This is a genomic window from Micromonospora sp. CPCC 205558 (assembly GCF_036902955.1).
Taxonomy (GTDB): Bacteria; Actinomycetota; Actinomycetes; order Mycobacteriales; family Micromonosporaceae; genus Micromonospora.
Genome location: NZ_JBAKHR010000023.1, coordinates 1 through 57,671 on the forward strand (window position 1 = coordinate 1; position 57,671 = coordinate 57,671).

Annotated in this window: 49 protein-coding genes and 2 pseudogenes (1 of these 51 running past the window's edge); 34 read left to right on the plus strand and 17 right to left on the minus strand. The window is 70.3% G+C overall.

Annotation, left to right across the window (positions count from 1 at the left end; genetic code table 11):
• Positions 1-106: 106 nt before the first annotated feature.
• Positions 107-1,054, minus strand: a complete 948-nt coding sequence (locus V6U86_RS23345; RefSeq protein ID WP_334506461.1) for a permease prefix domain 1-containing protein — start codon at positions 1,052-1,054, stop codon at positions 107-109.
• Positions 1,051-1,392: a PadR family transcriptional regulator gene (locus V6U86_RS23350; protein ID WP_334506463.1), complete on the minus strand. Its 342-nt coding sequence runs from the start codon at positions 1,390-1,392 to the stop codon at positions 1,051-1,053. Before V6U86_RS23350 ends, V6U86_RS23345 begins: the two co-directional genes overlap by 4 nt.
• Positions 1,393-1,828: 436 nt before the next feature.
• Between V6U86_RS23350 and V6U86_RS23355 the strand changes: the two are divergent.
• Positions 1,829-2,839: pseudogene (locus V6U86_RS23355) on the plus strand (RNA-guided endonuclease InsQ/TnpB family protein); the annotation flags it as partial.
• Positions 2,840-3,050: 211 nt separating this feature from the next.
• On the opposite strand, the gene V6U86_RS23360 reads toward V6U86_RS23355, so the two are convergent.
• The gene (locus V6U86_RS23360; protein ID WP_334506465.1) at positions 3,051-3,671 is read right to left on the minus strand and encodes an L-threonylcarbamoyladenylate synthase; all 621 of its coding nucleotides are present in this window, start codon (positions 3,669-3,671) and stop codon (positions 3,051-3,053) included.
• Positions 3,672-3,803: 132 nt separating this feature from the next.
• On the opposite strand from V6U86_RS23360, the gene dnaE reads away from it, so the two are divergent.
• On the plus strand, positions 3,804-7,334 hold the full coding sequence (gene dnaE, locus V6U86_RS23365) for a DNA polymerase III subunit alpha (protein ID WP_334506467.1): 3,531 nt from the start codon (positions 3,804-3,806) through the stop codon (positions 7,332-7,334).
• 55 nt (positions 7,335-7,389) lie between these two features.
• Here dnaE and abc-f read toward each other — a convergent pair whose 3' ends face one another.
• Positions 7,390-9,027, minus strand: coding sequence for a ribosomal protection-like ABC-F family protein (abc-f, locus tag V6U86_RS23370; protein WP_334506468.1), 1,638 nt, complete (start codon positions 9,025-9,027; stop codon positions 7,390-7,392).
• A gap of 337 nt (positions 9,028-9,364) precedes the next feature.
• Between abc-f and V6U86_RS23375 the strand changes: the two genes are divergently transcribed.
• Positions 9,365-9,673, plus strand: a complete 309-nt coding sequence (locus tag V6U86_RS23375; protein ID WP_442934999.1) for a helix-turn-helix domain-containing protein — start codon at positions 9,365-9,367, stop codon at positions 9,671-9,673.
• A gap of 109 nt (positions 9,674-9,782) precedes the next feature.
• On the opposite strand, the gene V6U86_RS23380 is transcribed toward V6U86_RS23375, so the two are convergent.
• The gene (locus V6U86_RS23380) at positions 9,783-10,472 is read right to left on the minus strand and encodes a response regulator (protein WP_334506470.1); all 690 of its coding nucleotides are present in this window, start codon (positions 10,470-10,472) and stop codon (positions 9,783-9,785) included.
• Positions 10,469-12,055 (minus strand): sensor histidine kinase, encoded by a 1,587-nt coding sequence (locus V6U86_RS23385; protein ID WP_334506472.1) that lies wholly within the window; start codon positions 12,053-12,055, stop codon positions 10,469-10,471. The genes V6U86_RS23380 and V6U86_RS23385 overlap by 4 nt, the downstream gene beginning before the upstream one ends.
• Positions 12,056-12,152: 97 nt before the next feature.
• On the opposite strand from V6U86_RS23385, the gene V6U86_RS23390 reads away from it, so the two are divergent.
• Positions 12,153-13,535, plus strand: a complete 1,383-nt coding sequence (locus tag V6U86_RS23390) for a cation:dicarboxylate symporter family transporter (protein WP_334506474.1) — start codon at positions 12,153-12,155, stop codon at positions 13,533-13,535.
• 114 nt (positions 13,536-13,649) lie between these two features.
• Here the strand turns inward: V6U86_RS23390 and V6U86_RS33445 are convergent.
• Together V6U86_RS33445 and V6U86_RS23395 are read right to left on the minus strand one after the other, a co-directional pair.
• Positions 13,650-13,925: pseudogene (locus V6U86_RS33445) on the minus strand (hypothetical protein); the annotation flags it as partial.
• A 127-nt stretch (positions 13,926-14,052) separates the two neighbouring features.
• Positions 14,053-14,676, minus strand: coding sequence for a hypothetical protein (locus V6U86_RS23395; protein WP_334506476.1), 624 nt, complete (start codon positions 14,674-14,676; stop codon positions 14,053-14,055).
• A gap of 195 nt (positions 14,677-14,871) precedes the next feature.
• On the opposite strand from V6U86_RS23395, the gene V6U86_RS23400 reads away from it, so the two are divergent.
• The 9 genes from V6U86_RS23400 (at position 14,872) to V6U86_RS23440 (ending at position 25,807) form a co-directional block, all read left to right on the plus strand.
• The gene (locus tag V6U86_RS23400; protein WP_334506478.1) at positions 14,872-17,139 is read left to right on the plus strand and encodes a serine/threonine protein kinase; all 2,268 of its coding nucleotides are present in this window, start codon (positions 14,872-14,874) and stop codon (positions 17,137-17,139) included.
• A 73-nt stretch (positions 17,140-17,212) separates the two neighbouring features.
• The gene (locus tag V6U86_RS23405) at positions 17,213-18,625 is read left to right on the plus strand and encodes an FAD-dependent oxidoreductase (RefSeq protein WP_334506480.1); all 1,413 of its coding nucleotides are present in this window, start codon (positions 17,213-17,215) and stop codon (positions 18,623-18,625) included.
• An 87-nt stretch (positions 18,626-18,712) separates the two neighbouring features.
• Positions 18,713-20,917 carry an FUSC family protein gene (locus V6U86_RS23410; RefSeq protein WP_334506482.1) on the plus strand — a complete coding sequence of 735 codons (2,205 nt, stop codon included), beginning with the start codon at positions 18,713-18,715 and terminating at the stop codon, positions 20,915-20,917.
• Positions 20,918-21,142: 225 nt separating this feature from the next.
• The gene (locus tag V6U86_RS23415; RefSeq protein ID WP_334506484.1) at positions 21,143-21,952 is read left to right on the plus strand and encodes a TrmH family RNA methyltransferase; all 810 of its coding nucleotides are present in this window, start codon (positions 21,143-21,145) and stop codon (positions 21,950-21,952) included.
• A 29-nt stretch (positions 21,953-21,981) separates the two neighbouring features.
• Complete coding sequence (locus V6U86_RS23420) at positions 21,982-23,202, plus strand: hypothetical protein (protein ID WP_334506486.1); 1,221 nt, start codon at positions 21,982-21,984, stop codon at positions 23,200-23,202.
• Positions 23,203-23,264: 62 nt separating this feature from the next.
• Complete coding sequence (locus V6U86_RS23425; RefSeq protein WP_334506690.1) at positions 23,265-23,732, plus strand: DUF523 domain-containing protein; 468 nt, start codon at positions 23,265-23,267, stop codon at positions 23,730-23,732.
• Positions 23,733-23,928: 196 nt separating this feature from the next.
• Positions 23,929-24,126: a hypothetical protein gene (locus V6U86_RS23430; RefSeq protein WP_334506488.1), complete on the plus strand. Its 198-nt coding sequence runs from the start codon at positions 23,929-23,931 to the stop codon at positions 24,124-24,126.
• 70 nt (positions 24,127-24,196) lie between these two features.
• Positions 24,197-24,607, plus strand: a complete 411-nt coding sequence (locus tag V6U86_RS23435; RefSeq protein WP_334506490.1) for a hypothetical protein — start codon at positions 24,197-24,199, stop codon at positions 24,605-24,607.
• A 162-nt stretch (positions 24,608-24,769) separates the two neighbouring features.
• On the plus strand, positions 24,770-25,807 hold the full coding sequence (locus V6U86_RS23440; protein ID WP_334506492.1) for an aminotransferase class V-fold PLP-dependent enzyme: 1,038 nt from the start codon (positions 24,770-24,772) through the stop codon (positions 25,805-25,807).
• A gap of 62 nt (positions 25,808-25,869) precedes the next feature.
• On the opposite strand, the gene V6U86_RS23445 is transcribed toward V6U86_RS23440, so the two are convergent.
• Positions 25,870-27,042, minus strand: coding sequence for an acyl-CoA dehydrogenase family protein (locus V6U86_RS23445; RefSeq protein WP_334506494.1), 1,173 nt, complete (start codon positions 27,040-27,042; stop codon positions 25,870-25,872).
• A 118-nt stretch (positions 27,043-27,160) separates the two neighbouring features.
• Here V6U86_RS23445 and V6U86_RS23450 point away from each other — a divergent pair, with 118 nt between their 5' ends.
• The 3 genes from V6U86_RS23450 to V6U86_RS23460 all read left to right on the plus strand — a co-directional run bounded on the left by V6U86_RS23450 (position 27,161) and on the right by V6U86_RS23460 (position 30,517).
• Positions 27,161-27,817 carry a TetR/AcrR family transcriptional regulator C-terminal domain-containing protein gene (locus tag V6U86_RS23450; protein ID WP_334506496.1) on the plus strand — a complete coding sequence of 219 codons (657 nt, stop codon included), beginning with the start codon at positions 27,161-27,163 and terminating at the stop codon, positions 27,815-27,817.
• Positions 27,818-27,890: 73 nt separating this feature from the next.
• Positions 27,891-29,345 (plus strand): aldehyde dehydrogenase family protein, encoded by a 1,455-nt coding sequence (locus V6U86_RS23455; RefSeq protein ID WP_334506498.1) that lies wholly within the window; start codon positions 27,891-27,893, stop codon positions 29,343-29,345.
• Entirely contained in the window at positions 29,342-30,517 is a 1,176-nt protein-coding gene (locus V6U86_RS23460) for an alcohol dehydrogenase catalytic domain-containing protein (protein ID WP_334506500.1), read from the plus strand. The genes V6U86_RS23455 and V6U86_RS23460 overlap by 4 nt, the downstream gene beginning before the upstream one ends.
• A 93-nt stretch (positions 30,518-30,610) precedes the next feature.
• Here V6U86_RS23460 and V6U86_RS23465 read toward each other — a convergent pair whose 3' ends face one another.
• Positions 30,611-30,898 carry a hypothetical protein gene (locus V6U86_RS23465; protein ID WP_327025697.1) on the minus strand — a complete coding sequence of 96 codons (288 nt, stop codon included), beginning with the start codon at positions 30,896-30,898 and terminating at the stop codon, positions 30,611-30,613.
• A gap of 144 nt (positions 30,899-31,042) precedes the next feature.
• Between V6U86_RS23465 and V6U86_RS23470 the strand changes: the two genes are divergently transcribed.
• Together V6U86_RS23470 and V6U86_RS23475 are read left to right on the plus strand one after the other, a co-directional pair.
• Entirely contained in the window at positions 31,043-31,408 is a 366-nt protein-coding gene (locus V6U86_RS23470) for a PadR family transcriptional regulator (protein ID WP_334506505.1), read from the plus strand.
• Positions 31,405-32,781, plus strand: a complete 1,377-nt coding sequence (locus V6U86_RS23475; RefSeq protein ID WP_334506507.1) for a permease prefix domain 1-containing protein — start codon at positions 31,405-31,407, stop codon at positions 32,779-32,781. Before V6U86_RS23470 ends, V6U86_RS23475 begins: the two co-directional genes overlap by 4 nt.
• 84 nt (positions 32,782-32,865) lie before the next feature.
• Here the strand turns inward: V6U86_RS23475 and V6U86_RS23480 are convergent, their stop codons facing one another.
• Complete coding sequence (locus V6U86_RS23480; RefSeq protein ID WP_334506509.1) at positions 32,866-33,723, minus strand: SPFH domain-containing protein; 858 nt, start codon at positions 33,721-33,723, stop codon at positions 32,866-32,868.
• 220 nt (positions 33,724-33,943) lie between these two features.
• On the opposite strand from V6U86_RS23480, the gene V6U86_RS23485 reads away from it, so the two are divergent.
• From V6U86_RS23485 to V6U86_RS23495, 3 genes are all read left to right on the plus strand, one after another.
• A complete protein-coding gene (locus V6U86_RS23485; RefSeq protein WP_334506511.1) occupies positions 33,944-34,615 on the plus strand; it encodes a transcriptional regulator in 672 nt (223 codons plus the stop codon).
• A gap of 83 nt (positions 34,616-34,698) precedes the next feature.
• Positions 34,699-36,267, plus strand: a complete 1,569-nt coding sequence (locus V6U86_RS23490) for an MFS transporter (RefSeq protein ID WP_334506513.1) — start codon at positions 34,699-34,701, stop codon at positions 36,265-36,267.
• An 11-nt stretch (positions 36,268-36,278) separates the two neighbouring features.
• A complete protein-coding gene (locus V6U86_RS23495; protein ID WP_334506515.1) occupies positions 36,279-36,887 on the plus strand; it encodes a TetR/AcrR family transcriptional regulator in 609 nt (202 codons plus the stop codon).
• Positions 36,888-36,889: 2 nt separating this feature from the next.
• On the opposite strand, the gene V6U86_RS23500 is transcribed toward V6U86_RS23495, so the two are convergent.
• Positions 36,890-38,809 (minus strand): helix-turn-helix domain-containing protein, encoded by a 1,920-nt coding sequence (locus tag V6U86_RS23500; protein WP_334506517.1) that lies wholly within the window; start codon positions 38,807-38,809, stop codon positions 36,890-36,892.
• Between the two features lie 14 nt (positions 38,810-38,823).
• Positions 38,824-39,606, minus strand: a complete 783-nt coding sequence (locus V6U86_RS23505) for a 3-hydroxybutyrate dehydrogenase (RefSeq protein ID WP_334506519.1) — start codon at positions 39,604-39,606, stop codon at positions 38,824-38,826.
• Positions 39,607-39,897: 291 nt separating this feature from the next.
• On the opposite strand from V6U86_RS23505, the gene ruvC reads away from it, so the two are divergent.
• The 8 genes from ruvC to V6U86_RS23545 all read left to right on the plus strand — a co-directional run bounded on the left by ruvC (position 39,898) and on the right by V6U86_RS23545 (position 49,381).
• Entirely contained in the window at positions 39,898-40,425 is a 528-nt protein-coding gene (gene ruvC, locus V6U86_RS23510) for a crossover junction endodeoxyribonuclease RuvC (protein ID WP_334506521.1), read from the plus strand.
• A complete protein-coding gene (gene ruvA, locus V6U86_RS23515; RefSeq protein WP_210784947.1) occupies positions 40,422-41,024 on the plus strand; it encodes a Holliday junction branch migration protein RuvA in 603 nt (200 codons plus the stop codon). The genes ruvC and ruvA overlap by 4 nt, the downstream gene beginning before the upstream one ends.
• Before the next feature lie 58 nt (positions 41,025-41,082).
• Entirely contained in the window at positions 41,083-42,150 is a 1,068-nt protein-coding gene (gene ruvB, locus V6U86_RS23520; protein ID WP_334506526.1) for a Holliday junction branch migration DNA helicase RuvB, read from the plus strand.
• A 122-nt stretch (positions 42,151-42,272) separates the two neighbouring features.
• Positions 42,273-42,629, plus strand: coding sequence for a preprotein translocase subunit YajC (yajC, locus tag V6U86_RS23525; RefSeq protein ID WP_334506528.1), 357 nt, complete (start codon positions 42,273-42,275; stop codon positions 42,627-42,629).
• Positions 42,630-42,907: 278 nt separating this feature from the next.
• On the plus strand, positions 42,908-44,818 hold the full coding sequence (gene secD, locus V6U86_RS23530; RefSeq protein WP_334506530.1) for a protein translocase subunit SecD: 1,911 nt from the start codon (positions 42,908-42,910) through the stop codon (positions 44,816-44,818).
• A gap of 1 nt (position 44,819) precedes the next feature.
• On the plus strand, positions 44,820-46,016 hold the full coding sequence (secF, locus tag V6U86_RS23535) for a protein translocase subunit SecF (RefSeq protein WP_334506532.1): 1,197 nt from the start codon (positions 44,820-44,822) through the stop codon (positions 46,014-46,016).
• A 78-nt stretch (positions 46,017-46,094) separates the two neighbouring features.
• Positions 46,095-46,661, plus strand: a complete 567-nt coding sequence (locus V6U86_RS23540) for an adenine phosphoribosyltransferase (protein ID WP_334506534.1) — start codon at positions 46,095-46,097, stop codon at positions 46,659-46,661.
• A gap of 197 nt (positions 46,662-46,858) precedes the next feature.
• Positions 46,859-49,381: a RelA/SpoT family protein gene (locus V6U86_RS23545; RefSeq protein ID WP_334506536.1), complete on the plus strand. Its 2,523-nt coding sequence runs from the start codon at positions 46,859-46,861 to the stop codon at positions 49,379-49,381.
• A 96-nt stretch (positions 49,382-49,477) separates the two neighbouring features.
• On the opposite strand, the gene V6U86_RS23550 is transcribed toward V6U86_RS23545, so the two are convergent.
• Both V6U86_RS23550 and V6U86_RS23555 read right to left on the minus strand, forming a co-directional pair.
• A complete protein-coding gene (locus V6U86_RS23550; protein WP_334506538.1) occupies positions 49,478-50,317 on the minus strand; it encodes a peptidylprolyl isomerase in 840 nt (279 codons plus the stop codon).
• A 60-nt stretch (positions 50,318-50,377) separates the two neighbouring features.
• On the minus strand, positions 50,378-51,262 hold the full coding sequence (locus V6U86_RS23555; protein ID WP_334506540.1) for a peptidylprolyl isomerase: 885 nt from the start codon (positions 51,260-51,262) through the stop codon (positions 50,378-50,380).
• 270 nt (positions 51,263-51,532) lie between these two features.
• Between V6U86_RS23555 and V6U86_RS23560 the strand changes: the two genes are divergently transcribed.
• The 3 genes from V6U86_RS23560 (at position 51,533) to V6U86_RS23570 (ending at position 54,656) form a co-directional block, all read left to right on the plus strand.
• Positions 51,533-52,243, plus strand: coding sequence for an MBL fold metallo-hydrolase (locus V6U86_RS23560; RefSeq protein ID WP_334506542.1), 711 nt, complete (start codon positions 51,533-51,535; stop codon positions 52,241-52,243).
• A gap of 72 nt (positions 52,244-52,315) precedes the next feature.
• Positions 52,316-53,644, plus strand: a complete 1,329-nt coding sequence (gene hisS / locus V6U86_RS23565) for a histidine--tRNA ligase (protein WP_334506544.1) — start codon at positions 52,316-52,318, stop codon at positions 53,642-53,644.
• Positions 53,645-53,714: 70 nt separating this feature from the next.
• Positions 53,715-54,656, plus strand: coding sequence for an acyl-ACP desaturase (locus V6U86_RS23570; RefSeq protein WP_334506546.1), 942 nt, complete (start codon positions 53,715-53,717; stop codon positions 54,654-54,656).
• A gap of 178 nt (positions 54,657-54,834) precedes the next feature.
• On the opposite strand, the gene V6U86_RS23575 is transcribed toward V6U86_RS23570, so the two are convergent.
• On the minus strand, positions 54,835-55,341 hold the full coding sequence (locus tag V6U86_RS23575; RefSeq protein WP_334506548.1) for a PaaI family thioesterase: 507 nt from the start codon (positions 55,339-55,341) through the stop codon (positions 54,835-54,837).
• A 55-nt stretch (positions 55,342-55,396) separates the two neighbouring features.
• Here V6U86_RS23575 and V6U86_RS23580 point away from each other — a divergent pair, with 55 nt between their 5' ends.
• Both V6U86_RS23580 and V6U86_RS23585 read left to right on the plus strand, forming a co-directional pair.
• Positions 55,397-55,894, plus strand: coding sequence for a winged helix-turn-helix transcriptional regulator (locus V6U86_RS23580; protein WP_334506550.1), 498 nt, complete (start codon positions 55,397-55,399; stop codon positions 55,892-55,894).
• A 326-nt stretch (positions 55,895-56,220) separates the two neighbouring features.
• Positions 56,221-57,267: a S1 family peptidase gene (locus V6U86_RS23585; protein ID WP_334506552.1), complete on the plus strand. Its 1,047-nt coding sequence runs from the start codon at positions 56,221-56,223 to the stop codon at positions 57,265-57,267.
• Positions 57,268-57,355: 88 nt separating this feature from the next.
• Here the strand turns inward: V6U86_RS23585 and V6U86_RS23590 are convergent, their stop codons facing one another.
• Positions 57,356-57,671 carry the final stretch of a DUF998 domain-containing protein gene (locus V6U86_RS23590; RefSeq protein ID WP_334506554.1) on the minus strand. Its footprint extends 419 nt past the window's final position, so only the last 316 of its 735 coding nucleotides appear in the window; the start codon falls outside the window, past its right edge; it ends in the stop codon at positions 57,356-57,358.

The window sequence follows — 57,671 nt, forward strand, 5'->3', positions numbered from 1 at the left end:
TGCCGGGCCGCCCCCCGGGCCGGCGGCGCGGGCGGCCGGGTGGGGGGCCGGCGGCCGGGCGCCGGCCGGGGGGGGGGTGCGCGCCGGCCCGCCGGTGGGATGTCGCTCACGCCGTCTGACGGCGCGTCTTGATCGAGGTGTCGACCAGGTCCCAGACCGCGACCACGGCCGCGCTCAGCGCGATGACCAGGCCGAGGACGTCCCGGTTGTCTGCCTCAGCCAACCAGCTCAGGCGCTCGGCCAGGGCCGGGTTGAGCAGTCGGTCGGAGAGCGCCAACCACGCCAGCGGCACCGCGAACGCCAGGCTGAGCAGCGCCCTGATGCCGAACAGCGGCCAGGTCCAGCGCCCGATCCGGTACTTGACGATCTCGAACACCATGGTGGCGGCGAGCACGACGATCAGCGCCGGCAGCCAGAACGACCACAGCGCCGGGTCGAGGATCGGGATGTTCTCGCCGTCGGTGCCGCGTACCCAGGACTGGTAGTGCTGGAACGGCAGGTACGCGATGGTCAGCGCCAACATGACCACGGATGCGATGGTGTCGGCGAGGGGGATGCCCCGTCGCACCGGTGCGTCAGGCAGTTGGTCGACGGTCCACTCCGGCAGGTCCACGGTGGCCTGCGAGCGTTCGATGATGGCGAAGGTCAGGGTGAGCCAGAAGGTGATCTGCACGGCCACCTGCATGGCCACGACGATGCCGGGCCCGATGGCACCGAAGCCCTTTCCTTCGGCGGCCTCGACGATGGTGAAGATCGTGCCGACGAGCGCCGGGATGAAGCTGAGCAACAGCTTCAGCAGCCGCAGCCAGATCAGGTAGTAGGTCGGGCCGATGAGTTGCAGCCGGCGGTCGGCGTACCGGGCGGCCAGCACGTCGGGGTTGCCCAACTCGGTGAGCACCTCGCGCTCGGCGGTGGCGGTGTCCTGGCCGCCGTCGGTCCGAGCCTCGATCATGTCGTCGATGGAGGCGCGCAGCTCGCTGGCGATCTCGTCGCGGCGCTGGGTGGGCACCGAGCGCAGGGTGGCGGCGAGGTAGCGATCGGTCAGGGTGTTCATCGGTCCACTCCTTGGATCAGCCCGGTCATGGAGGTCTGCACGGCGGCGAGGTCGTCGAGAAGCCGGCTCAGCATCGACTCGCCCTCGTCGCTGGTCCGGTAGAACTTGCGCGGTCGGCTCTCCTCGGTGTTCCACTCGCTGGTCAGCAGGCCCTGGTCCTCCAGGCGACGCAGCAGTGGGTAGAGCGTGTTGGCGTCGACCGGGAAGCCGTGGCCGGTGAGCCGTTGCAGCAGTGCGTAGCCGTAGTCCGGTCGGCGGAGCGCGACCAGGCTGGCCACCACGACGGTGCCTCGACGCAACTCCTGTAGGTGCGTCCGTAGAACGTCCTCGCTAACCATACGTCACACCATACTGTGTGACACACACTGTTGTCTACAGCGATAACAGTGGTGCCGCATACGACAATGTTCCTGATTTGGGCGACGGCAGTAACCGGAGGGTCGTTGCGAGCTGTTCAACGTCCGATATTGGAGTGCAGCCCGGGTGCGCCGCTCTTCAGCGGGGGCGAAGGTCGGTGTTAGGAGGGCCGCCAAGATCGGAGCATCGCCAAAGCCGGACGGCTCTTTGCTCGATGTCCTGCCGCAGGACGCTCAGCGGCGCCCTGCTGGCGGGAGTCGGCGAAGTGCGAGCCTTGACCACCCTCTGCCGGAACTTCGTCACGGAACCCAACTGGACACGCGTCGCGATACGCAGCACCTGCCAGCGCGTATGTCTTCGATTTCAGCCAGAAACCATTGATACGTTGGTGTGGTGCAGCTCCGGTACAACTACCGTGTGTACCCGACGCCGGGCCAGCAGATCGAGTTGGCGAAAGCGTTCGGGTGCGCGCGTGTGGTGTTCAACGACGGGCTGCGTCTGCGTGAGCGGGCACGCGAGGCGGGCGAAGAGTGGATCTCCGATGGGGACCTGTCCAAGCGGGTCATCACCCTGGCCAAGGGCACGCCGGAGCGGGCGTGGTTGGGCGAGGTGTCCTCGGTCGTGCTGCAACAGGCCCTGGCGGACCTGAATGTGGCGTACCGCAACTTCTTCGCCTCGGTTACCGGCAAACGCAAGGGCCGCAAGGTGGCCCCGCCCCGGTATCGGTCCCGCAAGGACAACCGGCAAGCGATCCGGTTCACGAAGAACTCCCGGTTCACGGTCCTAGACAGCGGCCGTCTGCGGCTGCCGAAGATCGGCGAGGTGGAGGTGCGTTGGTCGCGCAGCTTGCCAACCGAGGCCAGTTCGGTCACGGTGATCCGGGACGCGGCCGGCCGGTACTTCGCCTCGTTCGTCGTGCGGACCATGGACGCATCGCTGTCCGAGGTCGAGTCGGAAGTCGGTATCGACCTGGGGCTGACCCACTTCGCGGTTCTCTCGGACGGCACGAAGGTCGCCGCGCCGAAGTTCCTGCGCCGCGCTGCCCGCAAGCTCAAGCGGTTGCAGCAGGCCCTCTCGCGCAAGCGAAAGGGCAGCAACCGCCGAAAGAGGGCCGTCGCGAAGGTGGCTCGAGCGCACGTGCGGGTGGCTGACAGCCGCCGCGACTGGCAGCACAAGTTGTCCACGAAGGTAGTTCGCGAGAACCAAGCGATCTATGTCGAGGACCTGTGCGTCGCCGGTCTCGGCCGGACCCGTCTTGCGAAGTCCGTGCACGATGCCGGTTGGGCGTCGTTTGTGGGCATGTTGGAGTACAAGGCCGCGAGGTACGGGCGCACATTCGGCCGGGTGGATCGGTTCTTCCCGTCCACTCGCACGTGCTCTGTCTGTGGCCAGATCAACGAGAAGATGCCGCTCAACGTCCGAGCGTGGGACTGCCCCTGCGGAGCAGCCCACGACCGGGACGTGAATGCGGCGCTGAACGTGTTGGCCGCCGGACAGGCGGACAACGGAAACGACCGTGGAGCGCAGGTAAGACCGGGACTCGTCCCGGCACCGCGCGGCGAAGCGGTAACCCACCCGGACGCCGCGTGTTCCACGCGCGGCGTGGAGGGAATCCCCGTCCTTCAGGGCGGAGAGGATGTCAATCGAAGCGGGACACGTCCCCGGCGCCCCGGCGCAGGATCTCCGGTTCGGGCCCGGACAGGTCGATCACGCTCGTCGGCTCCATCCCGCAGTCACCGGCGTCGAGCACGGCGTCGAGCTGGTGGTCGAGCCGTTCCTTGATCTCCCAGCCCTGGGTCATCGGCTCCTCGTCGCCGGGCAGGACCAGCGTGCTGGACACCAGCGGCTCGGCCAGCTCGGCCAGCAGTGCCTGGGTGACGGTGTGCCGGGGCACCCGTACGCCGACCGTGCGCTTCTTCGGGTGCAGCATCCGGCGGGGCACCTCCCGGGTGGCCGGCAGGATGAAGGTGTAGCTGCCCGGGATGGACGCCTTCACCAGGCGGAAGACCGAGTTGCTGATCTGGACGAACTGACCGAGCTGGGCGAAGTCGTGGCAGACCAGCGTGAAGTGGTGCCGGTCGTCGAGGTGCCGGATCTGTCGGATGCGGTCCAGCCCGTCCTGGTTGCCCAACTGGATGCCGAGCGCGTAGCAGGAGTCGGTCGGGTACGCCACCAGCCCACCGCCGCGGATCAGGTCGGCGACCTGGCCGATGACCCGGGGCTGGGGGTTCTCCGGGTGCACGTCGTAGTACCTCGCCATGCTCCGAGACTAGTCGTGGGGGAGATGAGGGCCACCCTCGGCGCGGACGGTGGAGCCGCCGAGATCACCTCGGTAGGGTAGGTGCCGGTCGGCTCCGACCAACAAGATCCACACCGCCGGGGGGCGCCACGCATGGCCGATTCGTTCGCGCATCTGCACGTGCACACCGAGTACTCGATGCTCGACGGAGCGGCCCGACTGAAGGACCTGTTCGCCGAGGCCAAGCGGCTGGGCATGCCGGCGGTGGCGATCACCGACCACGGCAACATGCACGGCGCGAACGACTTCTACAACCAGGCGATGGCCGCCGGGATCACCCCGATCCTGGGCGTCGAGGCGTACGTGGCGCCGGAGTCGCGCTATCACAAGGCACGGGTCAAGTGGGGTCGCCCGGAGCAGAAGAGCGACGACATCTCCGGTAACGGCGCGATCACCCACAAGACCATGTGGGCGAAGAACGCGCAGGGCCTGAAGAACCTCTTCACCCTCAACTCCCGCGCCTCCATGGAGGGGCACTACGTCAAGTGGCCCCGGATGGACATGGAGTTGATCGCCGAGCACGCCGAGGGCATCATGGCCACCACCGGCTGCCCGTCGGGCGCGGTGCAGACCCGACTGCGGCTGGGCCAGTTCGACGAGGCGCTCAAGGTCGCCGCCAGCTACCAGGACATCTTCGGCAAGGACAACTACTTCCTGGAGATCATGGATCACGGCCTCTCCATCGAGAGCCGGGTCCGCGAGGGGCTCACCGAGATCGCCCGCAAGCTGGACATCCCGCCGGTGGTCACGAACGACTCGCACTACACCCACGAGGCGCAGGCCACCGCCCACGACGTGCTGCTCTGCGTGCAGACCGGCAGCAACATCGACGACCCGAACCGGTTCCGGTTCGAGGGCGGCGGCTACTTCGTCAAGAGCGCCGACCAGATGCGCGCGGTGGACTCGTCCGAGCTGTGGCAGCAGGGCTGCCGCAACACCCTGCTGGTTGCCGAGAAGGTCGACCCGAAGGGCATGTTCGAGTTCCACAACCTGATGCCGCGCTTCCCGGTGCCCGAGGGCGAGACCGAGGAGTCCTGGTTCCGCAAGGAGACGTTCGCCGGGCTGGCCCGCCGCTACCCGAACGGCATCCCGGAGGGGCACGTCGTCCAGGCGGAGTACGAGCTGGGCGTCATCAACCAGATGGGCTTCCCGTCCTACTTCCTGGTGGTCGCCGACTTCATCCAGTGGGCCAAGAACCAGGGCATCGCGGTGGGACCGGGCCGTGGTTCGGCCGCCGGCTCGCTCGTCGCGTACGCGCTGGGCATCACCGACCTGGACCCGATCCAGCACGGCCTGATCTTCGAGCGGTTCCTCAACCCCGAGCGGGTCTCGATGCCGGATGTCGACATCGACTTCGACGAGCGTCGGCGCGGCGAGGTGATCAAGTACGTCACCGACAAGTGGGGTGAGGACAAGGTCGCCCAGATCGCGACCTTCGGCACGATCAAGGCGAAGGCCGCGATCAAGGACTCGGCCCGGGTCCTCGGCTTCCCGTACGCGGTCGGCGACCGGATCACCAAGGCGATGCCACCCGCGGTGATGGGCAAGGACATCCCGCTCACCGCCATCTTCGACACCAAACACCCCCGCTACGCGGAGGCCGGCGAGATCCGCGGCCTGTACGACTCCGACCCGGACGTCCGCAAGGTGATCGACACGGCCAAGGGCATCGAGGGGCTGATCCGGCAGACCGGTGTGCACGCCGCCGGCGTCATCATGTCCGCCGAGCCGATCATCGAGCACATCCCGTTGATGCGCCGCGACGCCGACGGGGCGATCATCACGCAGTTCGACTACCCGACGTGCGAGTCGCTCGGGCTGCTGAAGATGGACTTCCTCGGCCTGCGCAACCTGACGATCATCGACGACGCGGTCAAGAACATCGAGCTGAACCACGGCCGGAAGCTCGACCTGCTGGGCCTGCCGCTGGACGACAAGGCCGCGTACGAGCTGCTGGCCCGCGGTGACACCCTGGGCGTGTTCCAGCTCGACGGTGGGCCGATGCGGTCGCTGCTGCGGTTGATGAAGCCGGACAACTTCGAGGACATCTCCGCCGTCCTTGCCCTGTACCGGCCCGGCCCGATGGGCGTCGACTCGCACACCAACTACGCGCTGCGCAAGAACGGCCTGCAGGAGATCACGCCGATCCACCCGGAGCTGGAGGAGCCGCTGCGGGAGATCCTGGCGCCCACCCACGGCCTGATCGTCTATCAGGAGCAGGTGCAGCGAGCCGCGCAGATCCTCGCCGGCTACACCCTCGGTCAGGCGGACCTGCTGCGCCGGGCCATGGGTAAGAAGAAGAAGGAGATCCTCGACAAGGAGTTCATCCCGTTCCGGGACGGCTGCCGCGAGCGCGGCTACTCCGACGAGGCGATCCAGGCCGTGTGGGACGTCCTGGTGCCGTTCGCCGGGTACGCCTTCAACAAGGCGCACTCCGCCGCGTACGGCCTGGTCTCCTACTGGACGGCGTACCTCAAGGCGCACTACCCGGCCGAGTACATGGCCGGGCTGCTGACCAGCGTCGGTGACGACAAGGACAAGATGGCCCTCTATCTGTCCGAGTGTCGCCGGATGCGCATCCAGGTGCTGCCACCGGACGTGAACACCTCGGCCGGGCCGTTCACCCCGGTCGGCAAGGACATCCGCTTCGGCCTGGCCGCTGTGCGCAACGTCGGGGCGAACGTGGTCGCCTCGATCATGCGGTGCCGGGAGGAGAAGGGCGAGTACACCGACTTCTACGACTTCCTGTCCAAGGTGGACGCGGTGGTCTGCAACAAGAAGACGATCGAATCGCTGATCAAGGCGGGCGCGTTCGACTCGATGGACCACCCCCGCAAGGGCCTGCTCGCGGTGCACGCCGACGCGATCGACGCGTACGCCGACGTCAAGCGCAAGGAGGCCGTCGGCCAGTACGACCTGTTCGGCGCCGGCTTTGGTGACGCCGACACCGGCAGCACCACGGTGATGCCGACCATCGGCGACAGCGAGTGGGACAAGCGCGACAAGCTGGCCTTCGAGCGGGAGATGCTCGGCCTGTACGTCTCCGACCACCCGCTGTTCGGCCTGGAGCACATTCTCAACGCGGCGGCCGACACCACAATCGCCTCGTTGGCCGAGGAGGGCGCGGTGCCCGACGGGGCGGTCGTCACCCTCGCCGGCATCCTCTCCGGGGTGCAGCGCCGGGTCACCAAGCAGGGCCGCGCCTGGGCCTCGGCCACCCTGGAGGACCTGGCCGGTGGGGTGGAGACGCTGTTCTTCCCCAACACCTACGAGGTGATCGGGCAGTACATCGCCGAAGACGCCATCGTGGTGGTCAAGGGTCGGGTGGACCGCCGCGACGACACCCCACGGATCATGGCGATGGACATGTCCATGCCGGACGTCAGCACCAGCGCCACCAACAAGCCGGTCACCCTCACCATCCCGGTGCACCGCTGCACACCACCGCTGGTGGAGAAGCTCAAGGAGACCCTGGTGCTGCACCCTGGCGACACCGAGGTGCACGTCAAACTGCTCAACGGCGGGCGCACCACCACCCTGCGGCTGGGGCCGTTCCGGGTGGCGGCGACGACCGCGCTGATGGGTGACCTGAAGAGCGTCCTCGGCCCGGCCAACGTGAGCTGACCGCACCTCGGCCCGGTCGGTGTACGTCCGACCGGACCGAGGACGGTTGCTGGGCTCAGACCCGCTCTGGGGCGCTGATCTCCCGCAGGTGACCGTCGGCCAGCCGCAACCAGCGCTGCACGCCGATCTCGGCGAGAAACCGCTCGTCGTGGCTGACCACCACGAACGCCCCCTGGTACGCGGCGAGCGCGCTCTCCAACTGCCCGACGCTGACCAGGTCCAGGTTGTTGGTCGGCTCGTCGAGCAGCAGCAGTTGCGGCGCCGGTTCGGCGCACAGCACACAGGCGAGGGTGGCGCGCAGCCGTTCACCGCCGGAGAGCACCCCAACCGGTAGGTTCACCCGGGCGCCCCGGAACAGGAACCGGGCCAGCAGGTTCATCCGCTTGGCGTCCGGCAGGTTCGGCGCGTACGCGGCGAAGTTCTCCGCCACCGTGCGGTCGAGGTCCAGCAGGTCCAGCCGCTGCGACAGGTACGCGATCCGCCCGTCGGCCCGCCGGATCTCGCCGCCGGCCGGCTCCAGGTCACCGTCGACCAGGCGCAGCAGGGTGGACTTGCCGACACCGTTCGCCCCGGTGAGCGCGATCCGCTCCGGCCCCCGGATCACCAGATCCGCGCCGTCGCCCCCGAACAGCTCCCGGTCGTCGAAGCGGGCCCGCATCCCCTGGCCGGAGAAGACCGTGCGCCCGCCCGGGACGCTGGTGTCCGGCAGGTCGACGGTGATCCGGTCCTCGTCGCGTACCGCCCGCCCGGCCTCGTCGAGTCGGGCCTTGGCCTGCCCGAGCCGGCCGGCGTGCGTCTCCTGCGCCTTGCCCGCCGACTCCTGCGCGCTGCGCTTGAGCCCACCAGCGACGATCCGAGCCAGGCCGGCGTTCTTCAGGTTCTTCGAGGCGTTGCTGGCTCGCCGGTCGGCCCGCTCCCGGGCCTGCTGCATCTCCCGCTTCTCCCGCTTGACCTCCTGCTCGGCGTTGCGCAGGTTGCTCTCGGCCACCTCCCGCGCCGCCTGCACCGCCTCGGTGTACGCGGTGAAGTTGCCCCCGTACCAGCGGATCTCGCCGCGGTCCAGCTCGGCGATGCGGTCCATCCGGTCCAGCAGCTCCCGGTCGTGACTGACCAGCAGCAGGCAACCGGACCAGTCGGTCAGCACCTCGTAGAGCTGGTGCCGGGCCGCCAGATCCAGGTTGTTGGTCGGCTCGTCGAGCAGCAACACGTCCGGGCGGCGCAGCAGTTGGGCCGCCAGACCGAGGGAGACCACCTGACCGCCGCTGAGGGTGTGCAGCCGCCGGTCGAGTTCCAGGTCACCGAGGCCGAGCCGGTCCAGCTCCGCGCGCGTGCGCTCCTCAATGTCCCAGTCGTCGCCGATGGTGGCGAAGTGCGCCTCGCTGGCATCGCCGGCCTCGATGGCGTGCAACGCCGCGATCCGCTCGGCGACGCCGAGCACCTGCGTCACGGTCAGGTCGCCGACCAGCGGCAGGGTCTGCGGGAGGTAGCCGAGCACACCGTCGACGGTGACGCTGCCGCCGCTGGGCCGCAGCTCCCCGGCGATCAGCCGCAGCAGGGTGCTCTTGCCGGCGCCGTTGGGCGCGACCAGGCCGGTACGGCCGCCCGGGACGGTGAAGGACAGCTCCGAGAAGACCGGGGTGTCGTCCGGCCAGGAGAAGGACAGGTTCGAGCAGACGATGAACGCATCAGACATGCGAGTGACCTCAAAGGGTGGGTTGGGCGCGTTCGAGCGCGCCCGACGACAAACGGGACCGGTGGAACGACGTCATGGCCCCGGCGGCTGCGCCTACGCGCGCCGGACCGGTGGCCGAACACATCCGGTCTCACCCGGAGATGTCGTCGTCACCCGCCATGTCTGGTCTCCCTGGTCGTACCGCTAACCCAACTCCGCCGAGTCTAACAACGGATCTTCGCTCCGCCACCGCAATAGGGCGCCGCGCTCGATGTATAGGCCAGCCTATAGCTGGTCCATGTCTCATGAGCCGCCACGTCGCTGGGCGATCAAGACGACAACGGGCTGTTCGTCTTCGATCCATGGTCCCAGGCCGTGCTGCTGGGCCGGCAATAAGGCAGGGGATTGGAGTCGGTGGTACGACGAGGCGATTCCAGCGGTTGAGATTGCGTATGAGGGCTGCCTTGCCGAGGAGCGCAAGCGGTTGGGCCTGACCCAGCGGCAGGTGGCCGAGCTGATGGGTGTCACGCCCGGCCGGGTCAGCCAGATCGAGAACGGTGACCTGGAGGCCAACGAGGTCGCGACGCTGAGCCGATACGCCCGAGCGCTCGGCGCCCGGATGCGGATCATCTTCGACTACGGCGACGACCTCCGTCAGATCGCCTGACCTGCGCGGCACTGTTGCCTGCTGCGACCGTCGATCTTGCACTTACTGTTGTCGAAATACCGCTATTGCGGTCAATGGTCCCGACAGAAAGTGCAAGATCGGCGAGGCGTCAGCGGGGGCGGTACTCGACCTCCGGGCGGCCGGGAGTGCCGTAGCGGGGGGTGCGGGCGGCTCGGTCGACCGTCACCAGGTATTCCAGGTAGCGGCGGGCGGTCACCCGGGAGATGCCGGTCAGCGCGCTCACCTCGGTCGCGGACAGCCCGGCAGCCGTGCGGGTGCCGTCGGTGAGGGCGGCGCGTACCCGATCGAGGGTCTGCGCGTCGAGCCCCTTGGGCAGGCTGTGCCCGGCCGTGCCGCGCAGGGTGGCGAACATCTGGTCCACCTCGTGCTGGGCGGCGACCTCGCCGTCGGCGAGCGCCTGGGCGCGGTAGTCGGCGTAGCGCTCCAGCTTGTCGCGGAACGCGGCGAACGTGAACGGCTTGAGCAGGTAGTGGGTGACCCCGAGGGAGACGGCGGTACGCACCACCGCCAGGTCCCGCGCGGAGGTCACCGCGAGCACGTCGACGCTGCTGCCGGCCGCGCGCAACGCCCGGCAGACGTCCAGGCCGTGCAGGTCGGGCAGCCGAAAATCAAGCAGTACGAGGTCCACGCCGCCGCCCGCGCGCAGGGCCGCCATCGCCGCCCGCGCGGTGTGTGCCACCCCGACCACGATGAAACCCGGAACCCGTTCGGTGTACGCGCTGTGCGCCTCGGCCAGCAGTGGTTCGTCCTCGACGACCAGCACGCGGATGGCGGTCATGACCGCTCGATTCTGCCGGGCAGCCGGACGGTGAACAGGCTGCCGCCATCGTCCGAGCGGCCCACCTCGGCGCTACCGCCGTGCCGGCGCACCACCTGACCGACCAGCGCCAGGCCGAGACCTCGGCCGGTGTTCTTGGTGGACCAGCCGCGTCGGAACGCGTCGGCGACCCGCTCCGGGGCCAGCCCGGGGCCGCTGTCGGCGACCCGGACGACCAGCTCGTCGTCGGATGCGCCGACGAAGACCCGCACCCGGCGTGGCGCCGCCGTGCCGGCCACCGCCTCCAGGGCGTTGTCGACGAGGTTGCCGACCACGGTGAGCAGGTCACCGGTCGGCAGCGGGCTGTCATCGAGGCGGCAGTCTGGCTCGATGACCAGGTCCACCCCGCGCTCGCCGGCCTGCGCGGACTTGCCGAGCAGCAGCGCGGCCAACGCGGGCTCGGTCACCGCGCCGACCACCCGGTCGGTCAGCTGCTGGGCGAGGGCCAGGTCCCGGGTGCCGAGCCGGACCGCCTCGTCGGCGCGGCCCAGCTCGACCAGGGTCAGCACGGTGTGCAGCCGGTTGGCCGACTCGTGGGTCTGCGCCTGCAACGCCTCGGTCAGCGCCCGCACCGAATCCAGCTCGCTGGCCAGGGTGCGCAGCTCGGTCTGGTTACGCAGGGTCAGCACGGTGCCGAGCACCGCGCCCTCGAAGCGGGTGGTCCGCTGGTTGGCGACGAGCACCCGGTCACCGGCGACGATCGACTCGTCGTGGGCGTCGCGCCCGGAAGCGAGCAACTCCGCCGCCGCGGGCGGCAGGTCGATCCCGGCCACCGGCCGGTCGATCACCGGCGCGTCCGCGTCGAGCCCCAACAACCGGCGGCCCTCGTCGTTGACCAGCGCCACCCGACGATCGGTGGTCAGCACGACGAGACCTTCGCGCACCGAGTGCAGAACAGCGTCGTAGTACTCGTACATCCGGGTCATCTGCGCGGGGCCCAGCCCGTGCGTCTGGCGACGAAGCCGGCGACTGAGCAGCCAGGAGCCGGTCGCGGCGAGCGCCAGAGCCGGCGCGGCCACCCCGAACAGCACCGGCAGTTGGCCGAGCAGTTTGCGATTGATCGCCCGGGTGGTGATGCCCACCGAAACCAGACCGACGAGGCGTCGCTGCTCGTCGTACACCGGAACGACCGCGCGCACCGACTCGCCGAGCGTGCCGACGTTGGTGGTGGTGAACGCGCGACCCGCCAGGGCGGGCCCGATCTCGCCGACGAACGGCTCGCCGATCCGGTCCCGGGTCGGGTGCGAGAAACGGGTGCGGTCGGGGGCCATCACCACCACGAAGTCGGTGCCCGTGGCCAGCCGGGTCGATTCGGCGTACGGCTGCAGGACCCTCGCGGGGTCGGCGGTGGTGAGGGCCGCGCGGACGTCGGGGGAGCGCGCCACGGTCTGCGCCACGGCGAGCACCTCCTCCTGCGCGGCCTGGCGGGAGTCGCTGCGGGCCAGCCAGACGGCGCCCGCCGCGCCGGCCAGCACGAGCAACGTCACCACAGTTGCCTGGAGGGCGAAGAGTTGTCCCGCGATGCTCCACTGGCGTCGGGCCACCTCCACCACCTCCTCTTCGCGCCACCGTTGCTGCCGCCGCGGTGAACAGAATGACCGCAAGGCTGTCAACGGGTGAGATGCGCTTCACATTGTCGACATGGACACCACCTCATCCGTCACCACCCCGGCGTCGGCGGTCCGCCGGGACCGTACCCGTTACCTGTATCTGGCCGTCATCGTGGCCGTGTTCGCCGGCATCGTAGTTGGCCTGGTCGCCCCCGATTTCGGCAAGGAACTGAAGCCGATCGGCACCGGCTTCGTCAACCTGATCAAGATGATGATCAGCCCGGTCATCTTCTGCACCATCGTGCTCGGCGTCGGCTCCGTCCGGCAGGCCGCGAAGGTCGGCAAGGTCGGCGGCCTGGCCCTCGGCTACTTCCTGACCATGTCGACAGTGGCGCTGGCCATCGGCCTGGTCGTCGGCAACCTCATCCACCCCGGCTCCGGTCTGAACCTCGGCCCGGACCTCGCCGGCTCCGGCAAGGCCGCCGCCGGTGACGAGGCCGCCGGTACGGCGGACTTCCTGCTCGGGATCATCCCGACCACGCTGCTGTCCTCGCTCACCGAGGGCAAGGTGCTCCAGACGCTGCTGGTCGCACTGCTGGTCGGCTTCGCCGTGCAGGCCATGGGCCGGCGGGGTGAGCCGGTACTCAGCGCCATCACCGTTATCCAGCGGGTCGTCTTCAAGGTGCTCGCCATGATCATGTGGCTGGCGCCGATCGGCGCGTTCGGCGCGATGGCCGCCGTGGTCGGCGCGACCGGCGTGGACGCCCTCAAGAGTCTCGCCCAGATCATGGTGGGCTTCTACGCCACCTGTCTGATCTTCGTGCTGGTCTTCCTGGGCGCGCTGCTGTGGTTCGTGGCCCGGATCTCGATCTTTTCGCTGCTGCGTTACCTGGGCCGGGAGTTCCTGCTGATCCTGTCCACCTCGTCGTCGGAGTCGGCGCTGCCGCGTTTGATCGCCAAGATGGAGCACTTCGGCGTGAGCAAGCCGGTCGTCGGCATTACGGTGCCGACCGGCTACTCGTTCAACCTGGACGGTACGGCGATCTACCTGACCATGGCGTCGCTGTTCATCGCCGACGCGTTGGGCAAGCCGTTGGCCATCGGCGAGCAGATCTCGTTGCTGCTGTTCATGATCATCGCCTCGAAGGGCGCCGCCGGAGTCACCGGCGCCGGGCTGGCCACGCTGGCCGGCGGCCTCCAGTCGCACCGGCCGGACCTCGTCGACGGGGTGGGGCTGATCGTCGGCATCGACCGGTTCATGTCGGAGGCTCGGGCGCTGACCAACTTCGCGGGCAACGCGGTGGCGACCGTGCTGGTGGGCACCTGGACCGGCGAGTTCGATCGGGATCGGGCGGTCGGCGTGCTGAGCGGCAACGACCCGTTCGACGAGGCCACGATGATCGACGAACACGACGACGAGGCGGCGCCCCGCCTCGACGAGAAGGAGGCCATGCCCGTCGGAGCGGCGGTCTGAGTCACGGCGTGGACCGGGTCCCGGTGGCCGAGTGCCGCCGCGACCCCGGTTCACGCCGTGATCCACTCCGCTGGGCCTCGAGGCTCCGGTCAGGTACGCGGCGCGACGCTCGGCGAGGGAGGTGGCGCGCAGTGCCGGCATTCCGTCCGTGATCTGTTGCCCGGCCACCGCCGGGGCCGCCGGCCCGGCGGCCGACATGTCTCGGGTCAAGCCCAACAATCGGTTGGTGAATTCCTCGACGCTGTTCGGTTCGTTCTGCGATTGGGGAAAAGGGTCGGCCGCGACGTGAATCGCCACGTGAGCGATTCGATGGATTCGGAGGAGTCCTCTGCCGACGTACCACCATTCATCGGGACGATTGGTGAGGAGAAAGACCTCCCACGACCGCAGCCACCAGCAGCAGAGCGACCAGAGGTCGCGTACCCCGCCCGCCCTGCGGCGCCTCCGCCCCCGCCGCCCTCGTTGATCAAGAGGTTTGCGTCATTCATCGCGGGGTGTCGTGACGCAAACCTCTTGATCAACCGGGGTGGCGGAGGGTGGGCGGCGCATGGATGGGGGTGTTCTTGCAGGGGGTGCCGATGCCGAGGTTGACGTGGTCGGTCTGGCCGTTCGACGTCACGATGAGCGGCACGCAGGCGGCCTGCGCGACCCAGGTGCCGCCGACGAAGGCCACCCACTGGGCCGGCTCGCCCTCCGGCGGGCAGGCGTGCACCGTGACGCTCGCCGCGGGCGTGCCGGTGCCGCCCCATCCGAGCCGGGCCCTGTCCGGCCAGCCCGGTGCCACCCGCAGGTCGACGACTCTGCCGGCACGGACGACGAGGCCCCATTTGGCGAACAGCCGCGCCGCCGGATCGGCCTCGCCGGAATCCTGCATCGACATCACGGTGGCGTCGGGCACCGCCACGTCCGTCCCCACCAACCGATAGCCGGCCGGCGGTGCCGGCAGCGCATCGACCGACGGTGTGCATGGTGGCCCACCAAGGCTGGCGTCGGTGGACGGCGTTGCCCGGTTGGCCGGTGCCGTGGCGGGCCGGCGCGGGTCACCCGCAGGCGTGCAGGCGGACAGCAGCACGGCGAGGCACAGGAGGCCCGACCAGACCGTGACGCGTCCGGTCCGGCGCTGCGCAGAATTCGAATTCATTCGATATTCATAGCAGGTTACCGATATACGCGTTGGTAACATTGCGGTGGGCGACAGTGCTCGTTCCCAATCATGGATTTATGTCGAAATGAACGATCGATCAGCAGTCGATCTTGCGTGTGACATATCCAACTGTCGCTTTTCCATCTGCCGCAAAAATTGGGTACGTAAACTTGGCCAGGTACCTTGCCTGGCGTGCCAGACGCCTCTCCACAGTTGATTGCCGATCGCTATCGGCTGGTCCGTCCGCTCGGTCAGGGCGGGATGGGCCGCGTGTGGCAGGCCCGTGACGAGATGCTCCAGCGCGACGTCGCCATCAAGGAGTTGGTGGCACCGCCCGGCCTGCGCGACGACGAGCGCCGGGAGATGCGCGAACGGTCCATGCGCGAGGCGCGGGCCGTCGCCCGCCTGGGCCACCCCAATGTGGTACGCGTCTTCGACGTGCTGCACTCGGGCGGCGACCCCTGGATCGTGATGGAGCTCGTGCCGTCCCGGTCCCTGCAGCAGGTGCTCGAAGCCGAGGGGACGATGCCGGCCGACCGCGCCGCCCAGATCGGGCTGGGCATCCTCGGCGCGCTGCGGGCCGCACACCGCGCCGGTGTGCTGCACCGGGACGTCAAGCCGGCGAACGTGCTGCTCGCCGACGACGGCAGGGTGGTGCTGACCGACTTCGGTCTGGCCACCCTCCCCGGCGACCCACGGATGACCCAGACCGGGATGGTGCTCGGCTCGCCGGCGTTCCTCGCACCCGAGCGGGCCACCGACGGCGACGTGGGGCCGGCGGCCGACCTGTGGTCGCTCGGCGCCACCCTCTACGCGGCGGTCGAGGGACGCACCCCGTACCACCGCTCGTCTCCCCTCGCCACGCTGGCAGCCCTCGCCACCGAACCGCCACCGCCGGCGCGACGAGCCGGTCGGCTGACCCCGCTCCTGGAAGGACTGCTGCGCCGGGAGCCGGATCAGCGGATCACCGCCGAGGAGGCCGATCGGCTCCTGCGCCAGGCCGCCATTCCGGATGTGCCAGCCGTCCAGCTGAGCAGCACCGGCGGCGGACCGGCGAATCAGCTCACCACCACCGCCGACCTGCCCCGTCCGCCGATTGTGCCCGAGTTCGTCGCCGCCGAACCCGCTCCGCCCGCGCCGACTGTCCCTGCCGCGTCGGCTGGTCCTGCCGCGTCGGCTGGTCCTGCCGCGTCGGCTGTCCCTGCCGCGTCGGCTGGTCCCGTCGCGTCGACTGTCCCTGCCGCGGCGGCTGTCGCCGCGCCGCCGGCTGCTCCAGCCGCGCCGGGGTCCGAGGCGTTCCGCAAGCGTCGGGTGCGACTGATCGGGTCGATCGCGGCAGCCGCGCTGCTGGTCGTTCTGCTGGTGGCCGCGTCCCTGCTCAAGGGCGGGCTGTTCGGTGCCGCGGGTGACGGCGAAGTGGCGGCGCCGGCCGTGAACCCGTCGCCCATCGCCGAGACGCCGGTGTCCAGGGTGCTGCCACCGGCGCCGGCGGGTTGGCGCTACCACCGCGACGATCCGCGTTTCCTCGTACCCGTGCCGGACGGCTGGCAGGCCCGACGCGACGGTGAGCGTGCCGTGTTCCGCGAGCCGGACGGCAGCCGGGTGCTCGTCGTCGACGAACTCCGGTCCGTCCCCGCGGACCTGGTCGCGGAGCTGCGGGCGCGCGAGGCGGCGCAACGCGGGCGGTACGCCAAGTATCGGCAGGTCCGGCTCGACGCGTTGCGCTACCAGCTGCGGGCCGCCGAGTGGGCGTGGACGTACACCGACGAGGACGGCACGCCGATGCACAGGTCGAGCCGGGTGTTCGTCGGCCACAACGGGCACGCGTACTCGATCGACTGGACCACCTCGGCCGCCGAATGGTCCGCGAGTGCTCCCGTCCTCGCGCTGATCACTGATGGTTTCCAGGGCCTACCGGTCGCGGGTGCCCCGCCGTCCCGGTCTCCCAGCGCGCCGCCGTCGGCCAGCGTGGGGCCGCCGTCGCCGGGTACGGGCAGCGGCACGACCACCGCTCCCGGGAACCAGGCGCAGCCGCCGTCTGCTCCGCCGCCGTCTCCGACGAAGACCAGCACGCCCGCCGGCAAGCAGATCTCCAGCTTCGCCAGTGACCGCTGCATCGACATCCCCGAGGGCAACGCCTACGCCGGCGCGCGACTGCAGATCTGGGACTGCCGACGGACCGCGAAGCAGCTGTGGACCTTCCCGTCGGACGGCACCGTCCGGTCGATGGGGATGTGCCTGGATGTCGCCGGCCACTCCACCCAGGACGGGGCGCACGTCATCCTGGCCGAATGCTCCGGTGCGTCGTCGCAGAGGTTCACCCTCAACAAGGCGTACGACCTGGTGAACACCAAGGCGGACAGGTGCGTCGACGTGGTCGACTCGAACCCGGACAACGGCGCCCGGTTGCAGATCTGGCAGTGCACCGGCAACGCCAACCAGAAGTGGCGGTCCAGCTGATCGCTGACGACGTGGGCTGCGGTGGTTACGGTCGTGGATGCCGAGCTTTCCCGACCGTCCGAGGAGTGATCGCATGCCCCCCTCTCCGTCCCGACTCTTCGCGGAGATAGCGACGGCCGAACGACCGGCCGAGACCAGAGTGGTCATGCGACGTGCGGTGGTGCTCGGTGGCAGCATGGCCGGGTTGCTGGCGGCTCGGGTGTTGAGCGACCACGCCGAGGAAGTGCTGGTCATCGAACGGGATCCGTCCGATGTCGACGCCGGACCACGGCCGGGGGTGCCGCAGGGCAGTCAGGTGCACGCGCTGCTGCCCGCCGGTCAGGTCCAGTTGGAGCGCTGGTTTCCCGGCATCGCCGACGAGGCGCTCGCGCTCGGCGCCCCGCCGCCGCCGCGCGACCCGGGCACGGCGAAGGTCTTCGTGAACGGCATGTTGGGTCTGCCGCCCGCGGCGACCGGCACCGGGCCGGCGCTGATCACCACGCGTCCGTTCCTGGAGGCGCTGGTCCGGCGGCGCACCCTCGCCGTCGACAACATCAAGATGGTGTACGGCCGGGCGGAGGGCCTGCTCTTCGACGAGCGGCGGGTCACCGGCGCCCGGTACGTGCCCGACGGCGGCACCGAGCCCATCGTCGAGGCGGCGGACCTGGTCGTCGACGCCATGGGGCGGTCCAGCAGATTGAGCGACTGGCTGGCCGAGCACGGGTGGCCGCGCCCGCCGATGCAGCGCATGCCGATCAGGTTGAACTACGCCACGGCGCTCTTCAGGCGCGACGAAAAGGTCAGCGACGCGTGGGTGGCGGTCTTCCACACCATGGCGGGCAGGGGGCGTACCGCCCGCATCGGTGGGATCAACTCGGTCGAGGGGGACCGCTGGATCATGCTGGTGGCCGGGTACGACGGGGACCGGCCCAGCCGCGACGTCGCCGACTTCACCACCCGCTGCCGGGAGCACTACCCGCAGATGTTCGGTGACATCGCCGAACACGGGGAGATGCTCGGTGGGGTGGTCACCTACCACCAGGCGGACAGCCGGCGCCGCGACTTCCACAAGCTCGACCGCCTGCCCGCCGGGTTGGTCGCCGCCGGCGACGCGGTCGCGTCCTTCAACCCGGTGTACGGCCAGGGCATGACCTCCGCGACGTTGCACGCCTCCTGCCTGTCGAAGTATCTGCGGTCCGGTCCGACGCCGCACGACGAGCCCGCGCGGGCGTACTTCGACCAGGTCCGGGTGGTGGTCGACGCCGCCTGGCAGATCTCCACCACCGCCGACATCGAGCTGCCGCACGTCGACGGGCCCTACCCACCCGGTTACAAGGTCACCAAGTGGTTCGGGGATCTGCTCTTCCGGGCGTCGCTGACCGATCCGGTGCTCAATGCCCGGCTGGGTCGGGTCACCACGATGCTCGACCATCCGGCCGCGCTGAGCCGCCCCGGCACCCTGTTCCGGGCCCTCCGGCTCGGCCTGCTCGGCAGCTCCCGGCGGTGATTCGTCGCCAAACCCGCCGCCCACCCTGTGCCGCCGTGGAGAATGGTGGGCCGGGGAGGGGCGCTGCGACGAACCGGGGGAACGGCCGTGCTCGGAACCAGCCTCCTTGGCCGGCTTCGCCGACGTGACCCAGGTGACGCCATCCTGCGGCGCGCGGCACGACTGACGCTCGTCGCGTCAGTCGTCTTCTACGGCTGTCGGTACGGCGCGGGCAGTCCGACCCTCGCCACCTACGGGTTGTTCGGCACGATCGCCGCCGGGTCGTTCGCGCAACTGCCCGGTCCGGCGCCGCAGCGGGCGCGGATCCTCGTGCTGTCGCTGCCGGCGGTGTGGGCGCTGATCACGCTGGGCTCGCTCCTGGCGTGGAGCACGTGGGCGGCCGCCGGCGGCATGCTGGTCGTCGGGTTCGTGGTGGCGTTCGCCGGGGTCGGCAACTCGCGCCTGGTGGGCTTGGCGAGCGCGTTCCAGCTCTTCTACATCCTGGCGTCGTTCCCGCCGTACCAGCCGGGCACCCTGCCGGAGCGACTCGGTGGGGTGACCCTCGCCATCGCGCTGCTCGCCACGGCCGAGGTGTTCCTCTGGCCCGACCCGGTGCCCATCTCCTACCGGCAGCGCCTCGCCGAGGCGGCGGACGGCGTCGCCGTCTTCCTCCACGCCGCCGCGGAGAGGTTGACCGACCCGCACGCCGCCGCGGGTGCTCAGGACAGCCGGCGCGAGCGAGCGTACGACCTGGTGGCGGCGACCGAGTTGGACCGCGACCCGCGCGGGTGGGCTCCCACCGCGGCAAGCGCTCAGGACCGGGCGTTGCGAATCTGCGCGGTCGCGTTACAGGAGGTGCTCGCCGAGGCGGACCGGCTGGCGGCGGACGCCCCGCCGGAGCCGATCCCGGACCTGGCGGCGGCGCGTCTGCTGCGCGCGTGCGCGGACACGACCCGCGCCGCGGGCCGGAGCCTGTCACCGGGTGCCCCGGCGGTGGACCCCGCCGGCCTGGACGTCGCGGTCGAACGCGCCGGGGCGGCGTACCCGGTGGGAACGGGCAACGCCCGCGAGGCGCCGGACGTACCCCGGTTGTGCCGGGACGCGACAGCGTTGGCCCTCGCGGGTCAGGTGCGGGTCTTCGCCGTCGGTTGCCGGGTGGCCACCGGGGCGCGGCTCGACGGCGACGACGCCTCAGTGGGCTTGTTCGATTACGCCCGGCGCAGCCCGTGGACGCTGTACTGGTGGCAGTTCCGCTCCCACCTGGCGCCGCGCTCGGCCCATCTGCAGAACTCACTGCGGCTGGCCGTGGCGCTCGCCATCGCCCGGGTGGCCGCCGGGGTGTTGCAGCTGACCCACGGCTTCTGGGTGCTGCTGGCCACCCTCACCGTCCTGCGTACCTCGGCCGCCGACACCCGCACCGCACTGCGGCCGGCCGTGCTGGGCACGATCGCCGGTGCGGCCGTCAGCGGCGGGGTGATGCTCATCGTCGATGAGCCGGTCGTGTATGCCATCGTCCTGCCGATCACCCTGATGCTGGCCTTCGGCGTCGGCCGACTGCTCGGGCCGGTGTGGCAACAGGCGCTGTTCACCGTGCTGCTGACGGTGGTCTTCGCCCAGCTCAGCCCGGATGGGTGGCGGCTCGCCGAGATCCGTCTCGTCGACGTACTGCTCGGCGCGGTGATCGGCGTGCTGGCCGGTGTGGCGATGTGGCCGCGCGGCGCGGGCTTCGACCTGCGAGAGAACGCCACCCGCTACCTGGTGGCCAACGCGGACGCGGTCGAACAGACGGTCCAGGCGGTGCTCGGTGCCGCGCCGTCACCCGAGGATGCCCTCGACCGGGTACGTCGCCGGATGATCCTGATCGACTCGTCGTACTGCCAGTACCACATGGAGCGCCACGATCCACACAGTCAACAGGTCAACTGGAATGCTGTCCTGAGCGCAGGGCACCACGTCGTGCCCGGCGCGGAGTCGCTGCTGCGGCGCAACCCGCCCGGCTGCCTCGCCGACTGGCCCGAAGCGGAGGCGTTGCTGCGGGACTCCGTCGGGCGCCTGCGGTCGACGTACGACGCCCTCGCCGCCGACATCGCCCACGGCCGGACGTCGGGCGGGGCGCCTGTCTCGACTACCTGCGTCGACGAACTGGACCGGATCCGTCAGCTGCTGAACTCGGCCGACTCTCAGCCGGTCCGGCACCTGGTGGAGGTCGACCGGTGGCTCGCCGGCCTCACCGACACGCTCGCTCGGATCCGCCCACCAGGGGCCGACGAACCGGGCGGTCATGGCCGGAAGCACGGGCACGGTGGAATCTGAGTCAGAAATTCGACTCAGATTCCAAACACCGAAGAGGTGCGAGAAAGATGCGCCGCTGGACCTCGTCGCACGAACCAGGTTAGGAAATCCAAGATTCATTAATAGCGGGGCTTGGAGCTCTCGGAGTAGTGTCACCGTCTAAAGCCAGCATCGATCAAGAGCTTGCGGACTGGGTGCGGATCAGTGGGTGGCTGGTGTTTTGCCGCATCACGGGAGGACGATGGGATGCAGACCGGGTCTGTGCAGCACGCTCTGACTGAGGCGCAGTGGGGCGATCCCGGGCGCCTACCGGCGCTCTTCTCCGAAGCTCGCCGCGCCCCAAGTCTGGTGGTGATCGAGGGGTTTCACGCCCTCAAGCACGCAATCCGCTTTGGCGCGGAACTCATGTGTGTAGTGGCGGTAGAGCCCGCCGCACTGGAGGCGCTGGCGTCGAAGTTGGCTCCAGACCTGCTCGGCAGGTTCACCCAGGTCGCTGAGCCAATTCCTGTCGAAGTGTTTCGGCAACTCTCCAAGAACCTGCCACAAACTCAAGTGATGGCAATCGCTCGGCGGCGGACCTGTTCTGCCGAGGATCTGGTCGGTGACCCATCACTCGGGCCGGTCATCTATCTCGAGGACCCTCGCAATCTCGGTAACGTGGGCGCAGTGGTCCGCGTAGCGGCGGCGGCAGGTGCGGTGGGCGTCATCACCAGCGGCATGAGCGATCCCTGGGATTCTGCGGCGATTCGAGGGTCGGCTGGCCTGCACTTCGCGGTTCCGGTGTGCCGGCGGAATCAGGAGGTGGACGTAATACCCGAGGGTCGTCCCATCGTCGCCGTCGACCCACAGGGCGCTCCACTGAACGCGCAGGCCATACCGGATCGACCGCTATTAGCCTTCGGGACTGAGAGATACGGGCTCAGTGATCAGATGTTGAGAAGAGCGGACTTCAAGGTCCGTATCCCGATGCGGGCAGGTGTGTCGAGTCTGAATCTTGCCACGTCCGTGGCAGTGCTCCTCTACAGCCGCAGCTGGGGACAGCAGATGCCACTCTGATCCAAGATTGAGATTGGTGGTTAGATGTGATGGGTGGTCTGGAAGCAGTCGACAATCTGTTGGACGGGGCTCCGGTTGAAGGCCTCGTATTTCTCAACTACGGCGACCCTGCCTACAGGCATCCGACCGACGCTACGACCGGTCTCACCGGCTCTGAATCGATTTTCCTTCGCCTCGTCGCCTATCTGACTTTCGCCGAGGCTGCCTGTGTGCCCGCACGACACATCTTAGAAGGCGATGCGATGGCAGAGGCGGTCTCTTGGGCGGTGCCACTCTTGGACGATGGTCTCCTCCTCCCGGAGCGTCGAGTCGAAGCCATGTCGTTCGAAGAACTAGCTCGATCCCGCGAACTTCCGGAAATCGGTTTCAAGCGAGCTGAATTCCTTGATGCCCACGCCTCCAGGGTGCGGAGACTTGTCTGGCGTGAGCTTGCGGTCACCTACAAGGAGATTCTCGACAGTGACCTGGCACCGGGGGGTGCGTTCCGGCGGACTGTGGTGGGTGGCATGACGGGCAAGCATGCGGTTTCCTTGGACCGGGCCTACGACTTTCACCGCCAATTCGGCGACGGCACGCCAGAGGTCTTCGTCAAGGGCGTGGCAAAATTTGCGCCCGTCTTGGCGAGACAAGCTCGCCGTTGGGCGATGGCCAGGTATTACACCACGCCACTGAAGTATGACTCGGCCAACACTCGCGAGATTCCGAAGTCTGCAGCCGACCTGCTTGTCCGGGGCAGGGTGCTCGACTCGAGCATGCGACCGTTCGAAAAGGCCGCGCCAGCCGAAGCCGCGTTTCACCGGCTGCAGGCTTCGGTCCCCGCCAACTCGATCTCGACGACCTATCGTCACTACTGCGAGGCGTTGCTCGAGGTTCGAAGGGAGTTGCCTGAGGCTCGGCGCATCTTCTCCGACGTGCGGGAGAAGGCGCAGCTGAAGGATGCGGGTGAGACGCTCAGTGAGCTGTTCAAGAAAGAGCTCGCTCGACAGCAGGGGGTGCGGCCCAGCAATGGGCGAACGTTTACGCTCGTCTCTTCTCTCCTGAGTAGCGCGGCGGGTGGCGCCCTGAGCTTTGCCTCGGGCAGCGACGTCGCTCTGGGTGCTGGAGTCGGATTCGCCTTCGGGGTCGCCAGTAACGCCGCGTCCGCGGAGGTCCAAGCCAAGATCCTGACGCAACGGGACCGGAAGAGAAGGCCCTGGGTCCTCGCGATGGACCAGCTGGACAAAAGAGTGGCAGACGGAGGTAGCAAGTGAATGAAACAAGCGGTCGGAGTCAACAGGTGGGTGCTCCTTCTGCCCAGCCGGGGCGTTATCTGATGAGTGCCTGTTTGGCGGGCCGGCGGTGCACGTACGAGGGAAATGCGGCTAAAGAGCAGGTCGAATTAGACAGATCGATGCGGGCGGCTCTGGTGTGCCCGGAGCTAATGGGTGGTCTCGATACCCCGAGGGCTCGGGCCGAGATTGTCGGTGGCGACGGGTTCGACGTGCTCGAAGGCCGCGCGAGGGTGGTGACCGTCCAGGGCGTGGACGTCACCGACGAGTATGTTGCTGGTGCCTACAAGGCCCTGGAAGTGGCCCGCGCTACGAATGCTGCTGGGGCTGTGCTCCAGGATTACAGCCCCTCGTGCGGGTGCACCCTCGTGAGCGATGGCTCGTTTCAGCGGAAGAGGGTGAGCGGAGTGGGCGTCACCGCCGCGGTTCTTATTCGGCACGGATACCAGGTCCTACCCCACCACGACCTATCGGCCATTCAGGGCGCTGCTGATGAGGGCCGTCACGGATGACGTCCGGAGTTGATTGCTGCCGTGCCGGCGCAAGGCGGTCACCCTGCTCGGCCTGGGAGTGCATCGAACGACGTTATTGATCGACGTTAGGCGACGTGGATGGCCCAAACGGGTGGTCCGGGCTCGGAATTGCCATTGATAGCGTCCCAGTGCATTCGGTTACCGCAGGTTACCTTGAGCTGATGAGGAGCGTCAGATGAGCGACGAATCCGACAAGGTGGACGGCCAGCGTAGAGCGATCCGTGAGCACATCGAGAAGTACAAGCGCTTCACGGTTCCCTACGAGAAGCAGACGGCACTTCGCACGATTGACCTGGCTCAGCGGGAGATCAGCAATCTCAAGCGACGTAAGCCAAGTATCAGGCACTCCTGGGAGGACAGTTGGCGCCCGTGATGGCCGGCGCGCGACCGACACCGCGACGTTGCACTCACCCGCTGGGTCAAACGACGAGGGGATGAGCACGATGGGGATCTTCGGTAGGAGAAAGGGTGCGGCGGTCAGCGCGGCCGAGGTCGGCACCTTCGCGTCGCCCCACTCCCTCAGCGACACTCTGGCGGTGGTCTACGAAGGTGTCGCCTCCCAGCTGAGCGTCGCCGAGCGCGAGGTTCAGTCGCCGGGTATCGCCGCATCCATCTTTCTCAGCCGTCTAGACGCGACAGGTCTCACCGTGACGGCGGGAAACAAGATCGAGACCTACTTCCAGTTCCGCGTTGACCTGCAAGGTCAGGGCAGCGGCTGCACGGGCCATGCCTTCTTCGACCGGCCGATGCCGGATATCAGCAGGTGGATGGGGAACGCGATCAAGCTGTCGTTCGGCCTGCGGAGCGCACTGACCGAATGCAGCGTGCAGATCGAGAACTGGCGTACCGGCTGACGGCAGGGCCTCCGCCCGGTCTCCGCTTGATGCCGGTGTGTCGGCGCGGCCGTCGCTGGTCCGGTAGGCCTGCGGAGAGCGCGGAAGCTTCAGCGTCTCGGCAGGCCGCCGGTCGCCGATTGGCCGTGCCCGCCCGGCGTCGCCCGGCCTACCGTCGACGGCATGGAGATCGAGCAGGCGCAGAAGCTGTGGCAGCCGGAGCCGGGCTGGTTGAACACCGCCAGCTATGGGCTGCCGCCCGAGCCGGCGTGGACGGCGTTGCAGGAGGCCCTCGCCCAGTGGCGGGTCGGTCGTACGTCGTGGGAGGGCTGGGGCGACTCGACGCATCGGGCCCGCGTCGCGTTCGCCGCTCTGATCGGGGTGCCGGTCGGTGACGTGGCCGTCGGTGCTGCCGTGTCCCAGCTCCTCGCGCCGGTCGCGGCGGCGCTGCCGGCCGGTGCCACGGTGGTGGTCCCCGAGGTCGAGTTCACCTCGAACCTCTTCCCCTGGCTGGTGCAGGAGGAGCGCGGCGTCAAGGTCCGCACGGTGCCGTTGGGGTCGCTCGTCGACGCCATCGACGCCGACACCGACCTGGTCGCGTTCAGCCTGGTCCAGTCGGCCGACGGGGCGGTCGCGGCGTACGACGAGATCGTGGCCGCGGCCCGCGCGCACGACGCGTTGGTGGCGGTGGACGCGACCCAGGGGTGCGGCTGGCTGCCGTTCGACGGCAGCCGGGCCGACGTGGTGGCGGTGGGCGGTTACAAGTGGCTGATGAATCCGCGCGGGACCGCGTACGCCTATCTGGCCCCGGCGTTGCGCGAGCGACTGCGCCCGGACGCCGCCGGCTGGTACGCGGGCCGCGACCCGCACGCCTCCTACTACGGTCCGCCGCTGCGGCTGGCCGACGACGCCCGCCGGTTCGACATCTCACCAGCCTGGTTCAGCTGGGTGGGCGCGGCGCCCGCCCTGGAGGTGGTCGCCGAGATCGGCGTCGCGGCGATCGGTGCGCACAACGTGGCGCTGGCCAACCGGTTCCTGACCGGGCTGGGCCGCCCACCGGGGGTGAGCGCCATCGTCAGCGTGGACGTGCCCGACGCGCAGCAGCGGCTGGCGGCGGCGGGCATCCGGGCGGCGGTGCGCGCCGGCCGGGTCCGGGCGTCCTTCCACGTCTACTCCACCGAGGCCGATGTGGACGCCGCGCTGACGGCGTTGACCGGCTGAACCCGACGTCGGGGGCGGCCGGGCGTACACCCGACCGCCCCGACGGCATCGGAGCTCCCGACTCAGGCCAGGTGGCCGCCGATCTTCGTGTAGCCGCGCAGCAGGTCCCGCGAGATGATCAGCCGCTGCATCTCGTCGGTGCCCTCGAAGATCCGGTAGAGCCGGACCTGCCGGTACCAGCGTTCGATCGGCAACTCGCGGGTGTAACCCATGCCGCCGTGGATCTGGAGCACCCGGTCGACCACCCGGTTGACCATGCCGGCGCCGTAGAGCTTGCCCATCGACGAGGCGTGCCGCGGGTCCAGGCCCTGATCGACCGTCCACGCCGAGCGCAGCACCAGCCAGCGGGCCGCCTCCAGTTCGGTCTCCGAGTCGGCGATCATCCATTGGATGGCCTGGTTGGTGCCGATCTTCGTGCCGAAGGTCTCCCGGGTGTTGGCGTGGTCGATGGCCATCTGCAGCACCCGTTCGGCGATGCCGATGGCGTGCGACGGGATGGTGTACCGTCCCTTGCCGATCCATTCCATGCCGAGCGTGAAGCCCTGCCCGATCTCGCCGAGGATGTTGCGGTGCGGCACGCGTACGCCGTCGAAGATGAGCGACGCGGGCCCGCCCTCGCCCATCGTCTGGATGAACTCCGATCGCCAGCCCATCGACCGGTCCACCAGGAACGCGGTGGCGCCGCCGTTGCGGGCGCCCTTCTCCCGGTCGGTCACCGCGACCACGATGGCGAAGTCGGCGTCGTGGCCGCCGGTGATGAAGGTCTTCTCGCCGTCGAGGATCCAGTCGTCGCCGTCGCGGCGGGCGGACAGCCGGATGTTGGCCGCGTCCGATCCGGCGCCCGGTTCGGTGATCGCGAAGCAGGAGCGCCGCTCGCCCTCGATTGTCGGGATGAGGAATTCCCGCTTCTGCTCCTCGCTGGCGTGGAACAGGATGTTGTCCGCCTCGCCGCCGAAGCGGAACGGCACGAACGTGCGGCCCAGTTCGGTCCAGATCAACGACTGGAGTACGGCCGGCAGGTTCATCCCGCCGTACTCTTCCGGGGTGGCCAGGCCCCAGAAGCCGAACTTGCGCGCCTTGAGTTGCAGTTCCCGCACCTCGGAGTGGTCCAGGCCCGGCTGGTGCGCCCGTTCCCGGCGGAGCACCTCCGCTTCGAGGGGCATCACCTCGCGGGTTATGAACGCGCGCACGGTGTCCCGGACGGCGCGTTCCTCGTCGGACAGTGCGAAGTCCACGGTTCCCCCTCGGTCGACGTGGTGGTGCGCCGCTGCGTGCCGCAGCGGTCATTCCTAAACTAGCGGTGTAAGTTTTCATTCGTCCAGACCCCACGGCCCGAGACCCGCGAGGAGCGCAGTGCCCCGACCCCGCCAGCCCCGGCTCACCCGGCAGCTGATCGTCGAGAGCGCCACCGCGCTCATCGACGCCGAGGGCCTGCCCGCCTTCTCCACCCGTCGGCTCGCCGCCGAACTGGGCGTACGCGGGCCGTCGCTCTACAACCACTTCGCCACCAAGGACGAGATCCTCGACGCGGTCGCCGACACGGTCACCGGTGCCGTCGACACCAGCGGCTTCGCCAGCCGGGACTGGGTCGCCGCGCTGCGGGAGTGGGCCTGGTCGTACCGGCGGGCGCTCACCGCGCACCCGAACATCGTGCCGTACCTGGCGCAGGGCCCGGGGCGTCGACCGGCCGCCCTCGCGATGGCCGACGCGGTCTACGGCGGCCTGGTCCGCGCCGGCTGGCCGCCGGCGCGCGCCACCCACATCGGCGCGGCGCTGCGCTACTTCGTGGCCGGCTCGGCGCTCGGCTCGTTCGCCCGCGGTTTCGTCGAGGACCCGGAGCTGTACGCGGCGCACTACCCGCACCTGCGCCAGGCGCACCGGCTCGCCGAGCACCAGCAGAGCGTGGACGAGGGCGCGTTCGCCCTCGGTCTGGACGCGTTGCTGCACGGTCTGGCCGCCGAGTACGCCCGCACCGTCGACGCGGTGGAGTCCGGCCGGCCCAACGGGTAGCGTCCAAACTCCCAGCGCTAGTTTCATCGTCCGCCGCGACCCCGTCGCCATCGCCCACCCCCGAAGGGACGACATGGATCTCGCCGCCCCGCCGTCGCAGCTGCCCGACTCCCTGCGCCTGCGGCGCCACCTGCACGTCGGCGGGGAGTGGACGCCTCCCGCCGACGCCGATCTGATCGACGTGGAGAACCCGAGCACCGGGGAGTTGGTCGGGCAGGTGCCGGCTGGCACCCCGGCCGACGTCGACCGCGCCGTGGCCGCAGCCCGGGCCGCGTTCCCCGGCTGGTCGTCCGCCACCCCCGCCGAGCGCTCCGCGCACCTCGACCGGCTGCACACGGCGCTCAGCGCCCGCGCCGACGACCTCGCCCGCACCGTCGCCGTGGAACTGGGCTCGCCGCTCAAGCTCGCCACCCGGGTGCAGGTCGGGCTCCCGTTGACCGTGCTGCGTGACCATGTCGCGCTCGCCGCCTGCGAGCCGGTCGAGGAGCACATCGGCAACTCCCTCGTCGTCCGCGAGCCGATCGGCGTGGTCGGCGCGATCACCCCGTGGAACTACCCGTTGCACCAGGTGATGGCGAAGCTCGCCCCCGCCCTGGCCGCCGGCTGCACGGTGGTGCTCAAGCCCAGCGAGCTGACCCCGTTGACCGCGTACCTGCTCTTCGACGCGGTCACCGAAGCCGGTCTGCCGCCGGGCGTGCTCAACCTGGTCCCCGGCACCGGGCCGGTGGTCGGCGAAGCTCTCGCCGGGCACCCCGACGTCGACCTGGTCTCGTTCACCGGCTCCACGGCCACCGGCGCACGGATCATGCGGCTCGCCGCCGACCGGATCGCCCGGGTCGCGCTGGAGCTGGGCGGCAAGTCGGCCAACGTGATCCTCCCCGATGCCGACCTGGCCGCCGCCGTCAAGGTGGGCGTCGGCAACGCCCTGCTCAACTCCGGTCAGACCTGCACCGCGTGGACCCGGATGCTGGTGCACCGCGACCGGTACGACGAAGCCCTCCAGCTGATCGCCACGGCGGTGGCCGGCTACCGACTCGGCGACCCGTTCGACCCGGCGACCCGGCTCGGTCCGCTGGTCTCCGCCGCCCAGGCCGAGCGGGTGCGCGGCCACATCGACCGGGCCCTCGCCGATGGCGCCCGGCTGGTCGCCGGCGGACCCGACGCCCCGGTCCCGGCCCGGGGGCACTTCGTCGCCCCGACCGTCTTCGCCGACGTGCATCCCGACAGCGCGCTCGCCCAGCAGGAGGTCTTCGGCCCGGTGCTCGCCGTCATCCCGTTCACCGACACCGACGAGGCGGTCGCCATCGCCAACAACTCCAGGTACGGGCTGGCCGGCGCGGTCTGGTCCGCCGACACCGACGCGGCGCTCGCGGTGGCCCGGATGCTGCGCACCGGCGCGGTCGACATCAACGGTGCCCCGTTCAACCCGCTCGCCCCGTTCGGTGGCTACAAGCAGTCCGGCCTGGGCCGGGAGTTGGGCGTGCACGGGCTGGCCGAGTTCTGCGAGCTGAAGGCGATCCAGCGATGACCGACCCCGAGCTGTCCCCGGCCGCGCCCGCGAGCCGTACCGAGCTGTCCCCGGCCGCGCCGGGCGGCGACACCGGGCCGGCGTCCGCGCCGGTCACCGTTCGCGCCCTGGTCGCACGCGGGTCGGGCGCCGAGCTGCGGGTCGAGCGGGTACGCCTGCCCGCCCCCGGCCCCGGCGAGGTGCGGGTGACGATCAGGGCGGCCGGTGTCTGCCACTCCGACCTGTCCATGGTCAACGGCACCCTGGCCGCGCGGTTTCCGCTGGTGCTCGGGCACGAGGCGACCGGCGTGGTGGCCGAGGCCGGGCCGGGCAGCCAGCTGACGGTCGGCACCCCGGTGGTGCTCAACTGGGCACCGGCGTGCCAGGCCTGCTGGTGGTGCCGGCGCGGCGAGCCGTGGCTCTGCGCCGACACCACGGCCCCGACGCTGGCTCGCGGCGAGACCGACGACGGCGTACCGCTGCACCTGACCCTCGGCCTCGGCGCGCTCGCCGAGGCGGTGGTGGTGCCCGAGCGTGCCGTCATTCCGATCCCCGCCGGGCTACCGCCCGAGCAGGCCGCACTGCTCGGCTGCGCGGTGCTCACCGGCGTCGGCGCGGTCCGGAACACCGCCCGGGTGGCGCCCGGCGAGTCGGTGGCGGTCGTGGGCCTCGGTGGAGTCGGGCTCGCCGTGCTCAGCGCGGCCCGCCGGGCCGGTGCCACGAAAATCCTGGCCATCGACGTCGCGGAGGCGAAGCGGGACCTGGCGTTCGCCGCCGGCGCGACCGACTTCCTGCTCTCCGACGACCGGCTCTCCAAGGAGGTACGGGCACGTACCGAGAGCCGCGGCGTCGACCACGCCTTCGAGTGCGTCGGTCGGGCCGCCACCATCCGTGCCGCCTGGCGACTCACCCGGCGTGGGGGAGCGGTGACGGTGGTCGGCATGGGCGCGAAGGACGACATGGTCAGCCTCGGCGCGCTGGACATCTTCCACTCCGCGCGCACGCTGCGCTCCTCGGTGTACGGATCGTCCGAGCCGGACCGGGAGGTGCCGGCGCTGGCTGCCGAGCTCGCCGACGGCACACTGGATCTGGGGGTGCTGGTCAGCGGCACGATCGCCTTGGACGAGGCGCCCGCGGCGTTCGACCGGCTGGCGCGGGGCGAGGGCGCTCGCTGGGTGGTCACCCTGGGCTGATGTGTCGAGCGACTGGCGTTGGCCAGGTGCCCGAGGGCTGACCCGGAAAGGGCGAACCCCGGGGCACCCGGGCGACGGAAGTCGTGCGACTGGTCAGAAGGGCGGGGCGTCCTCGCCCATCAGCGCCAGCACGACGCCTCCCTTGCCCCTCTTGAGGCCCTGGACCACGACCTTGCCGGTGCTGCCGTCGGGCAGCTCCAACGTAAAGGTCTTTCCGACCGCGTTCTTGGGGCCGTTGCCGGCGCTGTTGGCAGGTCGGAAGTCGCCTGCCCACGGCGGAATCCCGCCCCTGCGGGCTGGCTCGGCGAAGAGCGCGGCGGTGCCGGGGGTCCTGGTGCCGTCCGAGGAAAGGAGCACTGAGGCGCTGCGATAGGTAGCCATATGCGGCAAGGCTATCCCGGACCGTGCCCCGTCGGGGCACCACAACTGTCGGTAACGGCGATTTGGTCGACGTCTCGTCCTGGCGTGCAGCTATACCTAGCGCTACTATGCATCGTACTTCTAGGGTTTAGGGCGGGAGGTTCCATGAAGGTCGCCAAGGACCTGGTCGCCGCCTCGGCGACCCCGATGGTGCTCGGCATCCTGGCCGAGGGCGAGAGCTACGGCTACGCCATCCTCCGGCGGATCAACGAGCTGTCCGGGGGTGAGCTGGACTGGACCGAAGGGCTGCTGTACCCGTTGCTGCACCGACTTGAGCGCCTCTCCTATCTGGAGTCGAGCTGGCAGTCGGTTGCCGGCGAGCGCAAGCGCAAGTACTACCGCATCACCGACCGGGGCCTGGCTGAGCTGGCCGAGCAGCGCCGGCAGTGGGACACCGTGGTGGGCGCGCTCAAGGAGATCTGGCACGACCGCGCGCCGCTGACGACGCACCCGTTGGAGGGCCTCGCATGACGGCCCACGACGGCCCGCAGGAGTTGGAAGCGCAGTTCGAGCAGTGGCGCCGGTACGTGCTGCGCCGCCGGGAGTTGCAGGCGGTGGACGCCGACGAGTTGGAAGACCACCTTCGCGGCTCCGTCGCCGCGCTCGTCGCCGCTGGCCTGAGCCCGGACGAGGCGTTCCTGGTCGCGGTGAAACGGATGGGCAGCCTCGACGAACTCTCCCGGGAGTTCGCCCGGGAACATTCGGAACGGTTATGGAAGCAGTTGGTGCTGACCGGCGACTCCGGCAGCCCGGTCGGCGGCACCCGTTCCCGGCGTGACCTGTGGGTGATGCTCGGCTGCGCGGCGGGCGCGCTGGTGTCCGTCAAGGTGCCAGCGCTGTTCGGGCTGAGCTTCGCCGACGACGGCGCGTTCTACGCGCGGAACTTCACAGTGTTCGCGCTGCCGTGGCTGGCGGCGTACCTGGCCTGGCGTCGGGGGGCCCGACGGTCGGTGATCGGGGCGCTGGCCGTCCTCTTCGTCCTCGGCGCGGTGGCGGCCAACGCCTACCCGCTGGCGGACGACTCGCAGTCCGTGGTCGTCACCGGCGTCCACCTTCCCATCGCCCTGTGGCTGGTGGTCGGTCTGGCCTACGTCGCCGACGACTGGCGCTCGTCCCGTCGACGCATGGACTTCATCCGGTTCACCGGCGAGTGGTTCATCTACCTGGTGCTGATGGCCCTCGGCGGCGGCGTGCTCTCGGCGTTCCTGTTCAACACCTTCGCGGCCATCGGCATCGTCCCGGAGGAGTTCATCTCGCAATGGCTCCTGCCCGGTGGTGCCGCCGCCGCGGTCGTCGTGGCCGGGTGGCTCGTCGAGGCCAAGCAGAGCGTCGTCGAGAACATCGCGCCGGTGCTCACCCGACTGTTCACCCCGCTCTTCACGGCCGCCCTGCTCGCCTTCCTCGTCGCCGTCGTCTGGACCAGCCACGGCATCGACGTCGAGCGTGAAGCGCTGCTCCTCTTCGACCTCCTGCTGGTCGTGGTGCTGGGGCTGCTGCTCTACTCACTGTCGGCCCGCGACCCGCTGGCCCCGCCCGGCCCGTTCGACAAACTCCAGCTCGCGCTCGTGGTCAGCGCGTTGGCCATCGACGTGCTGGTGTTGATCGAGATCACCGGGCGCATCACCGACGACTACGGCGGCACGCCCAACCGGGCGGCCGCGCTCGGCGAGAACGTGATCCTGCTGGTCAACCTCGCGTGGTCGGCGTGGCTCCTGCTGACCTTCATCCGCCGGCGCACGCCGTTCGCGGCGCTCGAACGGTGGCAGACCAGCTATCTGCCGGTGTACGCCGCGTGGGCCTGGATCGTGGTCCTCGTCTTCCCGCCGCTGTTCAGCTACGCCTGATCGGCGGGATCGACCGTCGGCGCGTGTCGGCCCGGGCGGTGACGCGGAAGCCGGCCCACCCGCCACGGGTGGGCCGGCTCGCGGTCACTTGCCGGTGACGATGCCCGGGTTGATGCAGAGCCCCGGGTTGGCGCCGTTCTTCTCCGCGATCTCCAGGCAGCGGGTCACCTTGTCGACCTTCGCGTTGGTCTCGGTGATCTGCTTGGAGATGTCGGCGTTCTTGCGGTCCTGCTCCAGGTTGCGGGTCTGCGCCAGCTTGTCCTGGAACGCCTTGATGTTGCCCTCGGTCTTGTCGTCGTGGTTCACCCGGGTGATCGTCACCGAGAGGATGTCGACGTCCGTGGCGAGTCGGCTCTCCGCGCTGGACTTGATGTTCGCGGCGAACGGCTTCAGGTCGACGTTGAGGCTGCCGGTCTGCGAGTCGATCTTTTCGAGGGGGTTGTACGTGGCGAACGCGTCGTTGACCGCGCTGTCGAGCTGCACTCCGACCCGCTGGCCCCGGAAGCTGTCGAAGTCGCCCTTGTAGTCCATGAACTGCTTCGGCGCGTTCTCCGGCTTGACCTGCCACTCGACGAGCACCTCGACGCAGGCGTCGGCGAGGGTTCCGGTGCGCACGCGTACGCAGTTGTTGCCGCCGATGTGGTCGTACTTCTGCCGGCCGGCGTCCCACTCGCCGACCTTCTGCCAGGGCGCCACCCACTTCAGGCCCGACCCGGTCACCTCGCCGGTGGGCTTGCCGAAGCTGGTGACGATGCCGACCGATCGGATGGGCACCGAGTGGGCGCTGGAAGAGATGCCGACCACCAGGGTGAGGGCGAGAAAGCCGAGCGCCGCGAGGGCTGCCGTCCGCTTCAGCGGCCGGGCGGGAGCGACGAGGGCGACGACGGCGCTGACCGCCAGGGCGACGGCGAAGATGATCGCCGCGGTGAAGCCGACGGGCATGAGGTGAGAACCTTTCGCTGGTTGTGTGGATCATCAACCTAGGGGGTCCGGTCAAGTCGACGGCGCGGGGGAGTGGAGTTCGCGCACGTCAACCGCCTGTCGACTGGGGCGGTGCCGCCGCGCTGACGGCCCGCCGCCGCCAAATCCCGCGACGCCGCATCCGCCACGCGCCCGCCGGGCGTACCCCCGGGTAGAGACCGTCTACCCGGGGGTGCGTCTGGTGCTGACCGATCCGATGCCGGCGGAGGCCGTGGAGATCGCGCACAAGCAGGTTCTGCTGGCGGCCGAGGACCTGGACGCCAACGCTGTCGCCGCGTTGCTGCTGGAGTTGGTAGCGGCGTGGGGTGTGCCGGCGCCCTGGGAGCAGGTGTGCCGCCCGCTGCTGGCCCGGCTGCCGGGGCGTACCGCCGCTGAGGTCGTCATCGGGCACGCCCTCTTCGAGGGTGTCCGGATCGGGTTGGACGCGTACCGCCGGGAGCCGGGCCGGGCACTGCCCACCGGCGGGGTGCTGCTGGCCGGTGCCGAGAAGGAGGCGCACAGCCTGGGTCTGCTCGCGCTCGCCGCCGCGTTGCGCGAACAGGGCCGTGGCTGTCTGAACCTCGGCCCCGCGCTGCCCTGGTCCGCGCTCACCAGCGCGGTGTACCGGGCGCGCCCGCACACCGCCGTGCTGTGGTCGCAGACGCCGCTCACCGGCCGCGCGTACCGCCTGGTGCGCTTCGCCCGGGACTTCCCGTTCCTTCGGGTGTACGGCGCGGGGCCGGGCTGGGGCGAGCCGCTCGGCGAGCCGGCGATCCGTCTCGGCACGCTGGCGGACGCCGTGGCCGCCTGCCTGGCGGTGGCACCGGGGCGTGACGCCCGCCACATACGATACGGATCGGTTCCGTATCGTTAATACGCGTCGTAGGCTGACTCGCGTTACGAGTCTGACCCGTATCGTATTTGTCTCGGGTGATCAGCGTGGGGGGAAAGCCAGGAATGGAACTGCAGAACAACACGGGACACCCGAGGCGGTGGGCGATCCTGGGGGTGCTGGTGATCAGCCTCCTCGTGGTCGTCCTCGACAACACGATCCTCAACGTCGCCCTGCGCACCCTGGCCGACCCGGTGCACGGCCTCGGCGCCAGCCAGGGCGAGCTGGAGTGGTCCATCAACTCCTACACCCTCGTCTTCGCCGGGCTGCTGTTCACCTTCGGGGTGCTCGGCGACCGCGCCGGCCGCAAGCGCTTCCTGATGATCGGCCTGGTGCTGTTCGGCCTGGCGTCGCTGCTCTCTGCGTACGCCCAGAGCCCCGGACAGCTCATCGCGGCCCGCGCCCTGATGGGGGTCGGCGGCGCGGCCATCATGCCGGTGACGCTGTCGATCATCTCCAACGTGTTCGACCCGCGCGAGCGTGGTCGGGCCATCGGCGTCTGGGCTGGCGCGGTCGGCCTCGCCGTGGCGATCGGCCCGATCCTCGGCGGCGCGCTGCTGGAGCACTTCTGGTGGGGCTCGGTCTTCCTGATCAACGTTCCGGTGGTCGCCGCCGGCGTGGTGCTGGTGGCGCTGATGGTCCCCGAGTCGCGTGACCCACGGCCGGGCCGCATCGACGTGCTCGGCGTCCTGCTCTCCGTGGTCGGCCTGGTCGCCCTCTCCTACGGCATCATCGACGGCGGCGAGCACGGCTTCGGCCGCCCGGCGGCCTGGGGCTCGATCCTGGTGGGCATCGCGGTGCTGGCCTGGTTCGTGCAGCACGAGCGGCGCAGCGACCACCCGTCGCTGGACGTCCGACTGTTCAAGGTGCCCCGGTTCGCCGCGCCGGTCGCCATCGTCGGCCTGGTGTTCTTCGCCGCAATGGGCTCGATGTTCTTCGGCTCGTTCTACCTGCAACTCGTGCGTGACTACAGCCCGTTGCAGACCGGTCTGCTCTTCCTGCCCTTCGCCGGCGCCCAGCTGGTCTTCGCGCCGCGCAGCGCCGCGATGGTCCGCCGCTACGGCGGTAAGGCGGTCGCCACCGTCGGGTTGGCGCTGACCGTGGTGTCACTCGCCGCCTTCGTCTTCATCGGCGCCTCCACCCCGATCTGGATCGTGCTGCTCGTCTTCCTCATCCAGGGCGCCGGGATGGCCAACATCATGCCGCCGGCCACCGAGTCGATCATGTCGGCGCTGCCCCGGGAGAAGGCCGGGGTGGGCTCCGCGGTCAGCAACACCATCCGCCAGGTGGCCGGCGCGCTCGGCGTCGCCGTCCTCGGCTCGGTGCTCTCCGCGGTCTACCGCAGCGACATCGGTGACGCGCTGACCGGCCTGCCCACCCAGGCCCAGGACGCAGCCAACGAGTCGATCTCGGGGGCGTACGCGGCGGCGGGCCAGCTCGGCCCGGCGGCGCCGGGGCTGATCTCGGCGGCCAACGACGCCTTCGTCACCGCCATGCACTGGGCGGCCGGGCTCTCCGCGGTGATCGCCGCGCTCGGGATCATCGTGGTGCTGCGCTGGATGCCGGGCAAGGAGGACGCGAACGTCGCCCCGGCGGCTCCGGTCGCCGAGCCTGAACTGGCCGGCACGGCATAGGTTCAGGGACAATGGCGGACATGACGTCCACTGCCGATGCTCCGCGGTCGCCTGGGCGACCGCGGAGCATCCGCGCCGATGAGGCGATCATCGAGGCGACCCTCGACCTGCTCGCCGAGGGCAGCTCGATCGAGGTGCTCTCGATCGAGGCGATCGCCGCCCGCGCCGGGGTCGGCAAGGCCACCATCTACCGCCGCTGGGCCGGCAAGGACGCCTTGCTGCTCGATGCGTTGCGGCGACTCAAGGGCATCATGGCCCAGCCGGAGGGGCACTCCGTCCGCGAGGACCTGGTGCTGCTGGTCGGCGCGATCGGCAAGAACGTCGACCCGCGAGCGGCCAAGATCATGCCCTGTCTGGTGCCCGCGGTGAACCGCAGCGGGGACCAGTTCCAGCTCTACCAGAGCATCATCGCGCCCCGGCGGCAGCTGATGCGCGAGGTGCTGCGGCGCGGCATCGACGAAGGCGTGCTCCGCGCCGACATCGACGTCGAGGTGACGATGGCGCTGCTCACCGGGCCGATGCTGATCCAGCGGGTGCTCCAGTGGAATCCAGACCTGGACGAGCAGACCCTGCCCGAACGGGTCGTCGACGCAGTGCTGGAGGGCATCCGGGCCCGCTGACCTCAGCCCGCCGACGCTCGCAGCCGGTGCAGCCGCAACGCGAGCTGCACCTCCAGCGCCCGCTCCGGCCGCTGCCAGTCGACGCCGAGCAACTGCCCGACCCGCTCCAACCGCTGGGTCACCGTGTTGACGTGCACGTGCAGTTGCTCGGCGGCCCGGGCCAGGCTGCCACCCACCCCGAAGTACGCCTCCAGCGTCTTCACCAGGGCCGTGCCGCGCCGGGCGTCGTAGTCGAGCACCGGGCCGACGGTGGCGCTGAGGAAGTCGGTCACGTCCTTCTCACCCCGGTCACCGACCGTGCCCAGCAACAACCCGACGAAGCCCAACTCCACGGTGCTCGCGCCTTGCCCGGCGCGGCCCAACGCGCCCAGCGCCGTCAGGCACCGGTCCGCCTCCTGGAAGGTTCCGGCCAGCGCCGCCGGCGTGTTCGACGGGCCACTCGCCCCAGCGGTCACCGGTCGGCCGGTCACCCGGGACAGGTCCCGGGCCACCGCGCGGGCGCTGCCGCCGGCGTCCAACCCCGGCAGCATCAGCACCACCCGGCCGTCACGGGCCGCGGCCAGACCGCCGCGCGCCGAGGCGTACGTGGTGGCCCAGGAGAGCACGCGCTGCCGAGCCGAGCCGGTCGCGGCGATCGCGTCGTCGCCCACCGCCACCAGCACGTGCGGCGCGTCCAGGTCCACACCGAGCCGACGGGCCCGGCTGCGCAACGCGTCGGTGTCGCGCAGCGGGCGGGCGATCAGGTCGTCCAGCAGCTCGCCACGTACCCGCCCCTCCGCCTCCGCGACCGTCCGGCGGAACAGCAGCAACAGCGCGGTCACCAACGCGGCCCGCTCCAGGATGCGCTGGTCGGCGTCGACCAACTCGTCGTCCGGGCGCAGCACCAGGGCGCCCAGGTTCTCCGCGCCGGCCACCACGGCGGCGTACCAGAGTGGCCCCCGGCGTACGCTGCGCCCCTCGGTGCGGGACGCGGCCACCGCCTCGACGATGTCGGCGCGGTCCGGTTCCTCGATCTCACCCACCCGGGCCAGCAGGCGGCCCTCGGCGTCCAACGCCAGCAACGCGCCGCCCAGCACCTCGGTCACCGCCGCCGCCACGTCCTCCACACCGCCGCCGCGCAGCACCAGCGCGGTCATCCGGTCGTGTGCCGCGGCGGCCCGCTCCACCGAGCTGCTGTGCGCCCGGATGGTGGTGTTCGCCGCCGACAACTCGGCCAACGCCGAACGGGTCTCGGTCAGCAACCGGGCGGTGTCGATCGCCACCGCGGCGTGCGCGGCCAGCGACACCAGCAACGCCACCTCCTCGCGGACGAACGGCCGGGCCGAACGGTTGGCCGCGTAGAGCACTCCGATCGAGGTGGAGCCCAGCCGCAGCGGCACCCCGAGGATCGCCACCAGACCCTCCTCGCCCACCCCCGCGTCGATCTCGCCGGTGTGGTGGAAGCGGGCGTCCTCGCCGTAGTTGGCGGTGACGTACGGGGCCCCGGACTGGGCCACCAGGCCACCGAGACCGGCGCCCATCGGCAGGCGCAGCCGCTGGAAACGAGCCGAGACCGACCCGTCGGTCACCCGCATGTAGGTGTCGCCGCGTTCGTCGTCGTTGAGCGTCATGTACGCCACGTCCGCGCCGAGCAGGTGACGGGCCCGGTGCACGATCGCCCGCAACACGTCGTCCAGGTCGCGCAGCCCGGCCAGGTCGCTGACCGTGTCGTACAGGCCGGACAGCTCGCTCTCCCGGCGGCGCCGGCGCTCCAGCAGCGCGCGGACCCGCAACGCCACCGACCTGGCCTGTTCCAGCTCGGCCAGCCGCTCCGGCGGCAGCCCGGCGGCCCGCGCGGCCACCAGCGGTCCCTCGAACTCGACCGCCGCGGCCTCTCGGGCGAGCAGCTCCAGGAACTCCACCGGCGATGACATGGTCGACATTGTGCTCAGCCCCACTAGTTGGCCGTCCAGCCCCCGTCGAGGGCGATCGACGCGCCGGTGATGAACGCGGCCGGCGGCGAGCAGAGGTACGCCAGTAGTTCGGCCACCTCCTCCGGCTCGATCAACCGCTTGATCGCGGCTCGGGCCAGCATGATCTTTTCGACCACCTCGGCCTCGTCGATGCCGTGACTGGCCGCCTGGTCGGCGATCTGGCTCTCCACCAGGGCGGTGCGCACGTACGCCGGGTTGATGCAGTTGGCGGTGACCCCGTGCGCGGCGCCCTCCAGCGCGACCACCTTCGACAGCCCCTCCAGCGCGTGCTTGGCCGAGACGTAGGCCGCCTTGTACGGCGAGGCACGCAGCCCGTGCACCGAGGAGATGTTCACGATCCGTCCCCAGCCCCGGGCGTACATGTGCGGCAGCGCCCGGCGGATCAGCAGGAACGGCGCCTGCACCATCACCCGCTGGATGTACTCGAAGCGTTCGACCGGAAAGTCCGGCAACGGCGCGACGTGTTGGAGCCCGGCGTTGTTCACCACGATGTCCACGTCCATGTCGAGGGAGTCCACCGCCGCGGCGTCGGACAGGTCGACACCCTCGGCCCGGCCACCGGCCTCGGCGGCCACCGCCTTGGCCGCCTCCAGGTTGCGGTCCAGCACGAGCACCTTGGCGCCGGCCGCGCCCAGTCGCAGGGCACACGCCCGCCCGATGCCGCCGCCGCCCCCGGTGACCAGGGCGGTCCGACCGGAGAGGTCGACCTGTACGACGTGGGGGACCGCCACGGGTTCTGCCGTCATGGCGCAAGAAGTTACGAGCTGTGTGCCCCCCGGCACATGGGCCAGCGACACATACTCCGTACCAAGTCTGTGTGGCCCACCCGCCCCCACCGCGAACGGGTCGGGCGCCGCAAGATCGCGCAATATCCAGGATGTAGTGGCGTCCCGGCCCGTCGTGACCACCACATCCTGGTTCGAGCACGATCTTGCCGTTGGCACCCCAGGGCGGAGGGCGTGTCCCGTGGGGCTGGTGGGAAGGGCGCCCGTTAGGGTGTCGAACACACGTACTGCTGAGGCTGGGGAGGGGGCTGCGTGCGGGTGCTGGGAGTTGACCCGGGGCTGACCCGGTGCGGGGTGGGCGTGGTCGAGGGTGTGCCCGGCCGACCCTGCACGCTGATCGCCTACTACGTGGTCTACACCGACCCGGCCGACGACCTGGCGCTGCGCCTGCTGCACCTGGACCGGTCGCTGACCAAGCTGGTCGCCGAGCACCAACCGGAGAGCGTCGCCGTCGAGCGGGTGTTCAGCCAGCACAACGTCCGCACCGTGATGGGCACCGCGCAGGCCAGTGGCATCGCCGTGCTGGCCGGGGCGCGGGCCGGGCTGCCGGTGCAGACGTACACCCCGAGCGAGGTGAAGGCGGCCGTGACCGGGTCCGGTCAGGCCGACAAGGCGCAGATGACGGCGATGGTGACCCGGCTGTTGCGGCTGGCCGAGCCGCCGAAGCCGGCGGACGCCGCCGACGCGCTGGCCCTGGCCATCTGCCACGTGTGGCGCGGTGGGACCCGCTCCAAGCTGGCCGCCGCGGCCGACCGGGCACGACGAGGAGGAGCACGATGATCGCCAGCGTGCGCGGCACGGTGACCGCGACAGGTCCGGACCAGGCCGTGATCGAGGTCGGCGGGGTCGGGCTCGCCGTGCACTGCGCCCCGGGGACCCTCGCGGAGCTGCGGGTCGGCCAGGTCGCCCGGCTCGCCACCAGCCTGATCGTGCGGGAAGACTCGCTGACCCTCTACGGCTTCGCCGACGACGACGCCAAGTCGCTCTTCGAGCTGCTCCAGACCGCCAGTGGGGTCGGCCCGCGACTGGCCCAGGCGGTGCTGGCGGTGCACACCCCGGACGCGGTCCGCAAGGCGATCGCCAACGCCGACACGGCCGCCCTGACCCGGGTGCCCGGGATCGGCAAGAAAGGTGCCGAACGCCTGGTGCTGGAGCTGCGCGACCGGATCGGCCCGGTGCCGATCGGCGCCGACGGGGCGGCCGGGGTGACCCGCGGCAGCTGGCCGGACCAGGTCCGGCAGGCGCTGGTGGGGCTGGGCTGGACGGCCGGTCAGGCCGATCAGGCGGTGGCCGCGGTGGCAGAGTCGATCGAGGGCGAGACGCCGCCGGTGCCGGTGCTGCTCAAGCAGGCCATCCGACTGCTCGGTCGCACCCGATGAACGCGGGCAGGTGGGCGCCGCGCCGACGTGCGGCCGAGCCGGATAGGAGGGTGGCCCGGTGAGCGAGACCGAGGGGCTCGTATCGGCGTACGTCAGCGACGCCGACCGGGACGCGGAGGCCACGGTACGGCCGAGACGGCTGGCCGAGTTCATCGCCCAGGACCGGGTCCGCGACCAGCTCGACCTGTTGTTGCAGGGCGCCATGCGGCGGGGGTCGCCGCCGGATCACATCCTGCTCTCCGGCCCACCCGGGTTGGGTAAGACGAGTCTGGCCAACATCGTCGCCGCCGAGCTGGGCGCGGGTATCCGGGTGACCAGCGGCCCGGCGATCGAGCGTTCCGGTGATCTGGCGGCGATCCTGACCAGCCTCGCCGAGGGCGACGTGCTCTTCATCGACGAGATCCATCGGATCGCGCGGCCGGCCGAGGAGTTGCTGTACAGCGCGATGGAGGACTTCCGGGTCGACGTGGTGGTGGGCAAGGGCCCGGGGGCGACGGCGATCCCGTTGGACGTCGAGCCGTTCACCCTGGTCGGCGCGACGACCCGGTCGGGCCTGTTGACCGGGCCGATGCGGGACCGGTTCGGCTTCGTCGCGCATCTCGACTTCTACGCCCCGGCGGATCTGGAGACGTTGCTGCACCGTTCGGCGCGGATCCTGGGGGTGCCGATCACCGCCGAGGGCGCGACCGAGATCGCCGGTCGGTCCCGGGGCACGCCGCGGATCGCCAACCGGTTGCTGCGTCGGGTCCGCGACTACGCCGAGGTCCGGGCGGACGGGGTGGTCGATCTCGACACCGCCCGCGCCGCCCTGATCGTGTACGACGTGGACGCGCTCGGGCTGGACCGGCTGGACCGGGCGGTGCTGACCGCGTTGGTCGACTCGTTCCGGGGCGGTCCGGTCGGGTTGTCCACCCTGGCTGTGGCGGTGGGGGAGCAGCCGGACACGGTTGAGGAGGTCTGCGAGCCGTTCCTGGTGCGCGCTGGGCTGTTGGCGCGTACGCCCAGGGGGCGGGTGGCGACCGAGGCGGCCTGGCAGCATCTGGGGCGCACACCGCCGAATGGTACATTTGGTGCAGATAGTCCGCCCGTGCCCGACTTGTTCTCCTTGGATGTCGATCAGCCGTGATGTGACCGTGATCTGTGCCGCATTCGGCGTTCTCAGGTGCAGGGTTTAGACTTCGCCGCGGTCTGTACAGGACGTGAGAATCCGCCTCCGCTCCGGCACCCACGGTGCCGGGCAGGTGGCCAATGGGAAGGTCAGTAACCGTGCATTTGGCAGCAGCGGGTGGCGGGGCCGGCGGTTTCACGCCGATCCTGATGATCGCCCTGCTCTTCGGCGTCATGTACTTCATGATGATCCGCCCCCAGCAGAAGCGCCGCCGCGAGGCGGAGGCGATGCAGTCCAACCTCGGCCCCGGCGACGAGGTCGTGACCATCGGTGGGCTCTACGGCACGGTTACCGGCATCGAGGACGACACCGTCCTGATCGAGGTCGCACCGGGCGTGCAGACCCGCTACGCCCGGCCGGCCATCGCGCGGGTGGTCACCCGTGCGGAGCTGCCGAGCGAGCCGGTGACCGAGGACGCGGACACCGCCAAGGACTGATCCCTCCCCCCGGGAGCGGCGAGTCCGGCGTACGGCCGGTCGACCCGGCTTCCGGGTCGTCGCATCCCGACGGGGCAGCGGACAAGACGTGAAAACTGGATAGTTGGGTCGACGCCGGGCGTCGACACGTTCGGATGACCGTCGGCGTTCCGTGCCGACGCGCCCGGTCCTCGTGTCGGCATCTCGTCGGCTCAAGGCAGACCCGTCGGGCGGGACCCCCGGCCCGACACCGCCGCCGCTGCGACAGCGGCGCGACCGTACAGGGAGACAGGACAGCCGTGGCACCACCTCAGGGACAGATGCGCCCCGGGCGGCAGCTCGCCGTGCTCGGGTTCATCTTCGTGGTCCTCTATCTTTTGGTGTTCTTCGCCGGCGCCAGCGGCAGCTGGAAGGACCGGCTCGAGCCCAAGCTCGGCCTGGACCTCATCGGCGGTACGCGGGTGACGCTGGAGGCGACCAACAGCGTCGACGGCAAGCCCCCGACGGCGGAGAACCTCGAGGAGGCCCGCGAGATCATCGAGAGCCGGGTCAACGCGTTCGGCGTGGCCGAGGCCGAGGTGGTCACCGAGGGCAACCGCAACATCGTCATCTCCCTGCCTGGTGAGAACCGCAACCTCGACGACGTGGGCGAAGCGGCTGAGCTGCGCTTCCGCAAGGTGCTCAAGGGCGCCTCCGGCAGCGGCGTGGCCGAGGCGCCGCCCGCCGTCACGCCGACCCCGTCCGGCAGCGCCGCCCCGACCGGCAGCGCGACCCCGTCCGGCAGCGCGACCCCGACCCCCACGGGCAGCGCCTCGCCGAAGGTGACCTCGTCACCCAGCGGTGGTCAGGGCGGAATGGCCCCGGCGTCACCCAGCGCCACGCCCTCCGCGTCCGCCACTGCCTCACCGAGCGCCACGCCGACCGCCAGCTCCGAGCCGGTGCCGGCCAGCGTCGAGGAGCAGCGCAAGGTCGTCGAGCAGAAGGTCGGCGCCGCCGCGTGGCAGGCCGCCAACGGGCTGCAGGCCCCGGCCGACCTGAGCGCCGACCCGTCGCTGGCCGAGAAGTTCAAGCCGTTCGGCACGCTGTCTCCGCAGGAGGTCGCGGTGCTGCCGGCGCAGATGCAGTTCAACGTGCCGACGATCGGCTGCGCGCAGCTCGACCAGCGCCCCCCGGCGTCGATCTCCGACCCGAAGCAGCAGGTGGTCTCCTGCGAGGACGGCGCTTCGAAGTACCTGCTCGACCAGGCCAAGGTGCTGGGCACCGACGTGTCCGACGCCGACGCGGTGCTCGACCAGACCAACGCCTGGGTGGTCAGCCTGGACTTCACCGGCGACGGCCAGGGCAAGTGGACCTCGCTGACCCGTGAGGCGTTCAACAACGAGGGCCAGGCCTGCGACGCGACCGCGCTGGGCCAGGACGGCAAGTGCCGGGTCGCCGTGGTGCTGGACAACAAGATCGTCTCCTCCCCGGAGATCCAGGGTGTGCTGACCGGCAACTCCCAGATCACCGGCCAGTTCACCCAGAAGGACGCCAGCACCCTTGCCGGCCAGCTGCGCTACGGCGCGTTGCCGGTGACCTTCGAGCAGCAGGAGGCGCAGAACGTCACCGCCACCCTGGGCGCCAGCCACCTGCGCGCTGGTCTGCTCGCGGCCGGCATCGGCATGCTGCTGGTCATCATCTACGCGTTCTTCTACTACCGGCTGCTCGGCTCGGTGATCTTCCTGAGCCTCATCCTTTCCGCGCTGCTAGTCTTCGGCGCGCTGGTGGTGCTCGGCCGACAGATCGGCTTCACGCTCACCCTCGCCGGCATCGCCGGCATGATCGTCTCGCTCGGTGTGGCGGCGGACTCGTTCGTCATCTACTTCGAACGGTTGAAGGACGAGATCCGGGAGGGGCGCAGCCCGCGTAGCGCGGTGCCGCGTGCCTGGATCCGGGCCCGTCGCACGATCATCTCGGCCAACGCGATCACCCTGCTCTCCGCAGTGGTTCTCTACGTCGTCTCGGTCGGCACGGTCAAGGGCTTCGCGTTCGCCCTCGGCCTGGCCACCGTGCTGGACCTGGTGGTGGTGTTCCTCTTCCGGCACCCGATCATGACGATGTTCGCCCGGACCCGGGCGTTCCTGTCCCCGCGGGTCAGCGGTCTGGGCCGGGCACTTCCGGCCCGCAACCAGCCGACTCAGCCCCGCAACCCGCGCGCCAAGGAGGCCTGAGATGGCTGAAAACGGTCTGGCGAGCCGCCTCTACAACGGCGAGGCCGGTCTCAACATCGTCGGCCGGCGCAAGCTCTGGTTCGGCGTCGCCGGGGTCCTGATCCTGATCGCGATCCTCAGCTTCTCGATCCGCGGGTTCAGCCTGGGCATCGAGTTCGCCGGCGGCAACTCGTTCCAGGTGCCGGCCAGCGTCGGCACCCTGGACGACGCCGAGCGGGAGGTCAACTCGGCCCTCGCCGCGCAGAACACCGGCGTCGAGGTGGCCACCACGCAGAAGGTCGGCGGCACGGGCGGCGACTCCTACGAGCTGCGTACGCCGCAGCTCGACGCCGATCAGGCCACCGCGGTCAAGGCCCAGATCGCCGAGGACCTCGGCATCAACGTCAACGAGATCAGCAGCAACCAGGTCAGCGAGGCGTGGGGCAGCCAGGTCACCGAGCGGGCCGTGCTCGGTCTGGTCATCTTCATCGCACTGGTGATGGTCTACCTGATCCTGCGCTTCGAGTGGCGGATGGCCGTGGCCGCGGTCGCTTCGCTGATCACGAACCTGGTCCTCACCGCCGGCATCTACTCGCTGGTCGGCTTCGAGGTCACGCCGTCGACGATCATCGGTTTCCTCACCATCCTGGGCTTCGCGCTCTACGACGTGGTGGTGGTCTTCGACAAGGTCCAGGAGAACACCCGGGGCATCACGGCCAACAACAACCAGACGTACGGTGAGGCGGCCAACCTGGCCGTCAACCAGAGCCTGATGCGGTCGCTGAACACCTCCGTGGTCGCCCTGCTGCCGGTCGGCGGTCTGCTCTTCATCGGTGCCGGCCTGCTCGGCGCCGGCACGCTGAAGGACCTCGGTCTGGTGCTGTTCGTCGGTATGGCGGTGGCGTTCCTGACCTCCATCCTGGTGGCCACCCCGCTGTTGGCGCTGCTCAAGAACTACGACCCGCGGATCCAGGCGCACAACAAGCGCGTCCAGACCCGGCGGGGCGCGGTCAGCCGCGGCGAGGTCACCGGTAAGGGTGCCGCGAGTCCGGCAGATCGGGCCGACGCGAGCGACGAGCCGGTCGACCCGGATGCCGCCGCGCTGGCCGGCGCCGCCCCCAAGGTGGGCGCTCGGCCCGCTGGCAAGCGGCCGACCGGCGCCCGGGGCGGTCGCCCGGGTGGTGGCGGCAACCGGCCGGGTGGCGCCAAGCGGCGCTGACCCACCAGAAAACACCCGAACGGCGTCCGGCAAACTGTTGCCGGACGCCGTTCGTCGTCGAAGGAGAGCGAAACAGCCGTGACGGAGACCCACAGCGCCGCAGCGCGCGGGGACAGTGGCCCGGAGGCCGCCCGACTGGTCGCCAGTCGGGTGCTGGACGTGCCCGACTTTCCCAAGCCCGGCGTCATGTTCAAGGACCTGATGCCGCTGTTCGCCGACGGCAAGGTCTTCCGTGAGGTGATCGACGGGATCGTCGCCCACCACGGGCGGGACGCCTTCGACGTGGTGGTCGGCATCGAGGCACGCGGGTTCGTCGTCGCGGCGGCCATCGCGTACGCGACCGGGCTGGGCGTGGTGCCGGTGCGCAAGGCCGGCAAACTGCCCCGCCCGGCGCACTCGGTCTCCTACGAGCTGGAGTACGGCGAGGCGACGCTCGAAGTGCACGAGGACGCCTTCACCGCCGGGCACCGGGTGCTGGTGGTCGACGACGTGCTGGCCACCGGTGGCACCGCCGAGGCGACGTTGGACCTGGTCGAGCGGGCCGGTGGGACCGTCGCGGGCTTCACCGTGCTGCTGGAGCTCGGCTTCCTGGGTGGGCGTGAGCGGCTGGCCCCGCGTCCCGTCCACGCTCTGCTGACCGTTTGAGCCAGTCGATACCCTGCTGACCGTTTGATCCCGGGCCCGTCGGATGGACCCGGCGCCGACCGTCCGGCGGAGCGGCAGGGGACCGTCCGTGCGGGTAGCATTGCCCTTTGCTGACGCCGGCGGTACCCCGTCCGGCGGGCGAGACCAGGTCGGCCGATCTTCGGCCGGCGTGTTTCCGGCGAGCGGTGAGGAGGCCGGTGTCCCACGATGTCGTCCCTCCGGCGGAGGGCACGGTGCACCCGACAGGCGACGCTGACGGCACGGTGACTGACCGGACAGGCGACGCGCCGGCCCGGGTGACGGGCACCGGCAACGGCTCCGGCAGGGCTTCCGGCGAGAGCCCGGTGCGTCCGACCAGTGGCCCGCCGAGCGCCGAGGCGTCCCCGGGCGCCGACGGTGTCGTGGTGCCGTTCCCGAGCGACGCCAACATCGACGTGTCGCCCAGCGGCGGCTTCGGGCTGTCCAACGCGCCCACCGGTCGGCGGGTCCGTGCCCGGCTGGCCCGGTTCAACGCGCCCTGGCAGACCTCCCAGGTCAGCGAGGTGCTGGAGCCGCTCATCGCGAGCCATCGGGACAACCACCCCAAGGCGGACGCCCGGCTGCTCCAACGCGCCTTCGACACGGCCGCCCGGTGGCACTCCGGGCAGTACCGCAAGTCCGGTGACCCCTACATCACCCACCCCCTCGCCGTGGCGACGATCCTCGGCAACCTGGGGATGGACACCACCACACTGGTCGCCGCGCTGCTGCACGACACCATCGAGGACACCGAGTACACCCTCGACCAGATGCGGGCCGACTTCGGTGGCGAGGTCGCCCTGCTGGTCGACGGCGTCACCAAGCTCGACAAGGTCAAGCTGGGCGACGCGGCCAAGGCCGAGACGATCCGCAAGATGGTCGTGGCCATGGCCAAGGACCCGCGGGTGCTGGTGATCAAGCTGGCGGACCGGCTGCACAACATGCGTACCCTGACCTTCCTGCCCCGCCCCAAGCAGGAGCAGAAGGCCAAGGAGACGCTGGAGATCCTGGCGCCGCTGGCGCACCGGCTCGGTATGAACACGATCAAGTGGGAGCTGGAGGATCTGTCCTTCGGCACGCTGTTCCCGAAGCGCTACGAGGAGATCAACCGGCTGATCGGGGAGCACCAGCCGCAGCGCGAGGCGCTGTTGCGGCAGGTGACGCAGAAGGTGCAGACCGACCTGAAGGCCGCCAAGATCAAGGCGGAGACGACCGGTCGACCGAAGCACCTCTACTCGATCTACCAGAAGATGATCGTGCGGGGTCGTGACTTCAACGACATCTACGACCTGGTGGGCGTGCGCATCCTGGTCGACACGGTTCGGGACTGCTACGCGGCGCTGGGCGTGATCCACGCCAACTGGCAGCCGGTGCCGGGCCGCTTCAAGGACTACATCGCGATGCCCAAGTTCAACATGTACCAGTCGTTGCACACGACTGTCATCGGGCCCACCGGCAAGCCGGTGGAGATGCAGATCCGCACGTACGCGATGCACCGCACCGCCGAGTTCGGCATCGCCGCACACTGGAAGTACAAGGAGCACAAGGGCACCCAGATCGTCGGCCCGCCCGCGCACATCGACGAGATGACCTGGCTGCGGCAGTTGCTCGACTGGCAGCGTGAGGCCGCCGACCCGAGCGAGTTCCTGGACGCGCTGCGCTTCGACCTGTCCAGCCAGGAGGTGTACGTCTTCACCCCGAAGGGTGACGTCATCCCGCTGCCGACCGGGTCGACACCTGTGGACTTCGCGTACGCGGTGCACACCGAGGTCGGGCACAAGTGCATCGGCGCGCGGGTCAACGGCAAGTTGGTGCCGCTGGAGTCGACGCTGTCCAACGGCGACGTGATCGAGATCTTCACGTCGAAGTCCGAGACGGCCGGCCCGACACAGGACTGGCTGGGCTTCGTCAAGAGCCCGCGCGCCCGGACGAAGATCCGGCAGTACTTCAACAAGGAGCGGCGCGAGGAGGCGATCGAGGCCGGCAAGGACGCGATCGTCAAGGCGATGCGCAAGCAGGGCATGCCGCTACAGCGGATGCTCACCTCCGACGCGCTGATGTCGATCGCCCGCGACCTGCACCTGGCCGACGTGGCCTCGCTCTACGCGGCGGTCGGCGACAGCCAGGTCTCCGCGCAGTCGGTGGTGCAGAAGCTGATGGCCGCGTACGGCGGCGAGGAGGGCGCGGCGGAGGACATCGCCGAGACCGCCGTCGCCACGCGGCCACCGCGCAGCCGGCAGAGCAGCAGCGACCCCGGGGTGGTGGTCCGGGGCGTCAGCGACGTCTGGATCAAGCTGGCCCGCTGCTGCACCCCGGTCCCACCGGACTCGGTGTTCGGCTTCGTCACCCGCTCCGGCGGGGTGAGCGTGCACCGCGACGACTGCGCCAACGCCGAGGACCTGCGCGCCCAGAGCGAGCGGGTGGTCGAGGTGAGTTGGAAGCTCACCTCCGCCTCGACGTTCCTGGTCGCCATCCAGGTCGAGGCTCTGGACCGGCACAAGCTGCTGGCCGACGTCACCCGGGTGCTCTCCGACGAACGGGTCAACATCCTCTCCGCCACCGTCACCACCACCCGCGACCGGGTGGCGGTGAGCCGGTTCAGCTTCGAGATGGCCGACCCGAAGCACCTGGGCCACCTGCTGGCCACGGTCCGCAAGGTCGACGGCGTCTTCGACGCCTACCGGGTCACCTCCGGGGCCTGACGCCCACCGGGTCGGTTCCGCGGCTCGACGCGTACCCCGAGAACACGACAGCGCCCGCCGGCTCAGCCGGCGGGCGCTGTGTCGTCTGCGCGGGGGTCAGCCCTGCGGCGCGCTCATCGTGAGGTCCTTGATGATGACCTCCTTCTTCGGGTGGCCGCCGCCGGCCTGCTGGGCGAACGCCCCGTCGTCGCCGGCCGTGGCCACGTCCTTGACCAGGTCCAGGCCGCCGGTGATGGTGCCCAGCACGGTGTACGCCGGGTCCAGCGGCGAGTCGCCGTAGACGATGAAGAACTGGCTGCCGGTGCTGCCCGGCTGGCCCGAGTTGGCCATCGCGATGACACCCTCCGGGTACGGCGGGCGCTTGTCGGTGGGCAGGTTCTCCTCGGGCATGCGGTAGCTCGGGCCGCCCTGGCCGTCGGTGTCCCGCCAGCCGTTGCCGGTGGCGCTGGGGTCACCGCACTGCAGCACCTTGATGCCCTCGGTCACCAGGCGATGGCACTTGGTGTTGTCGAAGAAGTTCTTCTCCGCGAGGTAGGTGAAGCTGCCCGCCGTGCACGGCACCTGCGACCGATCGATCTTGGCGGTGATCGGGCCGAGGTTGGTGTCCATCGTCATGGTCTGCACGCCGGTGCTGGACTGCTCGTTGCTCGGCAGCCCCACATCCTTGATCTGCGGGGGCCGCTGGTCCGTCGGCATCGCGTTGTACACGCACTCGGAAGCCCCGGCCGCCGGCGCGGCGGTGTCGTTCTTGTCGTCGTCACCGCCGAGGCTCACCGCCAGCCAGACGGTGCCGGCGACCACGAGCACCAGCGCGGCAGCCGCGCTGACGATCGCGGTGGTCTGTCGGCGCTTACGGGCCTTGGCCGCGCGCTCGGCCATCTCCTTCTCGAGCCGGGCGCGTGCCGCCGCGCGCTGCCGCTCTCTGGTGGACGTCACGCCTGGATCCTCCTGGCTGTCTGCTGCTGAGTGCCGCTTGGGGTGGGTGGTGGCGCCCGGTCAGCCGGCGCTCGGGCTGCTGGCCGGGGTGCCGGACGCCGACGGCGCCGGTGCCGCGGCGGTGACCGGCTCACCGACCGTGAGGCTCTGAATCGTCACATCGGTGCTGGGCTTGACCTTCGCCCCGGTCCCATTGTCCACGGTCGGGAGGGCGCCGATCTTCTCCACCACGTCCAGCCCGCCGGTCACCCGGCCGATGACCGGGTACTTCGGGTCGGCGGTGGTGAAGTCCTTGTAGAAGATCAGGAACTGGCTGCCGTTGCTGCCCGGCGGGCTGGAGACCATCGCCACGGTGCCCTTGGGGTACGTCGGCGGCTCAGTGGGGGCCGGGGTGGCCGACGGCGACGCCGACGGCACGGTCGGCAGCTCCTCGTCGTAGAACGAGTAGGTCGGCCCACCAAGACCGGTGCCGCTGGGGTCGCCGCAGCGCAGCGCGCCCTCGGCGGTGATCTCGTGGCACTTGGTGTTGTCGTAGAACGACCGGCTGGCCAGGTGGGCGATGCTCGCCGCCGCGCACGGCGAGTTGGTCAGGTTCAGCTCCGCGGTGATCGGCGCGCCCTGGTTGGTGGTCACCGTCATCGCCCGGGTGCCGTCGGTGGGCAGATCCTTGGTGGCCGGCGTGCCGACGTCCTTGAGGTTGGTGTTGGCCGTCGCATCCTGCGGCGTCCAGAGGCAGGTTTCCGCCGCATCCGTGTTCTGCTTCGGGTCGGAGTCGAACGCCCCGAGCGCCCAGGCCGAGCCGGCCACCACCAACACGAGGATCAGAGCGGCGCCGACTCCGGCCTGGATCTGCCGTCGGCGCCGCGTAGCGGCAGCCCGGCGAGCCAACTGCCGGTCGAGCTTGGCCCGTGCCAGTTTGCGCTGCCGGTCCCTGCTGGAAGCCACCCGTGCTCCCCTTTCCTCTGCCTGGTCGTCGCCGGCGGCCGGGCACCCCGGCCCGTCCGGGCGTCACGTGTGCCGCGCCACACGCCCGCCAGAGTGTACGGCTAGTGACTGGGAATGTGGTGTACGAGGTCCACCCCGTCCCGAGCAGCGCTTATCGGAGGTTGTCACTGTGCCCTGCGGGGCGGGTGGGACGGACGCGGCAAACCAGCTGAGCGCGCCCGATAGGCTGCTGGGCAGGACGACAGCTGCTCGACGGAAAGGACAGCGCCCGTGCTCGTGGCCGGCTTTCCCGCGGACGCCTTCGGCACCAACTGCTACGTGGTCGCCACCGCGCCGGGGGAGCAGTGCGTGGTGGTCGACCCCGGCATCGGGGTGCTCGACCAGCTCGACGCGCTGCTCGCCGAGCACCGCCTGCATCCGGCCGCCGTGCTGCTCACCCACGGCCACCTCGATCACACCTTCTCGGTCGCGCCGGTCTGCGGTGCGCGCGGCATCACCGCCTACGTGCACCCCAATGACCGGGAGATGCTGGCCGACCCGTCCAAGGGCCTCTCGGCCGACCTGACATCGCTCTTCGGCGGCCGGCTGAGCTACACCGATCCGGAGGACGTGGCGGAGCTGACCGACGGCGCCACCCTCACGCTCGCCGGCCTGGAGATCGCTGTCGACCACGCCCCGGGCCATACCGGCGGGTCGGTGCTGTTCCGGCTGCCGGGCGCCGGGTCGAGCTGGGAGGCCGACGAGTTGTGCCTCTCCGGCGACGTCCTCTTCGCCGGGTCGATCGGCCGCACCGACCTGCCGGGCGGGAGCATGCCGGCCATGCTCACCAGCCTGCGCGACAAGATCCTCCCGCTGGCCGACGACACCGTCGTGCTGCCCGGCCACGGCCCCAGCACCACCATCGGCCGCGAGCGCGCCAGCAACCCGTACCTCGTCGAGGTGGCTGGCACGTCGCCGGCCGCGCCCACCCGGGGCCTCTAGATCTTCGTCCGCGCCGCGCGCGGACCCACGACACCACCGCGCCGCGGGCGCGGAACCGCAAGGAGTACGCCGATGAGCAAGCCCACGCCCATCTCCGGCTTTCCGGAGTGGACCCCCGGCCAGCGGATGATCGAGCAGTTCGTGCTCGACAAGATCCGGGCCACCTTCGAGCTGTACGGCTTCGCGCCGCTGGAGACCCGCGCCGTGGAGCCGCTGGACCAGCTGCTGCGCAAGGGCGAGACCTCGAAGGAGGTCTACGTGATCCGGCGGTTGCACGCCGACGCCGAGGGTGCCGGTACGGACGATCAGCTCGGCCTGCACTTCGACCTGACCGTGCCGTTCGCCCGGTACGTGCTGGAGAACGCCGGCAAGCTGAGCTTCCCGTTCCGCCGTTACCAGATCCAGAAGGTGTGGCGGGGTGAGCGGCCGCAGGAGGGTCGCTACCGGGAGTTCGTCCAGGCCGACATCGACATCGTCGACCGGGACACGCTGGCCCCGCACCACGAGGCGGAGATGCCGCTGGTGATCGGGGACGCGCTGCGCTCGTTGCCGATCCCGCCGGTGACGATCCAGGTCAACAACCGCAAGATCAGCGAGGGTTTCTACCGGGGCGTCGGGCTGACCGACCCGGAGGCCGCGCTGCGCGCCGTGGACAAGCTCGACAAGATCGGCCCGGCGAAGGTGGCCGAGCTGCTGGCCCAGACCGCCGGGGCGAGCGAGGCGCAGGCCAAGGCGTGCCTGGCGCTGGCCGAGATCTCCGCCCCGGACGCGTCGTTCGCCGATGCCGTCCGGGCGCTCGGGGTGAGTGACCCGCTGCTCGACGAGGGCATCGAGGAGTTGGTCCGGGTGGTGGAGACCGCCGCCGAGCACTCGCCCGGCCTCTGCGTGGCGGACCTGCGCATCGCCCGTGGCCTGGATTACTACACCGGCACCGTCTACGAGACCCAGCTGCGCGGCTACGAGCGTTTCGGCTCGATCTGCTCCGGCGGCCGGTACGACAACCTGGCCAGCGCCGGCGCCGTCTCGTACCCGGGGGTGGGGATCTCGATCGGGGTGACCCGGCTGCTCGGGCTGCTCTTCGGCGCGGGGGAGCTGTCGGTCTCGCGGGAGGTGCCGACCGCCGTGCTCGTCGCGGTGGCCAGCGAGGAGCAGCGTCCGGCCAGCAACCGGGTGGCCGAGGCGCTGCGACGGCGCGGGGTGCCGACCGAGGTGTCGCCGAGCGCGGCGAAGTTCGGCAAGCAGATCCGCTACGCCGAGCGGCGCGGCATCCCGTACGTCTGGTTCCCCGGTGCCGAGGGAACGCCGGACGAGGTTAAGGACATCCGCTCCGGTGAGCAGGTCACGGCCAGCGCCCAGGAGTGGATGCCACCAGTGGCGGACCTCAAGCCGACGGTCAGTTGAGCGCCCCACTGGCGCTAACGGCGACGGGGACCTACGGTAGCGTAAGTTACGCCACCGTAGGGAGTTTCTCGTGACCGTCAGCACCACAGTCAGCCAGACCGCGCTGCTCGTCGAGTTGGAGCCGGTTGTCGCACGCAACCTGGACCGCCACCTCTCGCTCGCCAAGGAGTGGTTCCCGCACGAGTACGTGCCGTGGAGCGAAGGGCGGACCTTCGACGGCCCGCTCGGCGGCGAGGCGTGGTCACCGACCGACTCCACCATCCCGGACGTGGCCCGCACCGCGCTGATCGTGAACCTGCTGACCGAGGACAACCTGCCCTCGTACCACCACGAGATCGCCACCCTGTTCGGCCGGGACGGCGCGTGGGGCACCTGGGTGCACCGGTGGACCGCCGAGGAGGGTCGGCACGGCGTCGCGATCCGCGACTACCTGACCGTCAGCCGGGCGGTCGACCCGGTGGCGTTGGAGCGGGCCCGGATGACGCACATGTCGGAGGGCTACACCAACGCCCACGGCGACGAGGTGCTGCACTCGCTGGCGTACGTGTCGTTCCAGGAGTTGGCCACCCGGATCTCGCACCGCAACACCGGCAAGGCCACCAACGACCCCGTCTGCGATGCGCTGCTGGCCCGGGTCGCCGCCGACGAGAACCTGCACATGGTCTTCTACCGCAACCTGCTCGCGGCCGCGTTCGAGCTGGCCCCGAGCCAGGCCATGCGGGCCGTCGCCGACGTGGTGGCCGACTTCCAGATGCCGGGTAGCGGCATCGAGGGCTTCGCCCGCAAGTCGGTGGCGATCGCCCTGGCCGGCATCTACGACCTGCGCCAGCACCGCGACGAGGTGCTGCAGCCGGTGCTGCGCCAGTGGGACGTCTTCAACGTGACCGGCCTCAACGCCGACGGCGAGGCCGCCCGCGAGCAGCTCGCCGCCCAGCTGGAGAACCTGGACCGCGCCGCCAGCCGCTTCGAAGAAAAGCGCGACGCAAGAGCCGCCCGCCTAGCCCTCCGCTAACCCCAACCCCAAACCCACCCCCCACCCCACCCCACCCCACCCCCACCCACCCCACCCCCCCTCTCAGGCCGTTGATCATGAAGTTATTGCCCTGACACGCCGAGGCGCGTGGCAATAACTTCATGATCGACGGAGTGGTGCGGTGGGGTGTGGGGGCAGGGGGTGCGGTGGGTTTGGGTTAGGGGAGGGGGAGGAGGAGGCAGGTGCTGGTGGCGTGGGCTATCAGGCGGGCGGCGGCATCCGTGATGCGGGCCTCGGCCAGGGCCGTGCGGCGACCGCGTTGCAGCACCGTGCCCTCGCAGCGCAGGGTTCCGCTGTCGACGGTGACCGGGCGGAGGAACTTCACGTTGAGGTCCAGCGAGGTGTAGCCGACGCCGGCGGGCAGCGTGGTGTGCACGGCGCACCCCGCGGCGGTGTCCAGCAGGGTCGAGAGCACGCCACCGTGGACGCTGCCGAGCGGGTTGTAGTGGAACTCCTGCGGGGTCAGTTCGACCACGACCCGGCCCTCGTCGGCTTCCATCCGGGCCATGTCGAGAAGGTGCATCACCGGCGGCGCGGCCAGTTCGCCGGCGATCATCGCCCGGAGCATGTCCAGGCCGCTGCGCCGACCGACCTGCGCGGCGTTGACCGACGGGTCCGCCCAGGTGAAGGTACGGCTGCGCGCTGGTTCCTGCGTCTGCGTCATGGACGCAGCCTGGCAGGAGCTTGCTGAGTCTGTCAACGAGATCTAGCCTGGTCGGATGCGACCCGCGGCTCTGGACTGGTCAGTGGAGAACTGCACCATCGCCCGGGCGATGGAGATCCTCGGTGAGCGGTGGACGCTTGTGGTTCTTCGCGAGGTGTTCACCGGCGTACGCCGCTTCGACGACATGCGGGTGCGCACCGGTATTCCGCGCCAGGTGTTGACCAACCGGCTCGCCGGCCTGGTAGAGCAGGGCGTGCTCAGCCGCGAGCCGTACCGGGAGCCCGGCAGTCGGCTGCGCCACGAGTACCGGCTGACGGAGAAGGGCCTGGATCTGTGGCCGGTGCTGGTCGCCGTCCTCGGTTGGGGCGACCGGTACCTCGCTGACGCGGAGGGCCCGCCGTTGCGCGTCACGCACCGCGACTGCGGTGCCGAGGTGCGCGCCGAACTGCGCTGCGTTGACGGGCACGACGTGGTTCGGCCACGCGACGTGATGCCCAGTCCGGGTCCCGGCGCCCGTCGGCGTACCTCTGACCCGGCGCCGCCGCGCCGCTGAGGCGGACCGCCCGTCACGCGGTGCCCGCCGCCGCGGCGCGCGGCGCACTCGCCACCGCCCAACGGCCGAAGGCATCGATGATCGTACGCGCCCAAACGTGGATCGGGTGTCATTGGGTGTGACGCTGACTGTTCACCAGTGTGTCTGAGGTGTTGCGGCCATGCGGCCGGCCAAGATCGGTGAATCCGGGCGAATCCAAACCTTGTTAATGATCTTAAGTATGTGAATACTTCAGTCTCAGCCGGCCGGTTTCCCCAGATCGGCCGGGTTGCCCTCGGGTCAGCCGCCCCCGGTAAGACCCGCTCCCCCGCCCAGGAGGTTGTTACATGCGACCCACGAGGTCCTCATTCCGTGTTGCGGCTACAGTCGCCGTTTCCGGAACCCTGGTCGTCGGCTCGCTCATCGGCGCGCCCGCCCAGGCCGCTCCCGCCGCGTCGCCCGACGCCGCCGCCGCGATCTCCGCGGAACTCGGCGACCGCTCCGCCGGCTCGTACATCGACGCCAGCGGCAAGTCCGTCGTCACGGTGACCGACGCGGCCGCCGCCAGCAAGGCGAGCAAGGCCGGCGCCGTCGTCCGCTACGTCACCCGCGGTGCCGCCGAGCTCAACCGGGCCACCGCCGACCTGGAGCGCTCCGCGAAGATCCCGGGCACCGCCTGGTGGAGCGACCCGGTCACCAACCAGGTCGTCGTCTCCGTCGACAGCACCGTCACCGGGGCCAAGCTGGAGCGGGTCAAGGCCGCCGCCGCGCGGGCCAACGGCGCGGTCCGGGTCGAGGCCGAGGCGGGTGTGCTGAGCACCCGGATCTCCGGCGGTCAGGCCATCTACGCCGGCGGCGGCGGGCGTTGCTCGCTCGGCTTCAACGTGCGCAGCGGCAGCACCTACTACTTCGTGACGGCCGGTCACTGCACCAACATCTCGGCCAACTGGTACTCGAACTCCGGCCAGACCGCGCTGATCGGCACCCGTACCGGCACCAGCTTCCCGGGCAACGACTACGGCATCGTGCGGCACAGCAACTCCGCCAACGCCGCCGGCAACGTCTACCTCTACAACGGCAGCTACCGGGACATCACCGGCGCCGGCAACGCCTCCGTCGGCCAGTCGGTGCAGCGCTCCGGCAGCACCACGGGCCTGCGCAGCGGCTCGGTGACCGCGACCAACGCCACGGTGAACTACGCCGAGGGTTCGGTCTCCGGCCTGATCCGCACCAACGTCTGCGCCGAGCCGGGCGACAGCGGCGGCTCGCTCTTCGCCGGCAGCACCGCCCTGGGCATGACCTCCGGCGGTAGCGGCAACTGCCGCACCGGTGGCACCACCTTCTTCCAGCCGGTCACCGAGGCGCTCAGCCGCTACGGCGTCAGCGTCTTCTGATCCCCGCACCGCTCGCGGGCCGCCGGAACACTCCGGCGGCCCGCGTCGCGTTGACAGGCGCCGAACCCCGCCGACGCCGGGCGACGACTCACGGCAGCTGGTCGGGTCGCCCGGGAGCCGGTCCGTCGGCCGGTCCGAGGGGATCAGGGGGTACGACGCCGATGGCCGGCAGGTCCGGGCCGACGCGTACGGTGCCGCCGGCTGACCAGGCGAGGTGCGCTCGGCGGGCGGAGAGGACCGCCAGCAGCGGCCAGAAGGAGACAGCCACCGCCGTCACCCGCTCGGCCAACCCGGTGCGGGACCCACTGGTCACCTCGAACGCGCACCAGCCGAAGAGCGCGAGCAGCACGAGCGTGGCGCTCAGCCCGACCGCCCGGCGGAACGCCCAGGGTGGCTCCGGCCGG

Coding starts and splice junctions, on each gene's coding strand:
- V6U86_RS23345 (WP_334506461.1), bottom strand. CDS start 1,054: ATGAACACCCTGACCGATCGCTACCTCGCCGCCACCCTGCGCTCGGTG.
- V6U86_RS23350 (WP_334506463.1), bottom strand. CDS start 1,392: ATGGTTAGCGAGGACGTTCTACGGACGCACCTACAGGAGTTGCGTCGA.
- V6U86_RS23360 (WP_334506465.1), bottom strand. CDS start 3,671: ATGGCGAGGTACTACGACGTGCACCCGGAGAACCCCCAGCCCCGGGTC.
- dnaE (WP_334506467.1), top strand. CDS start 3,804: ATGGCCGATTCGTTCGCGCATCTGCACGTGCACACCGAGTACTCGATG.
- abc-f (WP_334506468.1), bottom strand. CDS start 9,027: ATGTCTGATGCGTTCATCGTCTGCTCGAACCTGTCCTTCTCCTGGCCG.
- V6U86_RS23380 (WP_334506470.1), bottom strand. CDS start 10,472: ATGACCGCCATCCGCGTGCTGGTCGTCGAGGACGAACCACTGCTGGCC.
- V6U86_RS23390 (WP_334506474.1), top strand. CDS start 12,153: ATGGACACCACCTCATCCGTCACCACCCCGGCGTCGGCGGTCCGCCGG.
- V6U86_RS23395 (WP_334506476.1), bottom strand. CDS start 14,676: ATGAATTCGAATTCTGCGCAGCGCCGGACCGGACGCGTCACGGTCTGG.
- V6U86_RS23405 (WP_334506480.1), top strand. CDS start 17,213: ATGCCCCCCTCTCCGTCCCGACTCTTCGCGGAGATAGCGACGGCCGAA.
- V6U86_RS23415 (WP_334506484.1), top strand. CDS start 21,143: ATGCAGACCGGGTCTGTGCAGCACGCTCTGACTGAGGCGCAGTGGGGC.
- V6U86_RS23420 (WP_334506486.1), top strand. CDS start 21,982: ATGGGTGGTCTGGAAGCAGTCGACAATCTGTTGGACGGGGCTCCGGTT.
- V6U86_RS23425 (WP_334506690.1), top strand. CDS start 23,265: ATGAGTGCCTGTTTGGCGGGCCGGCGGTGCACGTACGAGGGAAATGCG.
- V6U86_RS23430 (WP_334506488.1), top strand. CDS start 23,929: ATGAGCGACGAATCCGACAAGGTGGACGGCCAGCGTAGAGCGATCCGT.
- V6U86_RS23435 (WP_334506490.1), top strand. CDS start 24,197: ATGGGGATCTTCGGTAGGAGAAAGGGTGCGGCGGTCAGCGCGGCCGAG.
- V6U86_RS23440 (WP_334506492.1), top strand. CDS start 24,770: ATGGAGATCGAGCAGGCGCAGAAGCTGTGGCAGCCGGAGCCGGGCTGG.
- V6U86_RS23455 (WP_334506498.1), top strand. CDS start 27,891: ATGGATCTCGCCGCCCCGCCGTCGCAGCTGCCCGACTCCCTGCGCCTG.
- V6U86_RS23460 (WP_334506500.1), top strand. CDS start 29,342: ATGACCGACCCCGAGCTGTCCCCGGCCGCGCCCGCGAGCCGTACCGAG.
- V6U86_RS23465 (WP_327025697.1), bottom strand. CDS start 30,898: ATGGCTACCTATCGCAGCGCCTCAGTGCTCCTTTCCTCGGACGGCACC.
- V6U86_RS23470 (WP_334506505.1), top strand. CDS start 31,043: ATGAAGGTCGCCAAGGACCTGGTCGCCGCCTCGGCGACCCCGATGGTG.
- V6U86_RS23475 (WP_334506507.1), top strand. CDS start 31,405: ATGACGGCCCACGACGGCCCGCAGGAGTTGGAAGCGCAGTTCGAGCAG.
- V6U86_RS23480 (WP_334506509.1), bottom strand. CDS start 33,723: ATGCCCGTCGGCTTCACCGCGGCGATCATCTTCGCCGTCGCCCTGGCG.
- V6U86_RS23490 (WP_334506513.1), top strand. CDS start 34,699: ATGGAACTGCAGAACAACACGGGACACCCGAGGCGGTGGGCGATCCTG.
- V6U86_RS23495 (WP_334506515.1), top strand. CDS start 36,279: ATGGCGGACATGACGTCCACTGCCGATGCTCCGCGGTCGCCTGGGCGA.
- V6U86_RS23500 (WP_334506517.1), bottom strand. CDS start 38,809: ATGTCGACCATGTCATCGCCGGTGGAGTTCCTGGAGCTGCTCGCCCGA.
- V6U86_RS23505 (WP_334506519.1), bottom strand. CDS start 39,606: ATGACGGCAGAACCCGTGGCGGTCCCCCACGTCGTACAGGTCGACCTC.
- ruvA (WP_210784947.1), top strand. CDS start 40,422: ATGATCGCCAGCGTGCGCGGCACGGTGACCGCGACAGGTCCGGACCAG.
- yajC (WP_334506528.1), top strand. CDS start 42,273: ATGGGAAGGTCAGTAACCGTGCATTTGGCAGCAGCGGGTGGCGGGGCC.
- secF (WP_334506532.1), top strand. CDS start 44,820: ATGGCTGAAAACGGTCTGGCGAGCCGCCTCTACAACGGCGAGGCCGGT.
- hisS (WP_334506544.1), top strand. CDS start 52,316: ATGAGCAAGCCCACGCCCATCTCCGGCTTTCCGGAGTGGACCCCCGGC.
- V6U86_RS23575 (WP_334506548.1), bottom strand. CDS start 55,341: ATGACGCAGACGCAGGAACCAGCGCGCAGCCGTACCTTCACCTGGGCG.
- V6U86_RS23580 (WP_334506550.1), top strand. CDS start 55,397: ATGCGACCCGCGGCTCTGGACTGGTCAGTGGAGAACTGCACCATCGCC.
- V6U86_RS23585 (WP_334506552.1), top strand. CDS start 56,221: ATGCGACCCACGAGGTCCTCATTCCGTGTTGCGGCTACAGTCGCCGTT.